The following is a 56149-nucleotide window of genomic DNA, read 5'->3' on the forward strand; positions in this document are numbered from 1 at the left end:
ATCTATGGTTTCCTCAATGCCCCAGAGGAACACTGCGATGCCTTCGGCACTGACGCTGCAAACACCGCACCTGAGCGATTACCCCGAACTGGTCCAGGTCTGGGAAGACTCGGTGCGTGCTACACACGATTTTCTACCCGATGCCTACATTCTGCTGCTGCGTGAACAGGTGCTGCGCAAGTACCTGGACGCGGTGATGCTGATTTGCTGCAAGGACCGCCAGCGCATCTGTGGCTTCGCCGGTGTCGCCAACGGCCGCGTGGACATGCTGTTCGTGGCGCCGCAGTACCGTGGCCGAGGTGTCGGCAGGCGTTTGCTGCGCTACGCGATCAACGAACTCAATGCCGAGCGTCTGGATGTCAACGAGCAAAATTCTCAGGCGTTGGGCTTCTACCTGCACGAAGGCTTCGAAGTGACCGGTCGCTCGGAAACGGACGGCTTGGGGCAACCTTACCCACTGCTTCACATGAAACTGATTCGTACAGCGTCCTAAGGCCAGGTCTGAGGACGCCGAGCGAGGTTTCCGAAATGGCGCATTTGACACAGATTCCCATCATCTACCGCGTACGGGCAGGTACAATGTACGTCTTTCCCTGCCGTGCGAATGCCCCCCATGTCCGAACCCGTCCGCCTATCAAAACGCCTCATCGAGCAGCTCGGCTGCTCCCGCCGTGAGGCCGAGCTGTACATCGAAGGGGGCTGGGTCACGGTCGACGGCGTGGTGGTCGAACAGCCTCAGTTCAAGGTTGAACACCAGCAAGTCGAACTGTTGCCAGGTGCCAGAGCCGACACGCTCGAGCCGGTGACGCTGCTGCTCAACCAGCAGGCGGGTGTCGACAGCGAAACAGCCCGAGCCGGCATCGGCATGGGCAGCCTCAGCGAAGCCCATCGTGAGGGTGTGCGGCCGCTGCATGGGCACTTTGCCCGGCTGTCCTGCATCGCCCCTCTAGAGCGCGGCGCCAGTGGCCTGCAGGTATTCACCCAGGACTGGCGGGTAACCCGCAAGATCGACGCCGACCTGCGTCGCCTCGAGCAGGAATACATCATCGAAGTCCGCGGCGAAACCACACCCCAGGCGCTGGAGCGCCTGGCACGCGGAGCAACGCGCAATGACCGGGAATTGCCCAAGGCCAAGGCCAGCTGGCAGAACGAGACCCACCTGCGCCTGGCCCTGAAAAACCCGCAACCTGGGCAAATCTCCGAATTGTGTGCCTATCTGCGCCTGGAAGTGCGCAGCATGCGCCGCATTCGCCTGGGCGGCGTGTCCATGGGTAAGCTGGCGCTGGGGCAATGGCGCTACCTGGCTGGCAACGAACGTTTCTAAGCAATACGCCGCGCCCAGGCGTGGCTTCTGAACAGGATTTTGCAGCAATGAACCACAACGATGTCCTGCGCAGCCTGCGCTACATGCTCAAGGTGAACGACGCCAAGATGGCCGAGATCATCGCCCTGTCCGGCCTGGAGGTGAATCCGGTGGTGCTTGCCACCTACCTCAAGAAAGAAGACGAGGCGGGTTTCGTGCGCTGCCCGGAGCGGGTCATGGCCCACTTTCTCGATGGCCTGGTGATCTACCGCCGTGGTCGGGACGACAGCCGCCCACCGCTACCGGTGGAGTTGCCGGTGACCAACAATACCGTCCTCAAAAAGCTGCGGGTCGCTTTCGAGCTCAAGGAAGAAGACCTGCATGCCATCCTGAAGGCGGCCAACTTCCCGGTGTCCAAGCCTGAGCTCAGCGCGCTGTTCCGCAAGGTCGGCCATGACAACTACCGGCCTTGTGGCGACCAGCTGTTGCGCAATTTCCTCAAAGGCCTGACCCTGCGCGTGCGCGCCTGAGGGTGGCCATGCAGTATACGGTTTCGCCCGTCGGCATCGTACGCTCCTGCTTCAAGGAGAAATTCGCCATACCGCGCCAGCCACAGCTGGCCCCGGCAGCGCGCGGTGTGCTTGAGCTGCTGCCGCCGTTCGACCAGGGCGATGCCGTTGCCGGGCTGGAGCAGGTCAGCCACGTCTGGCTACTCTTTCTGTTTCACCAGGCACTGGAAGACAAGCCACGCCTGAAGGTGCGCCCACCGCGCCTCGGGGGCAACAGGAGCATGGGAGTGTTTGCCACCCGCGCGACACATCGGCCTAATGGTATCGGCCAGTCGGTGGTGCGCCTGGAGGCGGTGGAGCCGGGGCGCCTGCTGCTCTCTGGCATCGACCTGCTCGACGGCACCCCGGTGTTGGATATCAAGCCTTATGTACCCTATGCCGACAACGTTGCCGGGGCCAGCAACCTGATGGCCAGCGAAGCACCCGAGGCGATTGCCGTGCAGTGGGGCGAAAGCGCCCTGCCCCAGGCCCGGGAGCATGCGTTGCGCCTGGGTGAGCCGCTGGTGGAACTGATCGAGCAGTGCCTGGCACAAGACCCACGGCCGGCCTATCAGGTGCCACCGCCGGAGCGGCTGTATGGCGTGAAGTTCTGGGACGTGCAGGTCAGGTGGCATTATCCGCAGCCGGATCTAATCCGGGTGCTGGAGGTAGTGCGCGAGGGCTGAGGGGCTCGGCTTGATGGCGCGGCTTTGCCCACGAACACAATTGATCAGCTATAAAAAACGCAAGCCGAGGCCTGCGTTTTTTGCTATGCGGTCGCCTTACTTCTCGACGAACGCACGCTCGATCAGGTAGTCGCCCGGCTCGCGCATGCGCGGGGAAATCTTCAGGCCGAAGCTGTCGAGAACCTCGCTGGTCTCATCCAGCATGCTTGGGCTACCGCAAATCATCGCACGGTCGTCCTGCGGGTTGATCGGTGGCAGACCGATATCACTGAACAGCTTGCCGCTGCGCATCAGGTCGGTCAGGCGGCCCTGGTTCTCGAACGGCTCACGGGTAACGGTCGGGTAGTAAATCAGCTTGTCACGCACCGCCTCGCCGAAGAACTCGTTCTGTGGCAGATGCTCGGTGATGAACTCGCGGTAGGCCACTTCATTCACGTAACGCACGCCGTGAACCAAGATTACCTTCTCGAAACGCTCGTAGGTTTCCGGGTCCTGGATGACACTCATGAACGGCGCCAGGCCAGTGCCGGTGCTCAGCAGGTACAAGTGCTTGCCCGGGTTCAGGTCGTCGAGCACCAGGGTACCCGTGGGCTTCTTGCTGATGATGATCTCGTCGCCTTCCTTCAGGTGCTGCAACTGGGAAGTCAGCGGGCCGTCAGGGACCTTGATGCTGAAGAATTCCAGGTGCTCTTCCCAGTTCGGCGAAGCGATGGAATAGGCGCGCATGAGCGGACGGCCATTATCCTGTTGCAGGCCGATCATCACGAACTGACCGTTCTCAAAGCGCAGGCCCGGATCGCGGGTGCACTTGAAGCTGAACAGGGTGTCGTTCCAGTGATGCACACTGAGGACACGTTCGTGGTTCATGTTGCTCATCTAGGGGGCTCCTGAAGAAAAACGCAGCGCGCACACGCGCAGTTGCGCGATAGTTTAGGGGCAGCGACAATATCTGTTAACTGAATTATCAAGATATGTGTTATCGGTTATATAGATATGCGATTCACTCTTCGTCAACTGCAGGTCTTCGTTGCCGTGGCCCAGCATCAGAGCGTCTCCAGGGCCGCCAGTGTGCTGGCCCTGTCGCAGTCGGCCGCCAGCACGTCCATCACCGAACTGGAGCGGCAATCGAGTTGCCAGCTGTTCGACCGTGCGGGCAAGCGCCTGGCCCTCAATGCCTTGGGCCATCAGCTGTTGCCCCAGGCGGTTGCGCTGCTTGATCAGGCCAAGGAAATCGAAGACCTGCTCAACGGCAAGTCCGGTTTCGGCTCGCTGGCGGTCGGCGCCACGCTGACCATCGGTAATTACCTGGCGACGCTGCTGATCGGCAGCTTCATGCAAGTGCATCCGGAAAGCCAGGTGAAACTGCACGTGCAGAACACCGCGCATATCGTGCATCAGGTAGCCCAATACGAAATTGACCTGGGTCTAATCGAAGGCGACTGCAACCACCCGGACCTTGAGGTACAGCCTTGGGTCGAAGACGAACTGGTGGTTTTCTGCGCGCCACAACATCCGCTGGCCAAACTCGGCCGCGCCGATATCGAAAGCCTGTCGCAGGAGGCGTGGATCCTTCGCGAACAAGGTTCGGGCACACGCCTGACCTTCGACCAGGCCATGCGCCATCACCGCGCCAACCTAAACATCCGCCTGGAGCTGGAGCACACCGAAGCGATCAAGCGAGCCGTGGAGTCTGGCCTGGGCATCGGCTGCATCTCGCGCCTGGCACTGCGCGACGCCTTCCGCCGGGGTAGCCTGGTACCGGTGGAGACCCCGGAGCTGGACCTCATGCGTCAGTTCTACTTCATCTGGCACAAACAGAAATACCAGACCTCGGCCATGCGCGAGTTCCTCGAACTCTGTCGTAACTTCACCGCTGGTTTTACCCGCAGTGACGAGATTGTTTTGCCGCCGATTGCCTAAAGCAGGATCACGCCCCACACCATCGCCACCATGGTCAGTGCCACCAATTGCGCGGCGCTGCCCATGTCCTTGGCATTTTTCGACAATGGGTGACGCTCCAGGGAGATGCGATCGATAGCAGCCTCCACAGCCGAGTTGAACAGCTCGACAATCAGGCCGAGCAAGCACACGGCGATCATGATTGCCCGCTCCGCACGGCTGACCGGCAGCCAGAAGGCAATCGGTATTAGCAGTACGTTGAGCAGGACCAGTTGACGGAACGCGGCTTCACCCTTGAAGGCGGCGCGCAGGCCGTCCAGCGAATAGCCGGCGGCATTGAAGATGCGTTTGAGGCCGGTCTGGCCTTTGAATGGCGACATGTGCGTCACTTCACCGATGAAAGGCCAGCAGACTAGTGCAAAACGAGTAAAAAAAGCGTGAAGGCGCAGGCAGTTAGCTGCTCGCAACCGATTCAAGTTGTTGCAGCAGCAAGGCGGCCTGGGTCCGGGTGCGCACGCCAAGCTTGCGGAAGATCGCCGTCACGTGGGCCTTGATGGTCGCTTCCGACACATTCAGCTCATAGGCAATCTGCTTGTTCAGCAAGCCTTCGCAGACCATCGTCAGTACGCGGAACTGCTGCGGCGTGAGGCTGGCCAGGCCTTCGCTGGCGGCCTTGGCCTCGGCCGAGACATCAACCTTGTCGAACGCCTGAGGCGGCCACCAGACGTCGCCGTCGAGCACTTTCCTCACCGCATCCTGAATCACTTCCAGGCCGCTGGACTTGGGAATGAACCCACTGGCGCCAAATTCGCGGGACTTGACCACTACAGCAGCCTCTTCCTGGGCCGAGACCATCACCACCGGTATTTGCGGGTACTGGCCACGCAACAGGACCAGGCCAGAAAAGCCATAGGCGCCCGGCATGTTCAGGTCCAGCAGGACCAGGTCCCAATCGGCCTTTTCGCTCAGGCGGGTTTCCAGTTCGGCGATGCTCGCCACTTCAACCAGGCGCACATCCGCGCCCAGGCCGAGGGTAACGGCCTGGCGCAAAGCGCTACGAAACAGCGGGTGGTCATCGGCTATCAGGATTTCGTAAGTGGCCATCGATCTATGGATCCTGTTCTGTGCCAGGCGCATGCGGGGTAGTAATAGCGCCTGGCGGGGAATCGGCGCCAAGGATGCCGAGCACGGCCGGGGGTGGTCAAGCCAATCGCCCTGCCGCCTCGCCCACCCTGGCTGCCAGCCCGGTCATTATGAACCAAAGTGGAGCGCCTGCCCCTTGGACTATAGGAAGGTATGCAAACGCTGGTGAATCTCGTCCTGTTCATCCAGCGCCAGGCGACGCTTGCCGCTCAGGTAATGCAGGCTGAACACATCCAGGTAGGCATCCAGGGCCTGTGAGGCCTGATTGTCCCCGGCCAGGTCCAGGCACATGGCGGCGACTTCCGCCGTGCAGAAATGATCGTCCCGCTTTGAACGGCGCAGGCGATAGCGCGACATCTGCTCGGCTTGCAGGCTCAGCACGGGGAAGCGGTCCAGGTACGGGCTTTTGCGGAACATCTTGCGCGCTTCGGTCCAGGTGGCATCCAGCAGGATGAACAATGGGCGTTTGCCTGGCTCACGCACGACTTCGCTAACGACCCGCTCCTGGGCGACAAATTCGCCAGGGAAGACAATGTAGGGCTGCCACTGAGGATCTTCGAGCAAAGCCAGCAAGCGCTCATCCACCGAGGTTCGCAACCAGCCAAAGGCGCTGGTGTCTTCGACCAGGTCCGCAATCAGCCAGCCCGTATTGGTAGGCTTGAGCGGCTCGGTATCATGCATCAGCAGGCACACCGCAGAATCGGCCTGCACCCGGGGCTTCCAGGCGCACAGGCAATGGGTGGCGATCACTCGGCAGTCAGGGCAACGCTCGGCCCTTGAACCACGGGCGATAAAAGGCTTGTTGCTGCGTGCCAGCCGTTCGGCGCGCAGGCGCGCTACCGCATGGCTCATGCTGGCAGGCCTTTGGACAGGTTATGACTGGGCACTGCGAAAACTCTGCAGAAAACAAAGTGGCAGTCTACCAGAGCGGACATGGGTTTGCCGTGCAGCAAGCCTGTCTGATCCCTTACAATCTATGCTTTGGCGCCCTGAAATCGGCCATGCGGGTTTCACGGAACGTCAGCCGTCAGCGCATGTCAAAGCGCCAGTCATCGAACCAGGAGAGATTCATGCTGCGTCTTATCGTCCCGACCCTGAGCCTGTTGCTCGCCCTGCCACTGGCTGCCCAGGCGGCCTCCAAGCAGGAGTTCGAACTGAACAAGATGCTGCAGAAGGTCGCCAAGGAAAGCAGCGTCGGCACGCCCCGCGCCATTAACGAAGATATCCTCGACCAGGGTTATACCGTCGAAGGCAAGGCCTTGGTCAACCACCTGAGCGTGCGTTCCAGCCATGCCGAACGCATGCAGCAGAACCCGGACCAGGTGCGCAGCCAACTGGGTGACAGCGTATGCCGTAACAGCGGTTACCGTAACCTGATGTCCAAGGGGGCCGTGATGGTCTATCGCTTCACGGTGTACAAGACCAACCAGCCGGTCATGGACCAAGCCTTCGATGCTGCCAGCTGCACCGCCGGCAACAAGAAAAAGTAATCACGTCACCCGCTCATCCTCCGCGCGCCGCAGTGCTTCGTCGGCGCGCATCTCTGCCAACAGCGCCTGCAGGTAGGGCGACTGGCATTCCAACACCGCCAACCTGCGAATACACTCCGACTCCAGGCTCACATGATGAACCTGCGCTGCATTTTCCAGCTGCTGATATAGCTGCCGGTCTACTTCGATGGTCAAGCGATGCATACCGCCACCTCACGCCTCGACACGGTTCGCTTCTCCAGTTAATCAAACCCTCACCGCCATTGGCTGTGTGCCGACAAGTGGCTGCCGACTCGCAAGTCAGCACGAACGGGCGCAAGGGTCTAAATTGATAACGAAGACTCGAAAACCAACAAGATGGTCTTTTGCTTACCGCCCTACACCACTGCATCAATGGCCTTGAAGGCCTACTGCAATGCTCGGGATGCACACTCGAGCCAGAGCAGCCAGCGACACACGTAGTGTCGCGGCCGAGCCAGGCCATCGGTTCGGTCAGAGGTTTTGCTGCAGAAGGAGATGTTGAATGCCTTACCAATCGAACGAACACTTGTTCAATTACTTCAGGGACAGCGGCATCGACCTGAGCAAGGTTGACGAACAGCTGCAACTGGTCGCGCCGAACAGCCCGAACCTGCCGCTGTACCGCGACATGATGCTGACCATTCTGCGCATGGCCCATGACGACCGTGATCGCTGGAGCGCCAAGATCACACTGCAGGCCCTTCGCGAACTCGATCATTCCTTCCGCACGTTGCAACGCTACAAGGGGCGCCGCAAGGTCACCGTATTTGGGTCGGCGCGTACACCACTGGAACACCCGATGTATGCCTTGGCCCGCGAACTGGGCGCTACCTTGGCCCGCTCCGACCTGATGGTCATCACCGGCGCTGGCGGCGGCATCATGGCGGCCGCCCATGAAGGGGCTGGCAGTGATCACAGCCTGGGCTTCAACATCACCCTGCCTTTCGAACAGCATGCCAACGCAACAGTGGACGGCACCGATAAGCTGCTGCCTTTCCATTTCTTCTTCATTCGCAAACTGTTTTTCGTCAAGGAAGCCGATGGCCTGGTGCTCTGTCCTGGCGGGTTTGGCACGCTCGATGAGGCGCTGGAAGTGCTGACGCTGATCCAGACAGGCAAGAGCCCGCTAGTGCCTGTCGTTCTGCTGGATTCACCAGGTGGCACGTTCTGGCGCGATTGCCTGACCTTCATCAGCCGCCAGTTGGAAGAAAACCGCTATATCTTGCCCAGTGACCTGAAACTGGTGCGCCTGGTGCACAGCGCCGACGAAGCCGTAGAAGAAATCAACCAGTTCTACAGCAACTACCATTCCAGCCGCTGGCTGAAGAACCAGTTCGTAATCCGCATGCACCACCGGCTTAGCGAAGCTGCACTGCATGAGATTCAGGAGAGCTTCGCCGATTTGCGCCTGAGCGGTAAATATCACCAGCATGCAGACAGCGGCGTGGAGCACGAGGTAGGCAACTTCAGCCACCTGACCCGCCTTACGTTTGCCTTCAATGGTCGTGACCAAGGGCGGCTGCGTGAGCTGGTGGACTTCATCAACTTGCCGGAGAACTGGGCAAAGCCCCAACCGATGCATACAACGCAGCGGGCACGGGAGGCGTTGAAGGTCAGCTAGGCAGCCGTGATGGGGCCGTCAGATCAATAATCATCAAGGTCGCGCCCGCTGAGTAGTCGGCCGATCATGTCCATGGGAAATCCACGGTAAGCGAGGAATCGCGCCTGCTGGGCGCGGCTGCGGGTGTCCTGGGGGCGTTGCCCAGCAAATTTGCGCTGCCAGGCCTCCTGTAACCGCTGCACCCAGTCCACACCGCTGTCTCGCAGTGCCTGGTCGATGTCGCCACGGTTCAGGCCACGCTGGCCAAGCTCTTCGCGGATACGCGCGGGGCCGTAGCCGGCATTGGAACGGTACCTGATGAAACTCTCGAGATAGCGGGCTTCGCTGAGCAGCCCTTCTTCGGCGAGCCGGTCGAGCGCGGGCTCGATCAGCTCATCCGATGCACCGCGCTGACGTAACTTACGCGTCAGCTCGACGCGGCCATGCTCGCGGCGTGCGAGCAGGTCCATGGCTGTCCGTCGAACAGCAACAGGGGTGTCGAGAACGACGGACATACAGGTGGCCTATTGCTCTATCAATAACCGGCGTCGGCGTCAGCCATATCGTCGGCATCAGCCTGCGCGGCAGCGGCTTTGCCAGCAGCGGCAACGGCACCCGAGTTGAGCAGCTTCTCGCGGATCTGCTTCTCGATCTCGGTGCCAATGGCCGGGTTTTCTTGCAGGTACTTGGCAGCGTTAGCCTTGCCCTGGCCAATCTTGTTGCCCTGGTAGCTGTACCAGGCGCCGGACTTCTCGACCAAGCCTTGAGACACACCCAAGTCGATGATTTCGCCGTTGCGGTAGATACCCTTGCCGTAAAGAATCTGGAACTCAGCCTGACGGAAGGGCGGCGAGACCTTGTTCTTGACGATCTTGACGCGGGTTTCGCTACCGACCACCTCATCGCCTTCCTTGACCGCACCGGTACGGCGGATGTCCAGACGCACCGAGGCGTAGAACTTCAGCGCGTTACCACCCGTGGTGGTTTCTGGGCTACCGAACATCACGCCGATCTTCATACGGATCTGGTTGATGAAGATGACCAAGCAGTTGGCGTTCTTGATGTTACCGGTGATTTTACGCAGCGCCTGGGACATCAGACGGGCCTGCAGGCCGACGTGCATGTCACCCATCTCGCCTTCGATTTCAGCCTTCGGTACCAGGGCGGCCACGGAGTCGACGATGATCACGTCGACCGCGTTGGAACGCACCAGCATGTCGGTGATTTCCAGGGCTTGCTCGCCTGTGTCCGGCTGCGAAACCAGCAGGTCGTCGACGTTCACGCCCAGCTTGCCGGCGTATTCAGGATCGAGGGCGTGCTCGGCATCGACGAAGGCGCAGGTGGCGCCGTTTTTCTGGGCTTCAGCGATGACCGACAACGTCAGCGTGGTTTTACCCGACGACTCCGGGCCGTAGATCTCGACGATACGGCCTTTGGGCAGGCCGCCAATGCCGAGGGCGATGTCCAGCCCCAGGGAGCCCGTGGAAATGGCTGGAATAGCCTGGCGCTCATGGTCGCCCATGCGCATGACCGCGCCTTTGCCGAATTGGCGTTCGATCTGACCCAGGGCCGCAGCCAAGGCGCGCTTCTTGTTGTCGTCCATTGAAATCCTCACGTGTTCGACTTGGCCCTGACGGCCGGGAATACCTGTATAAGTAGCCAGTATTATTCCACAGGGAAGCGTTTGAGCAAACCCCTGTCGTCGATTTACTCCACGCCAAGCTGTAACAAGCCGTCTAACGCAGCGATCACCGTCTGTCGGCGCACCGTTTCGCGGTCGCCGTCGAAGTGGCGGCGCTCGCTGTACACCCGGCTGCCATCGGCCCATGCCAGCCAGACGGTCCCCACCGGCTTGGCCGGCGAACCGCCGTCTGGCCCGGCTACGCCACTGACCGCCACGGCAAACCGCGCGCCGCTGGCCGCCTGGGCGCCACGGACCATGGCTTCGACCACCTCCTGGCTGACCGCGCCCACTTCAGCGAACAAAGGCTCAGGTACATTCAACTGGCGGGTTTTCTGGGCGTTGGAGTAGGTGACATAACCGGCTTCGAACCATGCCGAGCTGCCGGGCACACGGGTGATAGCCTCGGCGATGCCGCCACCCGTGCAGGATTCGGCGGTGGTTACCTGGGCGCCCAGGCGACGCAGGTGTTCGCCAAGGCGGGTGGAGTGTGCGGTGATCGGGTCCATGGTCGGTTCCTTGGAAGACTGAGGGACAACCTAGCATGTCGAGCGGGTGAGCGGGACAGGCACAAGCCAGACGTGGCCATACCTTAGCGCTGCAACGCCTGTACATAATCCTGACACGCCCGCAACGCAATCAATCCCCGGTCCCCGTCATCGGTGATGGCGATAATTCGTCCAGCATGCGCTGGCTCAAGTCGGGCGCGTACGGTTGCATGATCCACGCCGCTGGCGCCGGGGGCGGCAGGCATTGCGGGACCGGCGGCGCCGCGCTCGACCAGGACCGACAGGCGCAGATCAGCAGTAGCGAGACGATCACGCAGGCGAGCCTGAGACTTTTGCACATCGGCAAGCTCCTGAAAATGGCGGGTTTCACTTTCCTGGATGCGCTGCTCCAGGCTTTGGCGACGCGCGCGCTCCGTGAGTAACAGGGAAGCCGCCACGTCGGCCTGGGTTTGGGCCTGCAGCGCCAGCTGCTGCCCATAGCGCCAGCCCTGAACCTGCCAGGCCAACGCAGCAGACAGCAGCATCAACACCACCCCCAGGCCAAGCTGAGTACGGCTCAACACAGTACTTCCCGCGCGCGCGCCCAAAGCGTCAGGCGGTCCTCCAACCCATTCAGGCCACCATTGATATGCCGGGTAATACGGTTGAACTCGCCACGATCAGCCAACGCGTTCAAACCACGTGAATGCCAGAACCATGCTGCCGATTCGCAGGCCCAACGAGGCTGCTCGAGCAACTGCGGTTGCGCCAGCAGACGCTCGTCACCGAACAGGGCACGGCTGCAGGCCTGATAGTTGTTGCGCCCGGTGACCTGAATCAGGCCACGGCCGCAATACAACTGGCCGTCACCGTCAGCCTCGGGCGTGTTGCCCAGGCGCTGGGCCAGGCGACCGGTGTCATAACGCGCCAGATAACGATCATTACCCAGCTCCTTCACATAGCGAAACTGGCCGGATTCATGGCCAACCTGGGCAATGAACGCGGCGACACGCCTGGGGTTGTCGATCTCCCAGCGCGGCAGCGTGACGTTCAAGGCCGAAAGAAAAACGCCCGCGACAGGGCGGGCGTTGGGCAGAATCTGTAGCAGTTGCATTTCTGTGAGCATGTCGAGTCTCCTTACTTGCACGGTGTACCGCAGGCCTCAAGCCATCGTCCCGGCCGAGCGCCGTGGCACCTTGCCCTTGGCATTTGCTTTCCCTGCCTTGCCGCCATTGCCCTGCACCGTGGTGCGCCAACCATCGCTGGTGAACACCTGCTCGACCGAATCGAGCTGATACTGGCCATCGAGCCCGTCACCAAAGCCGATCAGGTCGATGCTGCGCTCGGCGAACAGGTCGGTGCGCCCTGGCAGGTCAAGACGCAGCTGGGCGGTATTGCGATTGAAGCTGGCCAGGCGCGCCTTGGCCGCCTGTTCGGCGCAAGTGCGATTGGGATACAGGTGGCGGTCGGTGTGGATTGGACGATGCCCTTGCCTGCCATCGTCGTTGACCAGTTCAACCTCTTTCAGCTCGCCGCTGGCACTGTCCTGGTGGCGGGTGCGCACAGCCTTGCGAGCGGCCTTGTCATCCAATCGGCAGTGCCATTGGCTGACTTCGCTGCGGGCGATGCTGACGATATCCAGGTGTTGGCCACTGGCGCTCTGCCCTGCTTGACGCGGCAGCACCAGCAGTTGGCCGTTGGCAAGCTTTGCGGTGCAGTCGTACTGGCGAGCCAAACGGGTAATGAAGTTGAAATCCGATTCATTGTATTGGTCGGCGCGCGGCACCTGTGTGGCTACCGGGCATACCGTTTGCCAGCCATTGCGCGCACCGATCTGGGCGATGATGCGTTGCAAAGGTGCCGCCTCCCAGCTGTCACTGCGGATGGTTTTTCCGCTGCCACACAGGTCACTGGCCTTGCCGCGTACCACCAGGGTATCGGGTGGGCCGAACACCTCGACTTCGTCCACGGTGTAGCGCCCCAGCCGAGCCAGAGGCTCGCCGGCATAACCCAGATGCACTTCGATCAGCGCGCCACGGGCCGGCAACGCCACGGCACCGTCACGGGCATCTATGCGCAACTCGAAGTCGTCCGAATCCATCCCCGGCTTGTCGGTGGTGCGCAGCAACAACAGGCGGTCGTTGATCAGGGCGGTGATGTCCTTACCATCTGCCTGGATGCGAAATTGCGGTTGCATGGCATTCACTCCCAGAGTTGTATGGAGGTGGCTGCCGCTGCCGACAACGCCGGCAAGCGCACCACCACCCCGCTGCGAAAAGGCTGCACCTCGTCGGCCAACCCCTGATTGGCTTGCAGCACCGCCTCCACAGTGCCGTCCAGGTGCCCGTAATAGTGATGACAGAGGGTATCGAGCACGTCGCCCTCAGACGTTTTGCAAGTCTTGGCCATAGCTGACGAACTCCAATGAGAATCCCTGTTTGCGTGGAATACCGCCGGCCAGCAAAGCCCCCTGCTCCTCCTCGATGCCGATGAGGCACCAGGTGCCCAGCACTTCGCCATAGCCTGTGGTCAGCGACAGGGGCAACAACTGGCGGCCGATGCCACGCAGCGCTTGCAACTGGCCCAGCCCGCCTTTGAATCCGGGGAAGATCGCACCGCGGATGCTGATGGTTTCTTCACCCAGGCTGATTGCCTGCTGTGCGTTGTCACGGCTAAGGCGCTCCTGGCCAGCCCAGCGAAAACGCGTTTGCCGGCGCAGCTGGTCGAAAGCGGCGGTGTCTAGATTGAAGTAATAAGGTGGCGCGTTCGCCTTGAGTGGCTGCAGCACCAGCAGGTGTGGGAAGGGTTTGATCGCCTCGGCCGTCGGCGTCGCCTCAGGCGCAAAGCCCAAGGTCGACAGCACGCCGCTGGCCACTGCGCGTGCATCACCCAGCACACGGCGGATGGCCGCCCCCGCCTTGCCCAGATGTTCAGCGAAAGCATCGACCTGATCACGCACCTTGCGCACCACGTCAAGTGCCTGGTCATACTTGGCTACAACGTTGTCCACGCGCCGCTTGGCCGACTCAATGGCACGCATCGTGCGTTGCAGGCGCTTGCCAATGGCCGGGCCAATCCATGGCAAGGCTTCAAGCTCGGCAGCCGCTTCCTTTGCATGGCCGACTGCCTGGCTCATGGGCTCGAGCATGGCGTCGGCACGCCGACGCCCTTCCTCGCCCGCCCTGACCAGTGCATGCAGCCCACCTTGCAACTGCTCCAGGTAGGTCATGGATCCTCCTTATGGGTGTGGTTGGTCCGCCATCTGCACCGAACGTGCCTGACGCATCAGGTCGTCCAGTACGCGTCGGGCGATGGTTTCCAGTTGTTGCAGGGTGGTCGGGTCGTCGAAGCTGTTGTTGACGGTGACCGGCATGTTGGCGTTGAAGGTGAACTGCTGGTTGATGACCTGTGGCACCGGAGCGCAGGGAAGCTGCGCCGTCGGCGAAGCGACAAGCACCGGGAGGGTTGCACTGTCCAGCGCCGGGGCCGGCTCGTCAGGCATCTTGGGAGCCCCGGGCATACTGGAGCCCTCGACACGAGGGCCTGCCTGGGCCTTGCCCATGGCTGAAGCCACGACACTGCCCAACCAGCCACCCGTGCTTTCTCCACCCATGCCGCCCAGCACGCCGCCAATCAGCCCACCCACTGCCGTGCCAATTACCGGTACCACCGACCCTATTACAGCGCCTGCGGCAGCGCCCGCCAGGGTGCCGCCCAGGCCACCGACAGCACTGCCATAACCTTCAAGCTTGCGTGCCGAACTGGCGTCGCTGTTGTAGGTTTCGACAAGCTCAAGCGTGGTACTTAGAAGAGCAACCCCGGGCAAACGCTTCATAAGCCCTTTGGCTGACGGTAGCCGAGCGGTTGCGTTAACCGGTACAGCACGCGCAGGCGAAGCGGCAGCGTCCTGGGTATGTACGGCCTGCTTCAGTGGCTGCGTTGCCACTGACGAGCCAGGGTTTTCAGGCTGCGTCGCGCTGTTGTTCGGCGCAGCCCTGTCGCCTTGCGTACCCCAGCCGAACAGCGTGCCTCCTGGCCCATCACCCACCGGCTCACGCTGGGGGGCGCCGCGCGTTCTGGCCGGTTTGCTTCTGCCCAACCTGAACAGAACGGTATCCTGTCCCCTATCGCCCACCGCAGCACCGACACCCCGCGCCTTGTCTTCATCAACGCCGCCGGCGATCGCCACGCTGCCGATGGTATCGAGCCTGCCGATATGCCCCTGCGCCTCCCCATGACGGGCCATCCCGGGGATTGAGGGCCAAGTGTTCGCTGGCGGCTGCTCTGCCTGTTTGTAAGCGCGCTGCCCTGCGGCCATCGCTATCAACGCGGTGGACGAACCGAAGACACCGATGGAACTGGATGCCGTCTGCTCTTCCAGCGCTATGCTTAGCGATCGCGCATCCATCTCAGATAACGCTTCGTTGCTATCCGGTTCGGCCTTGTCATCAACAGCGGCGTTGCCAAAATAACCTTCGCGCCTGCGCCCCTGCTTGCTGGCCTGCTTGCGTGTGCTCAGTGTTGGTGAAGCCGCGCCCAGCAGTGGGTCACCTGTTTTCGCGGCCTCGTCTGCAATCGGCGCCTCGCCACTATCCCCGGCAGCCTCGTTACGCGGGTGCCTCTGCTCAACCAGCGGGCGCGTTTGCCAACGTTGAGGATTGATCGGCGGGTCGCCCCCTTTCTGTAAGCAATCACAGACCACAGTGAGCCCTGCCGCGCCGAAACCAGCGACCACCATCGGCTCCATTCCAGCAGGTCCCCAAGGGATCGTTTGCTCCGGTTTGGCTGAGCCTGCCGCACTGGCTGCAGGTGCGCTGCTATCAGGGTCCGGGTTGGGTTTGCCCTGCCCCATAATCCATCTGAACAGTCTCCCCCCGGCCAGATCACCAACAGCTTCGCCAAGATAGCCGCCAAACTTGGCCCCTTGTTCTTTGGTCAGCTTCCCCCTGCTCAAGACGGATAGGACAGTACCCAGCAAACGCCCGCCCTGCTCGCCCAGGGCGGCACCCACGCCGCGCGCTTTCGTTTCACCGTCATCGTCGGTAATCAGCGCTTTGCCGATCTTTCCGGCAGCATCGATACGATGCTCCTGCCACTCCTGGGTGGTAGCCCTCTCCAGCCGTCGCTGGGTACGCGCCGGCTGCCGCTGCATGGCCTTTTTCCCACCGACAGAGATGGCAAGCGCTGTCAAACCGAGACCACCGGCCGCCAGCACGGCGCGTTGCCACGGCGCTGCGACGGCGGGGGCGTTAGCGGGTGGCCCGGCAGGGGGCGGCGCCGGGTCAGTTCCAGCGTCGACCTGCCTGTGTTGCTGCCAGACCGGGGCCTGGGGCTCAAGCGGTTTCAGCCGCGATAGGCCGGCGATAACCTGGTCCAGCAGCAGATAGTGCTGGCGCAGGCGTTCCACCGCATCGATTTCGTCATTGAGCCGAGTAGTCTGCTCCCCATGCTGCTGCGCCTGGTCCAACGCCAGCTGCCGTTCAATCTGGCGCACCGCGCCGAGCGCAAGCCCCAGGCGGATCACTTCGCCGATGAGCCTGTCAAAGCGGATAACATCGGCCTGCGTGCGCAGCTGCGCGATATCGCGGCGCAGCAGGTCGATGGCGCTCCCCAACGGTTGGATGACAGTGACGCCGAGCTCGAGGATGAACAGCTGTGTGTTCGCCATACGTTCCTCCTTGTCACGGTGCGAGCCACCAGACCATGTCGCTGTACGACATGGTCATGATTTCGCTCGCGGAAAAGTTCAGCTCCTTGGCCAGCCGCCGGGCGGCGGCCTTCTGCCGGGCCGGGTCAAAGTTCGTCGTCCTGCACCAGGCGAAAGTATCCCGTCTGCAGGCGGCTGTAGTCCTTCACAGCGAGGCCTTCGAGATCTTTTATGCCGACCTCGGCCAACGACGCGAACAGGTTCAGTTCGCGCTGCTCATCATCTGCGGCACCGCCGGCATGGGCATTGCGGATATCGCGTACAGTCGGCGCGCGCAACGCCAGGCTGTCGACCTGCACACCGTTGGCCTCGCTGGCGCGGGACAAACGGACGGTGACGCGGTCGGCGCTCAGGGTCAGCCACTGTGGAAGCTTTTTCGCTTGAGACATGCTCGTTCTCCTTACAGGCCAAGTGCGGCGCGCTGGGCGGCCAGTTGGTCGACCCCATCAACCACGCGCTTCATGCCCAGCGCATCGATCTCGTAGACCAGGCGCCCATCGACTTCGAGCTTGTAGTAAGTGAGGCCGACGCTGTGTTTGATCTCGGCCTTGTCGCCGGATTTCCAGTCACCCATGTCGATTTCCTTCAGCGAGCCACGCAGGGTGACCACCACAGGGTTGATCCTGCCCTTGAGGCCCTTGAAGGCACCGCGGAAGGTGCCGTTGAAGCCGCTGCCATCGGCCAGGCCGAAGAACTTCAGTGCCTCACGACGCACACCGGTAGTGGTGAAGGCGGCTTCCTGTTTTTCCATGCCCAGGTCCATCTCCACCGGCATGTCCATGCCGCCCGGGCGGTGCTCCTCCATCTTCAAGGTGAGCTTGGGCAGGGTCAGGCTGGGTACATCGCCCTGGAAGCTGACGCCGTCGACGAACAGGTTCAGGTTGGCCAGGGTTTCGGGAATCATTGCCATGTTAATGCGCTCCTTAAGCGGCGGAATCGAGGACTTCGGTCAGCCACTGATTGGTGACTTCAACGCGGAAATTGGGGTTTTCGGCAGGCGGCACATCAGTGAAGCGGATGTTCCAGTACACCTTGCCTTGCTCCAGCTGGCTGGCGGTGTTCAGTTCCGGGTCGGCATAGACCTCGAAATTGATGATCGCGCCCTGGTTCTTGAGGTCACGCATGAAGGCCTGCAGGCCCTCGGTGACATCCTTGACGTAGGTCGCGGTGATCGAACGATCGACCGCCCATTTGTGCCCGTAGAGGATTGCGTCCATGACGATGTCCAGGGTCCGCACGCGGGTGACGAAGGCCCATTTCGGGTCGCTGGACAACGTGCGGTTGCCCCACAGGCGGAAACCATCGTCGCGGATGATGGTCGCGATGTTGGCGTTGTTCAGCAGGTTGGCGCGGCAGCCGTCGTCGCCATCGAGGAACTCGACTGGGCGAGTCGTACCGGTAATGCCGACGAACGACTTGTTCGACGGCGAGGCCCAGAAACCGTACTCGCTGTCGGTCCAGGCAAACAGGCCGGCGACCCAGGCCGAGCCGGGCGCGTCGACGGTGGCTTGCTCACCGTTGTCCCAGTACTGCACACCTGGGTCGACCAGGAAGGCGCGTTTGGCGCCGAAGCCGGCGGCGTAGGCAATGGCCGCCTCGTCGGTGGTGTTGGGGCCATCGAGGATGGCGATACCGCGCAGCTTGTCCGCCAAGGCTACCAGTGCAGTGCCAACAGCCTCGGTCGCGCTGTGCTTGGGAGCGACCAGCAGACGGGGTTGGGCGTTGAAACGGCTTTTGCCATCGAGCAACGCCTGCAGCCCGGTACGCTTGCCGTCAGCCAGCACGCCACCGATGATGGCCGAGGTTTGCTCGGCCGCGTCGGTCAGCTTGGCCACACCGCAGGCGACGATTACCGCCTTGGTCCGGGTGAAGACGGCCTGACACGCCTTGGTGATGGCCGAGTCGGCACCGAAGGCGGCCACCGCCTCGCGCTCGCTGGTGATCAGCACCAGGTCATTGGCTTTGGCGGTTGCGCCAGCGCCGGGGGTGAAAGTGTCGACCAAGCCGATGATCGAGGACGATGGCAGGGCAATGCTACGCGCGCCAGTGTCTACGCTCGTTACGGTAACGCCGTGGAAAAAACCACTCATAAATTCATTCTCCAGAAATGAGACGGCCCCGCATGCGGGGCCTTGTGGTACAGCAGAAAAGAAAACGCCCCGTCGGTGCGGGGCGTCTATGCGGTTTGCGAGGCCAGCCAGGCGGCCAAGGCTTCATCGTTGGGGCTGCTCGGCCAGTCGTCATCGGCAGGCGCGCTGGTGGTGATATCCAGGCGGCTCAGCTCCACGCGGTAGACCTTCCAGGCCTTGAGGGCGGCCGTTTCCGCGTCGGTAGCCATTTCCAGCTCGACCGCATCCTGCAGCGTGCTTATGCGCGCAGTGGCATACTGGGTGGCCATGGCTTGCTTGCGGTACGCCGCTTGGCGCGCCACCTCAGCCAGGGCGGCCTCATCTGGCACCCATTCGTCATCCTCCCAGGTGTCGAACTCCGTCGACGGCGCTTGCAGGGTATAGCCCTCGGGCAGATCGCCCAGTGCCTGCCACTGGCGGGGCTCGCCGGTTTCGATGCTGTAGATCGTGGCGCCACGATGGTCGGGTACCCGCTCCCAGCCGGTACCGGCGCGGTTGATCAGGGCAGCGAAGCCGACTTCCACTTCGGGCGGCTCGATCCGGTAGCTGTACGCTGGGAACAACCATACACCGGGTTCAAGCGGGCTAGGGTCTGCCTGAGAGACGCCCTGAAACTCGCCAGTACCCCGATGTACATTGCATAACTTCGGCGGCTCTACGCCCTGCTGCTGCCACCAAGGCAGTGCTAGTGCTGGCTCCAGCGGTGCAGAGGGTTCGATCAGCTCAAGAACACTTGTCATGGTTACCTCAATATTTGATGCAGGCCAGGTAGGCCCGGTTGCCGGGTCGAGCGTCTAATCCGCCGTTATTGCTGACAGAAGCGGTGTGGGTATGGTTAGGCGCCGTAGTGGTGTCATGCGACTGGATGCCATCACCGACATAATCACCCAGTACCGCGTTGCCGCCCGTTTCGACCATGCCAGCCGAGATGCGCTCTCGCGGAAAAGTCGTGGTGTGGTAGTGAGAACCGGCAGCACCAATCGTCACGTTGTGATTGTGCAGAAGATTCTGGCTGACCTGCGTCGAGAAGAGTGCACGTCCGGTGTCGTACACGTTGGCACCATCCGTCCACGCCCGGTCAAACAGCTCGCGGTCATCGGGCAGATTGAAGGTGGTCGAGCCGTCGCCGGCACCAAATTGGGTGCCGATAGCTGCGAACAACACGGCGTAGGTCGTGCGCGAGACTGCAGCACCGTTCCGCTTCAACCACCCAGGTGGGGGGGCGCTTAAAGCGAAGTGTGCGATCTGGCCAGGCGGCGCTGCGGCCGCCACGGCGGCATTCATCGCGTCGACGGTGGGCGTTTCGGCCAACTTGCCCCGAGTGGATACAAACCAGCTGGTACTGGTATTGCTCACCAACTCGACGTACTCACCGCTCTGCAGCACCAACGTGCCCAACGTGACGCCAGCCACAATATTGCCGCTGGCGGCTGTGATTGAAAGCGTGCCACCACTGGGGTTGCGGAACGCGTAAGCCGTGCCCCCTGGTGCGTCTGCCGCTGCTGGTAATGTCACGGTCAGGTTATTGGCGTTAGCTTGATACAACCGTCCCGACTGGGCCGCGCTCAGGGTCATATTGGAACTGAAACCCAATACAGGCCCCGAGAAATTGCGCTTGGACAATTCGACAAACTCGGTCGTGGCCAAAGACTTCGATGCGTCGTTGACCTTCTGCGTCGGCGCCGTTGGCGAACCGGTAAAACTTGGGCTGTTGATCGAGGCCAACCCATCGACAGCCCGCTGTACAAACGCCGTAGTTGAGATTTCTTGCCACGGGAACCAACTGGAATCATGCCGCACTCGGAAAAACATGCGCCCTCGGTTTCCAGCTGCCGGGAAAACCTGTGTTGCAATCTGCGTTACCCGAGCAGCGCCGGGCGAGCCAGTGGTGATGAGGTTAAACGCCACTGCCGTCGTGTCCGGCACGCCCATCAGTGGCCAGTTTAACGCGGCCGAGCTTGCCTCGGTCCCTTCGGCTCTCACGAATGAATTTAACGGCACCTCATTGAAATTCAACCCATTGCCATTCAGCGCCTGTTTGCCAATACCAAATGCAGCCAGGCCATCCGAAACGACCTGGCTAATCTCACTCAACGTGCCGCGCTTGTTGATGAAGTAGTTCGAGGTGGAAGCCTGCAGCTCAATCCACTCGCCTGGCTGGATCGGTGCGGTGGATACCGTGTTGTTTCTTTCGAAGATTTTCCCGCTGGTCGTTGCAACGGTGACCACGCCAGAACTCACGTTGCGAATGACGAACGTACCACCTGAACCTGCCTCGCTTGAGGAAGGTAGCGTGATGGTAACGGCCGCCGTGGCGTTGAACGCATATCCTGTCTGCGAGGCGGTCAATGTGATATCCGCGCCTATCCCAACAACGTTTCCGCTGTAACTGCGCTTGAAGGCATTCACCGCCCGCAGCAGAGCGGCCATGGTAGCCAGTTGGTCGGTGTTGGTCCCCACGGCAGCAGTCGGGGCCATCGGCGTCCCTGTGAATGCCGGCGAGTCAAGACGCGCCACTTGCTGCCAATCAGACCATACACCTGACGCCTGAGTACGCCAGAAAAGCTTCGAGTTGATAACAGTGACACTGCAACTTCCGGCCAGCTGGAAGGCCCCACCGGTATTGTATTGGACATTCAGCAGCACAGCAGGCGCATTGGGAAATGGCGTGTTCTTAGCGCTGCCTTCTGCTCGATACAGGCCCGATTCCGTTACGCCATCGAAATCGAGAATCTTGGGGCCGGTGGTCGCTCCTAGACCAAAGGTTTGGAGCGCCGCCATGACTGCCGCCATGTTCGCAATCTGCGCGGAAGTAGAGCCAACGGGTGCAGTCGGTACAGTCGGGTTGCCGGTGAAGCTTGGCGAGTCAATCTCGGCAACTTCTTTGAGCTTGCCGCGCCCAACGACAAACCAGACCGTGCCGGATGACGCCAACTCGACCCATTCCAACGGTTTCAGGGCCATCGATCCGACCGTACTGCCGGCGTCGACAATCGAGCCCGACGCGGCCACCACGATGGTCTGCGTCGCAGTGGTCGACGGGTTTCGTAGCATTACCGAAGCGCCATTGCCCACGTCTGCCAGCGCCGGCAGAGCCAAAGTCACAGGGCCACTATTGAACTGCACAGCATTGCCCATCTGCGCAGCGGTCAGCGTCAGATTGCCACTGACGCCGATAACCGCAGCCTTGAACTGGCGCGCAGACGCCGCTACTGCGGTGGCCAGGGCGGCCATGTTGGCTGCCTGCAGGCCCTTGCTGCTTGCCGCCGGCGTGGGTACCTCTGGCGCGCCGGTGAACTTCGGAGAAGCCAGCGGCGCCTTTTTCGCCAGTTCGTTGACCATGGTGGTGGCGAAGCTTGGATCGTTGCCAATGGCATCGGCCAGCTCTTTCAGTGTGTCCAGGGCACCCGGCGCCGAATCGACCAGCCCGTTCACCGCCAGGGTTACAGCGTCGCCGATGGCCTTGGAGATTTCCGTGCGGTTGTAGGTTTCCGACTTGGTATAAACGTCTGTCAACCCGTAGCCCGCGACCGTGGTCGGGTTGGTGGCCGCGACCACACGGCCGTACTTGTCCACCTGCACGCTGCGATAGGTACCGGCCAGTACACCACTGCGGCCAAAGGCCATTTCAAACGACAGCGCCGTTACGCCCAGGCTGATAGGCGCGTCGGTCACCAGCTGCCAGGCGCTATCACTATTGACCGTGCCCCTCTCCACCAGGACGAGCAAGCCAGGCGTCACCTTGGCATTGCTGTCCGCGTCGACGGAGCGCGTCCAGGCACCGCCGGCCACCACGGTATAAATACCGTTATCCTTGGCAGCGGCCTGGTTCTTCACCAACACCCGCGCACCGGCAGTCAGCGCTACGCCATCAATGGTCTGCAGGCCGCTCAAATTGATGCCAGCCGTGGTGGCCACCAACACCGAATGCTTGAAGTCCTGCCGCGCCAGTTCTTCGGTCACCCATTCACGAGTGGCCAGTACCACACTGGGGTCGATCTTGAGCTGCACGTTAGCGGCGCTGCTGACCACCAGGCTCATGCGTACGATCTGGGTACGGCCAGAGCCTTGTGACAGTAACGGCTTGTAGGTCGGCGCACAGTTGGCCACTGCCACCAAGTCGCCATCGGCGTCGTACAGGCCGATTTCGCGAATCCACTTACCGCCGACGTCGGCCGGGATCACCTGCTCAGCCACGATGATGGAGGGGTCTTTGTCATCGACCTTCAACTGGTTGAGTGGTGCCCGGCGCCACTCGTTGATAAGGCGGGTTTGTGTTGCGCTCGGCGTCGGATCGGTGCCGTTGGCATCGCCCACCGCCAGCTGCGTGATTTTCCAAGCGATGCCCAGGGCATCTGCGTTGGCCTGCTTTGCGGCGCCCACGTTCGTGAGAATCGCGTAAAACTGCGAATTCTGGTCAACCATGTGAAATTTCCAGTGTGTCGATTGTGGTTTCGCGGCCACCACGGCGCATCACGCCGGTGACCTCAATGTCGCGCTGCCTAGGCGGGTACACGTCCAGAGTGTCGCCCTCGCTCAGGCTCGCACCGAGGTAGTACCGGCCAGTGGCTTCCAGGCTGATTTCCAGGCCGACCATGTGCCGGCTGACTGGCCGGGCGTCATCGAGCAGCGCCGACAGCTCGCGGTAGGTTTCTTCGCTGATGCCCGAATTGGAGACACCGACCTTGAGCGCGAAAGTGCCAGGCACGCCCTGCGGCTGCAGGTTGAACCACTCCACCACCTCAATGAGGTAACCGAACGGCTCGACCACTCGGCGTAGCGCGCCAACGGTGCCCTTGTGCTTGTGGATGTAGAACGCCGAGCGGATCACCGAACGCTTTGTCGCCTCGGTCCACTCATCGTCCCAGCGATCCACCGACCAAGCCCAGGCCAGCTGATACAGCAGATGCGCCGGGCAGGTGTCGGGGTTGTACAGGGTTCGCAGCGTGACGGCGGTTGCCTCAGCGTCGGCGCCCTCCACGGCCCGCTCCAGCGGCGTGGCGTTTATCGGCAGTAGGCTGGCCATGTCAGGCCCCCCGCACGACGGTGAAACCCTCACACCAGGCCGCCTGTGCCTTGCTCGGCTTAATGTCGACCCAGCCAGGTATCTCCACGCGCGTGACCCCATCGATATGCAACTGGGCATCAATGGCCGACCGGGCCACCTCCACGCCCAGTCGCCGGCGGGGGTTCTTCCAGGCCTCCAGGCGCGCCCGGCACTCAGCCAGGATGGCCTCGTTCTCCGGACCATTGCCCGCCATGAAGACCTTGGCGTCGACCCGATAGGGCAGAATCTGCGCACTTTGCACCGTCAGGCGATCGGCAACGGGCCGCACGTCGTCGTCATCCAAATAAGCCGAAACAGTGCCCAGCAGCTCGGCCGAGGCCGTGCCGTTGCCCTCCTGCGAAAGCACCGTCACCACCACCACGGCCGGTGACGGGCTTTCGGCGGTGGCGTCAGCCACCTGCCCCGAGGCATTGCGGGCATGCAGGATGTAACTGTTACGCGGGCCGGCCGTGGTGAGGCCTTCGTAGACCAACTGCACCCTCTCGCGCAGGGCGTCGTCGGATTCGAGCAGTGCGGCGATCGGCGGTACACGGGTGAGGTCCTGGGCCTGGATCACCAAGCGCCGCAGGCTGACATTGGCCGCCAGGTGTTCAAGATCGGTGCCTCTTGCGTAGGCGAGCAGCAGTGATTTGGCCGCATCGTTGATCCGTGCCCGATTGAGCAACTTGCGGTAGGCACCGACCTCCAGCAGTTTGATGACCGGGTCGCTTTCCAGGGTGGCGGACCAGCCCTCACCCATATGTTCGCGAAAGGTGTCCAGGTCAGCCTGGTAAAGGCTTTCATAATCAAGGGACTCAAGCAGCTGGGGGGCGGGCAGTTTCGACAGGTCGACCTGGCTCATACGCTCACCTCCACCAGCGCGTCATCGCCCAGGTAACGGCCCTGCAACGCCAGACGAACCTGGCCGTCGAGCACTGCCACGACCTTGACCCGCTCCAACTTCAACCGTGGCTCCCAGCGGCCCAGCGCCCGGGCCACCTCCGCCTGCACGGCGCTCTTCCAACCTTCATTGACCGGCAGGTCGACAAAGCGGCGCAACTGGCTGCCGTATTCCGGGCGCATGCGTCGGCTACCCAATGGAGTGGCAAGGATATCTTCGATGGACTGGCGCAAGTGGGCGACCCCGGCCAGTGGCTGGCCGGTGCGGCGGTCCATGCCGATCATGGCGCACCTCCTGCTCTGGCGGTGCCCGGTGGGTGGGTATGCATGGCATCCTCCTGAAATGAAAAAGCCCGCAGTGGCGGGCCTGGTTCAATGCTTGTGGTTGGCGGTATTGCCGGCGGTGTCGATGATTCGGCCGCCGCCATTGATGTCGCCGCGTACCGTCAGCGGGCCATCGATGACGACGTTGCCCGTGAGATTGATAGCGCCCGCCTGCAGGCTGATCGCGCCATCGTTGACCTGCACAGCGCTGGCCCCGACCTTGATGCTGACATTTCCACTGGGCAGCTGGATGTCGTAACGCCGTGCCTGCCAGTCGTAGGTCAGCGAGCCCCCGTCGTCGAACTGCCAGACTTCGGCATGCTCGCGCAGGTCCGGTGGATTGCCGGCATTGCCATAGAGGCCGGGTATGAACGTACCTTGGGCCGGCTCGCCACTCGGGCTGAGCAAGACACCCTGCTCTCCCAGGCTGGGTGCCCGCCAGTGGCGGGCCTTGCCAGCGGCCAGCGCATGCCAGCGCAGCCAGGCGCTGGTCCAGCCACTGCCGTCGGAAACCCGCACCCGGGCGGCGGCAAGGTCTACAGCCACCACCCGGCAGGGGATGAGCAGACAGGCCAGCATGCGGTCATGCATTGCACTGACGTAACTCATGACAGCTCTTCCGGGGTAATGTAGTGGCCTTCGTTACCCAGCCCCACATCAGGTGCAAACCCCAGCATCAGGCTGCCTGGTGGCTGGTCCGGCCAGTCCCAGCGCGGCTCACCGAGCAGCACCGGTTGGTCCCAGCGCACCGTCCAGGCACTGCCTTCGAACTGCGCCTGTACATTGCGGCTGGCTTCGACAAACTCCAGCGCCCAATGCTGCTGGCGCAGCAGGTCCATCAGTTGCGCGGCCAGCAGGCTACCCTGCAGGCGAGCCTCGGGGTTGGCGCTGTCGGCGATGATGTCTGCCTCGAACGTAGCGATCAGCACCGAGCGGCCGTCACGCGGTGCAGTATCGGCCGTCATGCGCACGATGCCATGGCGCAATGTCGGCCGTTCAGGAGCACTTGCGACAGTTGCATATGCATCAACTGACGCCAGCTCCGGCATAGCCTCACGAATGATTGCGGTCACTGCCGCATGTAAAGTGGCCAGTTCGCTCATGCCTGTTCTCCTTATCGCTCGTCGATAGACGCGTTGTCGCGCAACCCCAACCGCCGGATGGCCCAGCGTTCGTAAAGGCGCATGGCGACATCCGCCCCGCCCACCGCGGTAAGGCAGCCAAACGCACTGGCCGCCCAGATCGACAGCCCACCGGCATACAGCAGCATCACGGTGGAAACGCCGCAGACCATGCAGGCCCCGGAGCGCAGCGCCAGCCGTCGCAGCAGCGACCAGCCCGTGGCACCGGCCTTGTCGGCTCGCCACATTTCGCCGCTGAGGCCGCCCAGCAATGCCAGGACGATTACCAGCCAGAGCGGCATTTCCAGCAACGCTTGTTGCTCGTTCGTCACTGTCCTGTCTCCTGTGTAATGCCTGCCGGCGCTAGCCAGCAGGTCGGTTGTGGGTTAACTCGGTATTCCAAAAAGCCCGGTTCCCAGGCTTTTCAGTAATACGTTGTCGAACCGCCGGCCACGACTGGTGACGCCGTGCGGTTGCGCTGCAAATTAGTGACTCCGACCGCGGCCACCTGCCCGCCGGATAACTGATCGTGGTGCTTTACGCTGCACACCCGGGCCAGTTGCCAACCCTCTGAACAGTTGAGGCCTGTTCATCGCTGCCTGTGTCACAACCGGTTTACGTCCGGCTTGAGACACAGGCTATGCATTCATGCATATGCAGTCAATGCATTTCTTCACATTTCTATGCGAAGGATTTTGCTGAAATGCATGAAAGCCTTGCCCGCTCTGGGTTGTAGGAGTTTTCTCTAGGCGAAAAAAAACCCGCCGAAGCGGGTTTCTTGAGAAGAAGGAGTGGTCAGCGAGCGTACATGCCCCACCAGAACACATGCCCCAGCAGGCTGATCTGCTCTTCTTGCATCTGCTGGAAGCTGTAGTCCTCATCAGGGTGCTCGTCACGGTTGAAGCTGCGCAAGCGTATGCCGATGGGCAGGCGGTAAACCTGTTTCACCCGCAACTGGCCATTGTGGTTAATGGCATACAGGTCGCCGTCGATGATGTCACCGATCGAGCATTTGCCAGTATTGACACCCACCGTGGCGCCATCGCGCAGTACCGGCAGCATGCTATTGCCGCGTACGGTCACGCATTTGGCCTGGTCGAACTGCACACCGTTATGGCGCAGGCTGCGCTTGCCAAAACGCAAGCGCGCCCGCTCGCTTTCCTCGATGACGAATCTTCCTGATCCTGCTGCCAATTCGACCTCGCGAAGAAAGGGTACGGACACCTCGTCGTCCTCGACGGGCGTTTCATCGTCCCACAGGCTGATGTCGCTGAGGTCCGCATGGCCATGGGCGGGTTGCGCCGCTTCACGTGATTCGCCAAGTGCTGCACGGCCGCGTAACTGCTCGGTGCTTACCCCAAAGTAGTCGGCGATCTTCGACACGTGTTTGTCCGAAGGATCGACGATCTTCCCGCTGAGGATGCGCGACAGGGTGGACTGAGGTACGCCCGTGCGCCGGTGCAGCTCTGTCGGGGACAGGCCGTGGCGGTCGAGCAGTTCTCTGAGTACTGAAGCTACATTGCGTTTTTGCATAACGTGCATAATGCAATTGGCCGACAGGAAATGCAATACAGCCGTCTTTATAAGCGTGCGTGCGTCCTCCGGCTGGCGCAAGCGATTGCATTGAACGCCCTTGCTGCCCTGCAACGCGGCGAAAAAGCCTGTACCATTGCGGGTTTCATAATCGCCAACCAGATCACCCGCTGTAAGGCCCTGAATGTCTGATCTTTCCGCACACACCCCGATGATGCAGCAGTACTGGAAGCTGAAGAATCAGCATCCGGACCAGCTGATGTTCTACCGCATGGGCGACTTCTACGAAATCTTCTACGAAGATGCGAAAAAGGCCGCGAAACTGCTGGATATCACCCTGACCGCGCGCGGTCAGTCGGCCGGCCAGTCGATCCCCATGTGCGGGATTCCGTTCCATTCGCTGGAAGGCTATCTGGCCAAACTGGTCAAGTTGGGCGAGTCCGTGGTGATCTGCGAACAGATTGGCGACCCGGCTACCAGTAAAGGTCCGGTGGAGCGCCAGGTGGTGCGGATCATCACCCCCGGCACCGTCAGTGACGAAGCGCTGCTCGACGAGCGCCGTGACAACCTGATTGCAGCGCTGTTGGGCGATGAACGCCTGTTCGGTCTGGCAGTGTTGGACATCACCAGCGGCAACTTCAGCGTTCAGGAAATCAAAGGCTGGGAGAACCTGCTGGCCGAGCTCGAACGCCTCAATCCAGTTGAGCTCCTGATCCCGGACGACTGGCCCCGTGACCTGCCCGCCGAAAAACGCCCGGGCGCCCGCCGACGTGCCCCGTGGGATTTCGACCGTGACTCGGCGCGCAAGGCGCTGTGCCAGCAGTTTGCAACCAAGGACCTCAAGGGCTTCGGTTGCGACAAGCTGACCCTGGCCATCGGTGCCGCCGGTTGCCTGCTGACCTACGCCAAGGAAACCCAGCGCACCGCTCTGCCCCACCTGCGCAGCCTACGCCACGAGCGCCTTGACGACACCGTGATCCTCGACGGTGCGAGCCGCCGCAATCTGGAGCTGGACATCAACCTGGCGGGAGGGCGCGACAACACCCTGCAGTCGGTGGTCGACCGCTGCCAGACCGCCATGGCCAGCCGCTTGCTGACCCGCTGGCTGAACCGCCCGCTGCGCGACCTGAAAACACTACAGGCACGGCAGGACTCGATCCGCTGCCTGCTCGATAGCTACCGCTTCGAGAAACTGCAGCCGCAGCTCAAGGAAATCGGCGATATCGAACGCATCCTGGCGCGTATCGGCCTGCGCAATGCCCGACCGCGTGATCTGGCGCGCCTGCGAGATGCCCTGGGTGCCTTGCCTGAGCTGCAAAATGCCATGGCCGAACTGGAGGCACCGCACCTGGCACGCCTGGCCGCGATCACCGGCACCTACCCAGAGCTTGCCAGCCTGCTGGAACGCGCCATCATCGACAACCCGCCAGCGGTGATCCGCGACGGCGGCGTACTCAAGGCCGGCTACGACAGCGAACTGGACGAACTGCTGGCGATCAGCGAGAACGCCGGCCAGTTCCTCATTGATTTGGAAGCCCGCGAAAAAGCCCGCACCGGCCTTGCCAACCTGAAGGTCGGCTACAACCGTGTGCACGGCTACTTTATCGAGTTGCCCACCAAACAGGCCGAGCAGGCCCCGGGCGACTACATTCGCCGGCAAACCCTAAAAGGTGCCGAGCGCTTCATCACGCCAGAACTCAAGGCGTTCGAGGACAAGGCGCTATCGGCCAAAAGCCGTGCCCTGGCCCGCGAGAAGATGCTCTACGACGCACTGCTCGAAACCCTGATCAGCCACCTCGCGCCGCTGCAGGACAGTGCCGCTGCGCTGGCCGAGCTGGATGTGCTGAGCAACCTTGCCGAACGTGCGCTGACACTCGACCTGAACTGCCCACGCTTCGTCGACGAACCCTGCCTGCGTATCGACCAGGGCCGTCACCCAGTAGTCGAGCAGGTCTTGACCACACCGTTCGTGGCCAACGACCTGAGCCTGGACAACAGCACACGCATGCTGATCATCACCGGCCCGAACATGGGCGGTAAGTCCACTTACATGCGTCAGACCGCACTGATTGTGCTGCTGGCACACATCGGCAGTTTCGTCCCGGCAGCCAGTTGCGAGCTGTCGCTGGTCGACCGCATCTTCACCCGCATCGGTTCGAGCGACGACCTGGCAGGCGGTCGCTCGACCTTCATGGTCGAAATGAGCGAAACCGCCAATATCCTGCACAATGCCACCGATCGCAGCCTGGTGCTGATGGATGAGGTAGGCCGCGGCACCAGCACCTTCGACGGCCTGTCGTTGGCTTGGGCGGCTGCCGAGCGCCTGGCACAGTTGCGCGCCTATACGCTGTTCGCCACCCATTACTTCGAGCTGACCGTACTTCCGGAAAGCGAACCGCTCGTGGCCAACGTGCACCTTAACGCCACCGAGCACAACGAGCGTATCGTGTTCCTGCACCACGTGTTGCCGGGCCCTGCCAGCCAGAGCTATGGCTTGGCGGTGGCGCAGCTGGCGGGTGTACCATCCCCGGTCATACAGCGTGCCCGCGAGCACCTGGGTCGTCTGGAAACCAGCAGCCTGCCGCATGAGTTGCCGGCGGCCAAGAAGACCAAGGGTGAGCCGCAGGCGCCGCACCAGAGCGACCTGTTTGCCAGCCTGCCCCACCCGGCCATCGAGAAGCTGGGTAAGCTGGAGCTGGACGACATGACCCCGCGTCAAGCTATCGAAATGCTATATCAACTAAAGAACCTGTTATAACGGCGCCCACTACAAGCTGGTAGAATCCGCCGCGGTTTGCTGGTGCTGCAGGTTATTAGCCTGGCCTGCAGCCACATGCCTGTAAACCGCGCGGCCCTGAGAGGAAGGGCCGCCGCCGTTGCCTGAGGAGAGAACTAGAAATGACCTTCGTCGTCACCGACAACTGCATCAAATGCAAATACACCGACTGCGTGGAAGTCTGTCCGGTGGACTGCTTCTACGAAGGCCCGAACTTCCTGGTCATTCACCCGGACGAGTGCATCGATTGCGCGCTGTGCGAGCCTGAGTGCCCGGCCCAGGCCATTTTCTCGGAAGACGAAGTGCCTGCAGGCATGGAGAATTTCCTCGAGCTCAACGCCGAGCTGGCGGAAATCTGGCCGAACATCACCGAGCGTAAGGACCCCTTGCCTGACGCCGAGGAATGGGACGGCAAGCCTGGCAAGATTGCCGACTTGGAGCGTTAATCGCTCGGATACGAAAAAGGCCCACAACGGGCCTTTTTTCATTTTATGCAGGCAAAAAAAAGGGGCGGTTTGACCCGCCCACATTTTTTCCGTAGTCCCTGATTGTCCCAAACATCATCCTGATGAATCGCTTCTTGCGATGTCCTTGGCCTTCGTCCTGAAAGCCTGTGCATGTCCCTGTGCACAGTTCGAATACTAGCGACTTCGGTGGCGCAGGCAACTGCAAAACCTCTCAGGAAGTTACCGGGGACACATTTCCACAAATCAAAAAAAATCATTATTTTCAGTTACTTACGATTTTTTCGGATCTGAAAACGACAATGATTTACTACTCCTTACATGCATGGCTTACACCACGAGTAAGCAAAGGCTTACACGCAATGCATCTGGGGTAGCGTTGGACTTAATGCTTGGCCCTCACGATGACGGCACGAGCGGCAGGCCTGACACAAACAAAAACGCCCCGAGGTATTCGGGGCGTTTTTGTTTGCGGGTAATCGCTTACTGGAACAGCGACTCGCTGGAAAGGCCGTTCTTCTCGAGAATCTCGCGCAGGCGCTTGAGGCCCTCGACCTGGATTTGCCGAACCCGCTCACGGGTCAGGCCGATCTCCAGGCCAACATCTTCCAACGTGCTGCTCTCATGACCACGCAGGCCGAAGCGACGGACGACCACCTCACGCTGCTTGTCGGTCAGCTCACCCAGCCACTGATCGATGCTCTGCGACAGGTCGTCATCCTGCAGCAATTCGCACGGGTCGGTTGGCCGATCGTCGGTGAGGGTATCGAGCAGGGTCTTGTCTGAATCCGGGCCGAGGGAAACGTCGACCGAAGAGACTCGTTCATTGAGACCAAGCATACGCTTGACCTCTGCGACGGGCTTCTCCAGCAGGGTGGCGATTTCTTCAGGAGACGGTTCGTGATCGAGCTTCTGTGTCAGCTCCCGCGCAGCACGCAGGTAGACATTGAGCTCCTTGACCACATGGATCGGCAAACGAATGGTGCGGGTCTGGTTCATGATGGCCCGCTCGATGGTCTGGCGAATCCACCAGGTCGCATACGTCGAGAAACGGAAACCACGCTCCGGGTCGAACTTCTCGACCGCCCGGATCAACCCCAGGTTGCCCTCCTCGATCAAATCGAGCAGGGAGAGGCCGCGATTCACGTAGCGACGGGCAATTTTCACAACCAGGCGCAGGTTGCTTTCGATCATGCGCTTGCGGCCAGCGGGGTCGCCCTTTTGCGACAGACGCGCAAAATGCACTTCCTCTTCCGGCGACAGCAGAGGCGAGAATCCGATCTCGTTGAGATACAACTGGGTAGCATCGAGCGCCCGGCTGTAATCGATGTACTTGTGTTGCTTGAGCGAAGAGCCTGACTTGGCTCTGGTCCGAACCGACGGTACAGCAGGTTCGTCTGACACCACATCCGTTTCCAAAACGATGCCCGTCTCCATGAGGAGGACGTCATCGTCGATGTCAAACTCCGGCGCTTCTTTATTGAGAGCCATTGTTATAGTCCTTTGCTGAGTTCGAACTCAGACTCAAGCAACGCCTGCATCCCTGGCATCGCTGGAGCCTGTCCCCTCTACATCACAGGAACAGGCCGGGTACAACAATCAACGGCGTGGCAGGAACTGGAGAGGATCGACGGGTTTGCCCTGGCGGCGAATCTCGAAATGCAGCTTCACCCGATCAGTGCCCGTAGACCCCATTTCAGCAATCGACTGCCCTGCCTTGACCTGCTGCCCCTCCCGAACCAAAAGCCTGCGGTTGTGACCGTAGGCACTGACGTAGGTATCGCTGTGCTTGATGATGATCAGTTCGCCGTAGCCCCTCAAGCCACTCCCGGCATAAACCACCGCACCATCAGACGCAGCAAAAACAGGCTGTCCCAAATCACCGGCGATATCAATGCCTTTATTCAAACTACCGTTTGAAGCGAATTTTCCAATCAGCACGCCATTGGCCGGCCAGGTCCAGCCGCCAACGGCACGCTCTGCGGCGGGCACCGTGGTAACCACCGGTGTAGCCGTGGTTGGGGTTGTTGACGCCGTTTTACCGCCGCTCCCCGCAGGCGTGATAGTCGTCCCCACGGGGCGACGAATGACCGTAGTCTTGCTTGACGATGAGGGGTTGGACACCACGGTGGTGCTGCCGGTGGAGCCGCTGCTGAAACGGATCGCCTGGCCTGGACGGATGGTATAAGGGGCAGCGATACCGTTACGCGCGGCCAGCTCCTTATAGTCCCAGCCATAACGGAAGGCGATGGAGAACAGCGTATCTCCAGGTTTGACGATGTACTGCCCAGAGGTCACGGTCGGCCGCTTGGGCGCCGCGTTGTTGCGGTCGACCACGCGCGCACCGCTCGAGCCGGTGCTGGAGCAACCCGCCAGCAGGGTGCCCATGGCCAGTGCAATCACCAGAAGCTTGAAACCCGACCGATCCTTGCGCTGCCGAATGACTGTGTGACCCACCCGCGCTCCCCTCATGGTGCCGAAAATCGATAATACGACAAGAAATGCAATAATGTTGCAATTATAACCAAGCCCAGACGCATTGGCAGGCTCGTCAGCAATGCTCCGCCAGATAGACAGGGCGGCGCGGCTAGAATTCGTCGCCGCTGCAAAAAATCCGCGATATCAGGCCAACGGGCCGTTCAACAGTGGCACGAAGCGCACCGCCCCCAGCACGCGCCGTGAGAAGCCGTGCTCCTCGCGGACGATCAGCATCAGTTGCTGAACCTCTCCAGCCGGGCCCACCGGGATCACCATGCGACCGCCCGGCGCCAATTGGTCGAGCAATGCCTGTGGTACTTCCGGCGCCACCGCAGTGACGATGATGCCGTTGTAGGGGGCCAGCGCCTGCCAGCCTTCACATCCGTCCCCCCACCGAAACACCACGTTGCGCAGGTTCAACTCGACCAGGCGCTCTTTGGCGCGGTCCTGCAGAACCTTGATCCGCTCCACCGAGAACACGCGCTCCACCAGCTGGGCCAGGATAGCTGTCTGGTAACCCGAGCCAGTGCCGATCTCCAATACCTTGTCCAGCGGCCCTGCCTCCAGCAGCAGCTCGCTCATGTGCGCCACCATGAACGGCTGGGAGATGGTCTGGTTGTGCCCGATCGGCAGTGCGGTGTCTTCGTAGGCGCGGTGCGCCAGCGCCTCATCGACGAACAGGTGGCGTGGCGTGCGGCGAATGGCGTCCAGTACTTTGCTGTTCGACACCCCCTCCTCCAGCAAGCGCTGGATCAGCCGCTCCCGCGTGCGCTGAGAGGTCATGCCGATACCACGGCGCTGCAGATCGTCCTGTTCGCGCATCAGAGCACGCCCTCCAGCCAACCATCGAGCTGCTCGAAAGCGTCGTTGAACGTGCGGTCCAGCTGCAGCGGAGTGATCGACACGTAACCTTGCATCACCGCATGGAAGTCGGTACCCGGCCCGCCATCCTCGGCGTCACCGGCCACGGCGATCCAGTAGCCTTCCTTGCCACGCGGATTGACCACCTTGGTGGGCGCCGCAGCCCGCGCCCGGTGACCGAGGCGGGTCAACTGGATACCCCGAATGTGCTCCAGCGGCAGATTGGGGATATTGACGTTGAGCACGGTGCGCGGCGGCAGTGTCAGGCGCGATTGCGCCTCCACCAGGCGGCGGGCGATATAGGCCGCGGTTGGCAGGTTGTCGGGCAGGCGCGACAACAACGAGAACGCCAGCGACGTGCCCCCCAGAAAACGCCCTTCCAGCGCAGCCGCCACCGTGCCGGAATAGATCACGTCATCGCCCAGGTTGGCACCGAGGTTGATACCCGACACGACCATGTCCGGCGTATAGGGCAACAGCCCATTGAGCCCTAGGTGCACGCAGTCTGTGGGCGTGCCATTGAGGCTGATGAAGCCGTTGGCCAGGGTCTGCGGGTGCAGCGGCCGGTCCAGCGTCAGCGAACTGCCGGCGCCGCTCTTGTCTTGATCCGGGGCGATCACAACGCACTCGGCATAATCCGCCAGCGCAGCATGCAGCGCGGCGAGGCCAGGTGCGGTAACACCGTCGTCATTCGAAATCAGAATACGCATGGGCTGTCCGTCTGCCCTGCCGGCACCAGATCGACGAGTTCGCGCACCACGACGGTGGCGAAGCATCCGGCCGGAAGGACGAATTCCAGTTGCAGGATATCAGGCTCGGGATAATGCCACGTCAGGCCGCCAATAGGGAGCCGCAGGATGCGCCGTTCTTGACTCATGCCTGCACCGGCAAGCCATTGGCACAGCGCTGGATGCTGCGCGGCGACGGCCGCCTCCCGTTCGCCAGCCACACCCGCTGCGGGTGTCGGGCCTTCACCCCACATCGGACCGGTGGGGTGCAAATCGAGAATGGCCAGGCGCGGATCGCTACATTCCTGCTCGCCAGCAGGGAAAAAGCTACGGCTGTCGGTGAACGCCAACAGGTCACCGACCTGAGCACGCTGCCAACTGCCATCGGCAACACGGGCCGCCAGCACCTGATTGAACACATAGCTGCGTGCGGCAGACAGCAGGCGCGAGCGCACATTGCGCTGTTCCGGCAGAGCCTTGCGCGCAGCCCAGTCCTGAGCGTCGTGGATGTTGCCGCCAGCATGCCCAAAGCGCTGACTGCCGAAATAATTCGGCACCCCTTGCTGCTTGAGCAATGCCAGGCGGGCATCGAGTGCCTGATGCTCGGCCGTCATGGCCGTCAGGCGCAGGGTGAAGCCATTGGCCGAGTGGGCACCGCGCTGCAGCTTGCGCTGGTGGCGTACCTGTTTGAGTACGCGCAGGCTGGCATCTTCTGCCCGCGACAGGTCTGGGTCGGCCTTGCCCGGCAGATGCAGGCTGAACCACTGCCGCGTCAGGGCCTGACGATCCTTGAGGCCGGCATAGCTGATCGAGCGCACCGGCACACCGGCGGCACGGGCCAGACGACGAGCGGCCTCTTCGGTGTTGAGGTCACGCTTTTCGACCCACAGCCACAGGTGCTCGCCCTGGCCGGACAACGGGATGTCCAGCACTTCGTCGACCTGGAAGTCTTCAGCCACTGCCTTGAGCACGGCGCTACCCAGCGAATCACCCGAGGCGCGCGGGCCCAGCAGGTCCTGCTCGGTCATGCTGGCAGCAGCAGGGCGACCGCATGCACGGCGATGCCCTCCTCGCGACCCGTGAAGCCCAGTTTCTCGGTGGTGGTGGCTTTGACGTTGACCTGGTCGAGCTCGACCTGCAGGTCTTCAGCGACCTGTTGGCGCATGGCTTCAATATGCGGGGCCATCTTTGGCGCCTGGGCAACGATGGTGGTGTCGACGTTGCCGACTTTCCAGCCCTTGGCCTGGACAATGCCGACCACATGGCGCAGCAGTACGCGGCTGTCGGCGCCCTTGAACTGCGGGTCGGTATCGGGGAAGTGTTTGCCGATATCACCCAGCGCTGCCGCGCCAAGCAGGGCATCGCTCAGGGCGTGCAGCAGCACGTCACCGTCGGAATGGGCCAGGAGGCCGTATTTGTGGGGGATACGCACCCCACCCAGGGTAATGAAATCACCGTCGCAGAAACGGTGCACATCGTAGCCGTGGCCAATACGCATAGAAAAACGCCCTGATTGAGTCAGGGCGTGATTCTACCTGCTTTGCAGGTGGTTGGGCGGCTTTTGGACCGCAGCCTTACACCCTGCCCAGTGCCACCGCATGATGGCGCAGGTGTTCATCGATGAAGCTGGCAATGAAGTAGTAGCTGTGGTCATAGCCAGGCTGCAGGCGCAGAGTCAGCCCATGGCCGCCCTTGCGTGCCGCCTGCTCCAGCGCCTCAGGCTTGAGCTGTTGTGCGAGAAAGTCGTCCCGGTCGCCCTGATCGACCAGCAGCGGCGGGCATTCGCCCGCAGGCGTCTCGGCCAGCAGCACGCTGGCATCCCACTCCCGCCAGCGCGCACGGTCGTCACCCAGGTAGCGGCTGAAGGCCTTTTCACCCCACGGGCAATCCATCGGATTGCTGATCGGCGAAAACGCCGATACCGACCGATAGCGCCCCGGGTTGCGCAGGGCGCACACCAGCGCGCCATGCCCGCCCATCGAGTGGCCACTGATGCTGCGCCGGTCAGAGGCCGGGAAGTGCGCCTCGATCAGTGCCGGCAGCTCATGCACCACATAGTCATGCATGCGATAGTGCTGGGCCCAGGGCTGCTGGGTGGCGTTGAGGTAGAAACCCGCCCCCAGCCCAAAGTCCCAGGCGCCATCAGGGTCGCCCGGCACCTGCGCGCCACGCGGGCTGGTGTCCGGCGCGACGATGATCAGGCCAAGCTCGGCAGCCAAGCGCTGGGCGCCGGCCTTCTGCATGAAGTTCTCATCGGTGCAGGTAAGGCCGCTCAGCCAGTACAGCACGGGCAACTTCGCGTCCTGCTCGGCCTGCGGTGGCAGGTAGACAGCAAACACCATGTCGCAGCCCAGCACCTTGGATTGATGCCGGTAACGCTTGTGCCAGCCGCCGAAGCTCTTCTGGCAGGAGATGTTATCCAGGCTCATGGCAGACCTCAGAAGTGGATCACGCTGCGGATGCTCTTGCCTTCGTGCATCAGGTCGAAGGCCTTGTTGATGTCCTCCAGGCCCATGGTATGGGTGATGAAGGTGTCCAGCGGGATCTCGCCCTTCTCGGACATTTCCACGTAGCTTGGCAGCTCGGTACGACCACGCACGCCACCGAAGGCAGAACCGCGCCAGACGCGGCCGGTCACCAGCTGGAACGGACGGGTAGCGATCTCCTGACCGGCACCGGCCACACCGATGATCACCGATTCACCCCACCCCTTGTGGCAGCACTCCAGGGCAGCACGCATCAGCTGCACATTGCCGATGCATTCGAAGGAAAAGTCCACGCCGCCATCGGTGAGGTCGACGATCACTTCCTGAATCGGGCGGTCGTAGTCTTTCGGGTTGATGCAGTCAGTGGCACCCAGCTGGCGGGCGATTTCGAATTTGGCCGGGTTGATATCGATGGCGATGATGCGCGAGGCCTTGGCCTTGACCGCACCGATCACCGCCGACAGGCCGATACCGCCCAGGCCGAAAATGGCCACAGTGTCACCTGCCTTGACCTTGGCCGTGTTGAGCACTGCGCCGATACCGGTGGTCACGCCGCAACCGAGCAGGCAGACCTTTTCCAGCGGTGCTTGTTTCTGGATCTTGGCCACGGAGATTTCCGGCAGCACCGTGTACTCGGAGAAGGTCGAGGTGCCCATGTAATGGAACAGCTGCTGGCCTTTGTACGAGAAGCGGGTGGTACCGTCCGGCATCAGGCCCTTGCCCTGAGTGGCCCGAATGGCCTGGCACAGGTTGGTCTTGCCCGAACGGCAGAATTTGCACTGGCCGCACTCTGGGGTGTACAGCGGGATCACATGATCACCGACGGCTACCGACGTGACGCCCTCGCCCACTGCCTCGACGATAGCGCCGCCTTCATGGCCGAGGATCGACGGGAAGATGCCTTCAGGGTCAGCGCCGGACAGGGTGTAGGCGTCAGTGTGGCAGACACCGCTGGCGACCACGCGCAGCAGCACCTCGCCCGCCTTGGGCATGGCGACGTCCACTTCGACGATTTCCAGGGGTTTCTTGGCCTCGAAGGCGACGGCAGCGCGGGACTTGATCATCAAGGGTCTCCAGACAGAAGGACAATTCAGGCTTGCAGTGTAATTCAGCTCGTTTTGGTTAATAATCCGAGCAAGGACAAAACATTATTGCTGTACAGGGATAATCGATGAGCAGTCGCTGGGAAGGCATCGACGAATTCGTTGCGGTGGCCGAGTCAGGTCAGTTCACCGCCGCTGCCGAGCGCTTGGGCGTGTCGTCTTCACATATCAGCCGGCAGATCGCCCGCCTGGAAGAACGCCTGCAAACGCGCCTGCTGTATCGCAGCACCCGCCGTGTCACGCTGAGCGAAGCTGGGCAGACATTCCTGCAGCACTGCCAGCGTCTGCAGGACGGTCGCGAAGAAGCGATGCGTGCCATGGGCGACTTGGCCAGCGAGCCCAAAGGGCTGCTGCGCATGACGTGCGCCGTGGCCTACGGAGAGCGGTTCATCGTGCCGCTGGTCACTCGCTTCATGGCGCAGTACCCGCAGTTGCGTATCGAAGTGGAACTGAGCAACCGCACGCTCGATCTGCTGCATGAAGGCATGGACCTTGCGGTGCGGCTGGGGCGACTTGCCGATTCCAGGCTGGTAGCCACGCGCCTGGCACCGCGGCGCATGTACCTGTGTGCCTCGCCTGCCTATCTGGAACGCTATGGCCGACCGCACAGCCTGTCGGAGCTGGCCCGGCATAACTGCCTGGTCGGCAGTTCTGACCTGTGGGCATTGCAGCAGGATGGCCGCGAGATCAGCCAGCGGGTACAGGGCAACTGGCGCTGCAACAGCGGGCAAGCGGTGCTGGATGCCGCGTTGCTGGGGATGGGGTTGTGCCAGTTGCCGGACTATTACGTGCTGGAACATCTCAATAATGGCGCACTGATGTCGCTGCTCGAAGCGCATCAGCCACCGAACACGGCGGTGTGGGCACTGTACCCGCAACAGCGGCACCTGTCGCCGAAGGTCCGGCGGCTGGTGGACTATCTGAAGGAAGGGTTGGCGCAGTTGCCAGCGTATCGGGTTGCTTGAGAGGCTCAGCTGAGCCTCCAGGCCTCGCACAGGCAACTCAGTGGCGGTTGGCCCAGCGCTGGCGGAGCCACTCCAAATCTTCCGGCCGGGTCACCTTGATGTTGTCGTTGCGCCCCTCGATCAGACGCGGCGCCTGGCCCGCCCATTCGATGGCGGACGCTTCATCGGTCACCACCACATCGGACACCAGGCACTCCGCCAAGGCCCGGTGCAAGGCCCCCAGGCGGAACATCTGTGGCGTATAAGCCTGCCAAATGGTGCTGCGGTCCACGGTGGCGCTCACCCGGCCATTGGCATCGGCACGTTTGAGGGTATCCCGCGCGGGTACCGCCAGCAGCCCCCCTACGGGGTCGTCCGCCAGTTCCGACAACAAACGGTCCAGGTCAGTGCGCGCCAGGTTCGGCCGCGCCGCATCGTGCACCAACACCCAGTCGCTGTCCGACGCCCCTTGGGCGTGCAACAGCAGCAAGGCATTGAGTACTGAGTCCGCACGTTCGTGGCCACCGGTCGCACGCTGGATGCGTGGATCGCTGGCGCAGCGCAAGCCAGGCCAGTAAGGGTCATCCGTAGCGATGCTGACCACCACGCCCTTGAGCGTCGGATGGCCTAGAAAACAGTCGAGGCTATGCTCGAGGAGGGTTTGCCCACCCAATTGCAAATATTGCTTGGGGCGGTCTGCAGCCATGCGGGCACCGACACCCGCAGCAGGAATCACGGCCCAGAAAGCCGGTAATGTATCGATCATTTTTGTGGCAGCTGGAAGAGGGTTTCGCCCTCTTTGACCATTCCCAGTTCATGACGAGCCCGTTCTTCGACGGTCTCCATACCTTTCTTCAACTCCAGGACCTCGGCGTCGAGCACGCGGTTACGCTCCAGCAGCCGCTCGTTCTCGGCATGCTGCTCGTCGATCTGCTGCTTGAGCTCGGCCACTTGCGCCAGGCTGCCGTTACCCACCCAAAGGCGGTACTGCAGGCCACCGAGCAGCAGGAGCAGGACAAGGAACAACCAATAGGGACTGCGCATCAAGGTATCCAGGTTAAAAAGACCGCCGCATACAGGCAGGCCTCAAATAGCACGAAGCCTGGCCGAGGCCAGGCTTCGTCGACAGAAACCCGCATGAAGCGCCAGAAATTTCAGTACGAAAGTTCCGACAGCCTCGGCTGCTGTCTTTTTACCATCTCTTGCTTAGCCGCGAAACTCGGCGCGACCACGGTAAACCGCTTTGGCGCCCAGTTGCTCTTCGATACGCAGCAGCTGGTTGTACTTGGAAACGCGGTCGGAACGGCACAGCGAGCCAGTCTTGATCTGGCCTGCAGCGGTACCCACGGCCAGGTCGGCAATGGTCGAGTCCTCGGTTTCACCAGAACGGTGCGAGATAACTGCGGTGTAGCCAGCAGCCTTGGCCATCTGGATGGCTTCCAGGGTTTCGGTCAGCGAGCCGATCTGGTTGAACTTGATCAGAATCGAGTTACCGATGCCCTTCTCGATGCCTTCCTTGAGGATCTTGGTGTTGGTCACGAACAGGTCGTCACCGACCAGTTGCACCTTCTCGCCGATCTTGTCGGTCAGGATCTTCCAGCCGGCCCAGTCGGACTCGTCCAGGCCGTCTTCGATCGAGATGATCGGGAAACGCTCGGTCAGGCCCTTCAGGTACTCGGCAAAGCCTTCGGCGTCGAACGACTTGCCTTCACCGGACAGGTTGTACTTACCGTCTTCGTAGAATTCGGAAGCCGCGCAGTCCAGTGCCAGGGTAACGTCGGTGCCCAGCTTGTAGCCGGCTTTCTCGACGGCTTCGGCGATCGCGCCCAAAGCGTCTTCGTTGGAAGCCAGGTTAGGTGCGAAACCGCCTTCGTCACCCACGGCAGTGTTCAGGCCACGGGCCTTGAGCACGGCCTTGAGGTGGTGGAAGATTTCGGTGCCCATGCGCAGGCCGTCGGAGAAGGTCTTGGCGCCAACCGGCTGAACCATGAACTCCTGGATGTCGACGTTGTTATCGGCGTGCTCGCCACCGTTGATGATGTTCATCATCGGAACCGGCATCGAGTACTGGCCTGGGGTGCCGTTCAGGTTGGCGATGTGCGCGTACAGCGGCAGGTCCTGGTCCTGGGCAGCGGCCTTGGCGGCAGCCAGGGAAACAGCCAGGATGGCGTTGGCGCCCAGCTTGGCCTTGTTCTCGGTACCGTCCAGTTCGATCATGGCGCGGTCCAGGGCCTTCTGGTCCGAAGGGTCCTTGCCCAGCAGCAGGTCACGGATCGGGCCATTGATGTTGGCGACGGCCTTCAGCACGCCCTTGCCCAGGTAACGGCTCTTGTCGCCATCACGCAGCTCCAGCGCTTCGCGCGAGCCGGTGGAAGCACCGGACGGCGCGCACGCGCTGCCGATGATGCCGTTGTCGAGCAGTACATCGGCTTCCACGGTGGGGTTGCCACGCGAATCGAGAACTTCACGACCTTTGATGTCGACGATTTTTGCCATTGTTGTAAGCACTCCAGAATTGACGAAAACAACGCAGCTTTAGGAAATTCTTGCCTTGTGCCAGGCGTAGATGCGGCAGGCAGGCCTGGCAGAAGCAGCCCCTGACCGGCAGGTCAGGGGCAGATCGGGCGGTACTTTACCCGAGAAATGAGCTTTGCGCGGTTTCTACCGTCGGAAAACTCATCAAAGCCCTGGATCAGGCTTTGCTCTTCTGTGCCAGAGCGGCCTTGACGAAGCCGCTGAACAGCGGGTGGCCGTCACGTGGGGTGGAGGTGAACTCCGGGTGGAACTGGCAGGCGACGAACCATGGGTGATCCTTCGACTCGACCACTTCCACCAGCGCGCCATCTTCGGAACGACCAGAAACCACCAGGCCTGCGTCGATCAGTTGCGGCAGCAGGTTGTTGTTGACCTCGTAACGGTGACGGTGACGCTCGGTGATCACGTCCTTGCCGTAGCAGTCGTGCACCTTGGAACCGGCGACGATCTGGCAGTCCTGCGCGCCCAGGCGCATGGTGCCACCCAGGTCGGACGCTTCGGTGCGGGTCTCGACGGCACCGGTGGCATCGGCCCACTCGGTGATCAGGCCGACAACCGGGTGGCCGCTGTTACGGTCGAACTCGGTGGAGTTGGCGTCCTTCCAGCCCATCACGTTACGGGCGAACTCGATCACCGCCACCTGCATGCCCAGGCAGATACCCAGGTACGGCACCTTGTTTTCACGTGCGTATTGCACGGCGGTGATCTTGCCTTCCACGCCACGCAGGCCGAAACCGCCGGGTACCAAGATGGCATCGGCGCCTTCGAGCAGGCTGGTGCCCTGGTTCTCGATGTCTTCGGAGTCGATGTAACGCAGGTTGACCTTGGTGCGGTTGGTGATGCCGGCGTGGCTCATCGCTTCGATCAGCGACTTGTACGCATCCAGCAGTTCCATGTACTTGCCGACCATGGCGATGGTCACTTCGTGCTCAGGGTTGAGCTTGGCATCGACCACCTTGTCCCACTCGGACAGGTCGGCGCCATTGCACTGCAGGCCGAAACGCTCGACGACGAAGTCGTCCAGGCCCTGGGCATGCAATACGCCCGGGATCTTGTAGATGGTGTCGACGTCTTCCAGGGAGATGACCGCACGCTCTTCGACGTTGGTGAACAACGCGATCTTGCGACGCGACGAGGCATCGACCGGGTGGTCGGAACGGCAGATCAACACATCAGGCTGCAGGCCGATGGAGCGCAGTTCCTTGACCGAGTGCTGGGTCGGCTTGGTCTTGGTTTCACCTGCGGTGGCGATGTACGGGACCAGGGTCAGGTGCATCAGCATGGCGCGCTTGGAGCCCACTTCGACACGCAGCTGACGGATAGCCTCGAGGAACGGCTGCGACTCGATGTCGCCCACGGTACCGCCGATTTCCACCAGGGCCACGTCGGCATCGCCGGCGCCCTTGATGATGCGGCGCTTGATCTCGTCGGTGATGTGCGGGATGACCTGGATGGTCGCACCCAGGTAGTCACCACGACGCTCCTTGCGCAGCACGTGCTCGTAGATACGGCCGGTGGTGAAGTTGTTGTTCTGGGTCATGGTCGTGCGGATGAACCGCTCGTAGTGGCCCAGGTCCAGGTCGGTCTCGGCGCCGTCCTGGGTGACGAATACTTCACCGTGCTGGAACGGACTCATGGTGCCAGGATCGACGTTGATGTACGGATCCAGCTTGAGCATGGTGACCTTGAGCCCCCGCGCTTCCAGGATGGCCGCCAGGGAAGCCGAGGCAATGCCTTTCCCCAATGAAGAAACAACACCGCCCGTGACGAATATGTAGCGCGTCATGAAAAACCCTAGAAGTCTGCGTTAAGGCGGCCAGCGCCGCCGGAGAAAGCGAAGGAAGGCCGAAGCCCCCGATCACCTGCGTCAATCACAGTGCATCTCGAAAAACTGCCGCGTCTGTACAGACCAGGGGAATCCCCGGCATGGAGCTCGCTCGTCATTTTAAGAATCAGCCCAGCAAAAAACTGCTTGGTAATCGGCAACTGCTGTGTTTCCGAGGAAGCCACAGAAGTTGTATCAAGAAGGGAGGGTAGTCTACCGGAATGTACCCTTCAGCTCAAACCTTGCGCGTTCGTCGGAGGCTGCCAGTGCAACTGGCAATCCGCCTGCCCGAGCTGGGGCAGGTTGGCCACTGCCAACAGGCGCTCGCCGCCGTACAGCAGCGGCAACCTCGGACGCACGAAGTGTGGGACCTGCAGTTCGTTGAGCAAGCGCTTGAGGTCGCGCTTGCCACGGCCGGGCACGTCCAGTACTTCACCGCCCTGACGGTAGGCGATATGCAGATCGCCCGTAGGGCGCCCCTGCAGGTGGACGCTGCCATTGCCAGGCAGGGACAACGGGATTTGGGGCTGACGCCAGCGCTGCGGGCCGACGGCAGGTTGCAACCAAGCACCACTCAACCACCAGATCCGACCGTGGCTGCGCACCAGTTGCCCATCGGTCAGTTTCCACACGGGCTGGGCATCGACTGCAGCATCGCGAAGCTCGGCCCAGCCCGCCCAATGACGGGTATCCGGCAAACGCGTTCGCTGGCACAGCCAGTGCTGCAGCGCATTGCGCTGGCGCGCCGGCGATAAGGCGGCGAGGGCCGCGAGATCGAGGGAGTCCAACCCCGGCCAGGTGCTGGGTGCGCCCTCCCCGCATGCTGTCAGGTCGCCCTCTGCCAGCTCATCGAGCAGCCCCTGCGCTTCGCCAAGGTGCGCGGCGCAACGGGCCAGGTTCTGACTGGCTTGCGGCCAACGTTTCTGCAACACGGGGAAGACGTCGTTGCGCAGGAAGTTGCGGGCGAATGCCGTATCGCGGTTGGAGGGGTCTTCGATCCAGATCAGCCCGTGGGTTTGGGCATAGTCATGCAATTGCTGGCGTGAACACGTCAGCAGCGGCCTGGCCAGGCTGCCCTGCCCCAACTGGCGCTGTGCGGGCATCGCAGCCAGGCCGCGCAAGCCGGCGCCGCGCAATAGACGAAAGAGCAGGGTTTCGGCCTGGTCTTCGCGGTGCTGGCCGGTGAACAACACCTCACCGGGGCCCAGGATGCGTCTGAATGCCGCATAGCGGGCATCGCGGGCAGCCTGTTCGAGGCTCGCGCCGGGAGCGACCTGGATGTGGACGATGGAGAGTTCGATACCCAGGCGGTCGCAGACTGCCTTGCAGTGGGCTGGCCAGGCGTCGGCGGCGGGTTGCAGACCATGATGGATGTGGATGGCGTGCAGCGGGGGCGTGGAGTGGCTGCGCGCGTAATCGGCCAGCAAATGCAGAAGGACAGTGGAATCGAGGCCGCCGGAGAAGGCGATGTGCCAGGCAGGCGCGTTGAGCCAGGGGGTGAGGTTGATCATGGACGCCTCACATCATTCGAAAACGCTGGGGCCGCAGCGCGGCCCCAAGCGCTGTCAGAGGCCGTAGCTCATCAGGCGCTCATAACGACGGGCCAGCAGCGCGTCGTTGTCGAACTTGCCCAGCATGTCCAGTTGCTGAACCAGGTCAGCACGAATGCTTTCGGACATTTTCGCCGGGTCGCGGTGCGCGCCGCCCAGCGGCTCTTCGATCACCTTGTCGACGATGTTCAGGCTCTTCAAACGTTCGGCGGTGATACCCATGGCTTCGGCAGCGTCAGCGGCCTTGTCGGCAGTCTTCCACAGGATCGAAGCACAGCCTTCCGGCGAAATCACCGAGTAGGTGGAGTACTGCAGCATGTTCAGCTGGTCGCACACACCGATGGCCAGCGCACCGCCAGAACCACCCTCACCGATCACGGTGGCGATGATCGGGGTCTTCAGACGCGCCATGACGCGCAGGTTCCAGGCGATCGCCTCGCTCTGGTTGCGCTCTTCAGCGTCGATCCCAGGATAGGCGCCCGGGGTATCGATGAAGGTCAGGATCGGCATCTTGAAACGCTCGGCCATTTCCATCAGGCGGCAAGCCTTGCGGTAGCCTTCAGGACGAGGCATACCGAAGTTGCGGCGGACCTTTTCGCGCACTTCGCGACCTTTCTGATGGCCAATGACCATGACCGGCTTGCCATCCAGTCGCGCGGTACCGCCCACGATAGCGGCATCGTCCGAGAAGTGGCGGTCGCCGTGCAGCTCTTCGAATTCGGTAAAAATGTGCTCCAGGTAGTCCAGGGTATATGGACGACGTGGGTGACGGGCCAGACGAGCGATCTGCCAGCTGGTCAGGTTGCCGAAGATGCTTTCGGTCAGGGTGTTGCTCTTGTCTTGCAGACGGGCAATTTCATCGCTGATGTTCAGCGAATTGTCGTTGCCCACCAGGCGCAGCCCTTCGATCTTGGCTTGCAGGTCGGCAATCGGCTGTTCGAAATCGAGAAAATTCGGGTTCATAGTCATCCGTCTTGGGTCTACGGCCAGGCGGCCGGCCGGTTGATCCGTTTGGCGCCCTACCTTAAGGGATCAGGCGCATTCAGGTCGAGATTAAATTTCGTCGGTTCAACGATATTGCAGGAAGACGTTCTCACGCCCGAACTGGTCACGCAGCGCCTGAATCAGGCCATCGGCGGGGTCGATCGACCATTGGTCGCCGAACTGCAGCATGGCCTTGGCGTCGCTGCCGGTGTATTCGAGGGTGATCGGGCATCCGCCACGGTGGCGGGTGATCAACTCGCCCAGCCAGGCCAGGCGGTCACCCTTGAGCGCATCATGGGCAACCTTCAGGCGCAGGCTTTCGGCCAGCTTGGTGCGCGCATCTTCCATGGTCATCACCTGCTTCACCCGCAGGCGCAGGCCACCGGAGAAGTCATCGTTGCTGACCTCACCTTCGACGACCACCATTGCGTCGTTCTGCAACAGTGCCTGGGCGCCCATATAGGCATCGGCAAACAGCGACGCCTCGATACGCCCTGAGCGGTCGTCCAGGGTGACGAAGCCCATCTTGTCACCCTTCTTGTTCTTCATCACCCGCAGCGCAATGATCATTCCGGCGATGGTCTGTGTTTCGCGGGACGGTTTCAGGTCAATGATGCGCTGGCGGGCAAACCGGCGGATCTCACCTTCATACTCGTCGATCGGATGGCCGGTGAGGTACACCCCAAGGGTGTCCTTCTCGCCCTTCAGGCGCTCCTTGAGCGTCAGTTCACGTACCTTGCGGTGGTTGGCATAGACGTCGGAGTCCTGTTCGACGAACAGGCCACCGAACAGGTCGACATGACCACTGTCAGCGGTGCGTGCGGTCTGCTCAGCGGCCTTGATGGCTTCTTCCAACGCTGACAGCAAGGTGGCACGGTTGATGTCGATGCTGGCGTGGTACGCCTTGATCTCGTCATGGAAGTGCGGACCGAGGCGGTCCAGGGCACCGCTGCGGATCAACGCATCGAGGGTGCGCTTGTTGACGCGCTTGAGGTCGACCCGCTCACAGAAATCGAACAGGTCTTTGAACGGGCCGCCTTCAGCACGTGCCTCGACGATGACCTCGACCGGCCCCTCCCCGACCCCCTTGATGGCGCCAAGGCCATAGATGATGCGGCCGTCGTCATTGACCGTGAACTTGAACTCCGAAGCGTTCACGTCCGGCGCATCGAGGCGCAGCTTCATGCTGCGAACCTCTTCGATCAGCACGACCACCTTGTCGGTGTTGTGCATGTCCGCCGACAGTACCGCGGCCATGAACGGCGCCGGGTAGTGTGTCTTGAGCCAGGCGGTCTGATAGGAAACCAGGCCATAGGCGGCCGAGTGGGATTTGTTGAAGCCGTAGCCGGCGAACTTCTCCACCAGGTCGAAAATGTTGCCGGCCAGGTCTGCATCAATGTTGTTGGCGACACAGCCTTCGATGAAACCACCGCGCTGCTTGGCCATCTCTTCGGGCTTTTTCTTACCCATGGCCCGGCGCAGCATGTCGGCGCCGCCAAGGGTATAACCCGCCATCACCTGCGCAATCTGCATCACCTGTTCCTGATACAGAATGATGCCGTAGGTTGGCGCCAGAACAGGCTTCAGGCCTTCGTACTGGTAGTCCGAGTGTGGGTAGGCCAGTTCGGCGCGGCCGTGCTTACGGTTGATGAAGTCGTCCACCATGCCCGATTGCAGCGGGCCCGGGCGGAACAGTGCCACCAGTGCGATAAGGTCTTCCAGACAGTCGGGCTTGAGCTTTTTGATCAGCTCTTTCATGCCGCGCGATTCGAGCTGGAACACCGCCGTGGTCTCGGCTTTTTGCAACAGCTCGTAGGTCTTGCGGTCATCCAGCGGGATGAAGTCGATGTTGACGTCGGGCAGGTTGTTCTTGGCCTGCTCGCGGTTGATTGTCTCCATTGCCCACTTGATGATGGTCAGGGTACGCAAACCGAGGAAGTCGAACTTGACCAGGCCGGCGGCTTCGACGTCGTCCTTGTCGAACTGGGTTACCAGGCCACCGCCCTCTTCGTCACAGGCAATCGGCGAAAAATCGGTGAGCTTGGTCGGGGCGATTACCACGCCACCGGCGTGCTTACCGGTGCCCCGGGTCACCCCCTCGAGTTTGAGCGCCATGTCCCAGATTTCGCGGGCGTCTTCGTCCCCCTTGAGGAAATCACGCAGGATTTCTTCCTGCTCGTACGCTTTCTCCAGGGTCATGCCCACTTCGAACGGGATCATCTTCGACAGGCGGTCAGCCAGGCCGTAGGACTTGCCCTGAACCCGCGCCACGTCACGCACCACCGCCTTGGCGGCCATGGTGCCGAAGGTGATGATCTGGCTTACCGCGTTGCGACCGTACGCTTCGGCCACGTAATCGATCACTCGGTCACGGCCATCCATGCAGAAGTCGACGTCGAAGTCGGGCATGGAAATACGTTCAGGGTTGAGGAAGCGCTCGAACAGCAGGTCGTAGGCCAGCGGGTCGAGGTCGGTGATCTTCAGAACATAGGCCACCAGCGAACCGGCACCCGATCCTCGGCCTGGGCCGACCGGCACGCCATTGTTCTTGGCCCACTTGATGAAGTCCATAACGATCAGGAAGTAGCCGGGGAAACCCATCTGGATGATGATGTCCAGCTCGAACTTCAGCCGATCCAGGTAGACCTGGCGCTTCTCTTCGTAATTGGGCGTGGTCTCCTTGGGCCAGAGCACCGCCAGGCGCTCCTCCAAACCTTCATGGGAAACATGGCGCAGGTAGTCATCAATGCCCATGCCATTGGGCGTCGGGAAGTCGGGCAGGAAGTACTTGCCCAGTTGCACCTGGATGTTGCAGCGCTTGGCGATCTCGACGGTGTTGGCAATGGCGTCGGGCAGGTCGCTGAACAGCTCGGCCATTTCCTCAGCGCTCTTGAGGTATTGCTGGTCGCTGTACATCCGCGGGCGCCGCGGGTCGTCCAGGGTCCAGCCCTCGCCGATGCAGACGCGGCTTTCGTGGGCATCGAAGTCTGATTGCTTGATGAAGCGCACATCGTTGGTTGCCACCAGCGGCGCACCGAGCTGGTCGGCCAGGGCCACGGCGGCGTGCACGTACTCTTCATCACCGGCACGGTTGGTACGCTGCAGTTCGACGTAGAAACGCTCGGGGAACATGCCCAGCCAGTCGCGCAGCAGCGCCTCGGCTTCGTCGCTCCGGCCGGCCATCAGGGCCTGGCCGATATCGCCTTCCTTGCCTGCGGACAGGGCAATCAGCCCCTCGCTGGCCGGAGCGATCCAGTCACGCTGGAGAATCACCAGGCCATTGCGCTGGCCGTCGGTCCAGCCGCGCGAAATCAGCTCGGTAAGGTTACGGTAACCCGCAGGGTTCATGGCCAAGAGGCAGAGGCGCGACAGCGGTGCCTCAGGGTCGGCACCGGCCAGCCACAGGTCGGCACCGCAGATCGGCTTGATCCCGGCACCCATGGCGGTCTTGTAGAACTTCACCAGCGAGCACATGTTGCTCTGGTCAGTGATCGCCACCGCCGGCATGTTCATTCCAGCCAGCGCCTTGGCCAGCGGCTTGATCCGCACCAGGCCGTCGACCAGCGAGAATTCGGAGTGGACGCGCAGGTGAACGAAGGGAACCGACATGGAGAATCCTGTAGCAGTGCTGAACGACAAGGGCGGGATTGTAGCGTAAATGCGTGAGGGATTTGGGCCTGCTTCGCAGCCCATCACGACACAAGGCGACTGCTACCGCGGATCACGCCAGTTGAGTAGCCGCGGCCGTGTATCGCGAAAGGGCCGCAAAGCGGCCCCGGTGCACTAGATCAGTGAGTCGGTAACGCCCTCGCGGGCTTCCCAGGCTGCCCGTACCGGCGCAAAGGAACGCCGATGAATGGGTGTAGGCCCAAGCCGGGCCAAGGCCTCCAGGTGCACCGGCGTGGGGTACCCCTTGTGCCCGCCGATCCCGTAGCCAGGATAAATAAGCTCGAACGCGCTCATCTCACGGTCCCGGGTCACCTTGGCGAGGATCGAGGCCGCAGCAATGGCCGGTACCTGGCTATCCCCCTTGACCACTGGCGCAGCAGGCACCGCCAGCTTGGGGCAACGGTTGCCGTCGATCAGTGCGAGCTTGGGCGTGACATGCAGCCCCACAACGGCTCGCTGCATGGCCAGCATGGTGGCATGCAGAATGTTCAGGCGGTCGATCTCATCGACCTCGGCGCGGGCGATGCAAAAACTCAGGGCCTTTTCGCAGATCTCATCGAACAGCGCTTCGCGCTTGGCTTCGGTGAGCTTCTTCGAGTCGTTCAAGCCCAGGATCGGCCGAGCCGGGTCGAGAATCACTGCCGCCGTAACCACCGCGCCGCACAGCGGGCCGCGGCCCACCTCGTCCACGCCTGCGACCAGGTCCTCGACGAGGTTGAAATCCAGTCCTATCTGCATGTCAGCGGTCCTTGAGCAAGGCCAGCACCGCGTCGGCTGCCTGGTTAGAGGCGTCGCGGCGCAAGGTACGGTGAATCTCGTCGAAGCCTTCGGTCTGCCGACTGCCATCGGCCACCAGCGGCGCCAGGGCCTGGGCCAAGGCGTCGCTGGTGGCAGCATCCTGCAGCAGCTCGGGCACCAGCTCACGCTGAGCGAGCAAGTTTGGCAGCGACACGTAAGGGCTCTTTACCAGGCGCTTGAGTATCCAGTACGTCAACGGCGCAAGGCGGTAGGCCACAACCATGGGGCGTTTGTACAGCAACGCCTCCAGGGTGGCGGTGCCGGAGGCGATGAGCACCGCATCGCAGGCTGCCAGGGCTTGGTGGGACTGGCCATCGAGCAAGGTCAATGGCAAGTCGCGGCCTTCGAGCATTTGCTCAACCTGCGCACGCCGCGCGGCGTTGGCGCAGGGCAAGACGAAGCGCACATCCGGAATCTGCGACTGAAGGCGTTGGGCAGCATCGAGGAACAACGCCCCCAGGCGCCCGACCTCACCGCCACGGCTACCGGGCATCAATGCCACCACCGGACCTTCGCCAAGACCAAGCGCACTGCGCGCAGCCTGACGATCAGCGGTCAAGGGAATGGTATCGGCCAGCGGATGGCCGACAAACCGCACCGGTACACCCTGGTCTTCGTAGAACCGCGCCTCGAAGGGCAGCAGCGTCAGCATCAGGTCGCACCCTTCACGGATTTTCAGCACGCGCTTCTGCCGCCAGGCCCAGACTGATGGGCTGACGTAATGCACCGTCTTGATACCCGCCTGACGCAATTTCAATTCGATATTGAGAGTGAAGTCAGGGGCGTCGATGCCAATGAACACATCGGGCTTTTCAGCGATCAGGGTCTGGATCAGTGCCTTGCGCCGCTTGAGCAGCTCGCGCAGGCGCCCCAGCACTTCGACCAGGCCCATGACCGCCAGACGCTCCATGGGAAAATAAGACTGCAGGCCTTCGGCTTCCATCAGCGGACCGCCGACGCCGATAAAGCGCACATCGGGATGGCGCGCCTTCAAGGCGCGCATCAAACCGGAGCCAAGAATATCGCCACTGGCTTCACCCGCAACCAGCGCTACGCAAAGCTGGGCCATGTCAGCGGGTGATGCCGCGGGCGGAATTCACGATCGACTGACGGAACAGGTCGACCTCGGGGTGTTTGTTCGCCAACTCATCGAGTTCCTTGATCGCTTCTTCAACGGTCAGGCCCTGGCGGTAGACGATCTTGTAGGAGCGGCGCAGTGCATGAATCACTTCATCGCTGAACCCACGACGGCGCATGCCTTCGAAGTTCATGCTGCGGGCTTCGGCGGGGCTGCCGAACACCGTGACGAAGGCCGGAACGTCCTTGCCGATTGCCGTACCCATGCCGGAAAACGCATGAGCACCAATGTGACAATACTGGTGCACCAGGGTAAAACCGGAAAGGATCGCCCAGTCGCCCACATGCACATGGCCGGCCAGCGCTGTGTTGTTGACCAGGATGCAATGGTTGCCAATCACACTGTCATGACCGATATGTGCATAAGCCATGACCAGGTTATGGTCGCCCAGGGTGGTTTCCGAACGGTCCTGGACCGTACCACGGTGGATGGTCACACCTTCGCGGATCACATTGTGATCACCGATTACCAGACGCGTCGGCTCACCCTTGTACTTGAGGTCAGGGGTGTCTTCGCCAATCGAGGAAAACTGGTAGATGCGGTTGTGCTTGCCGATTCGGGTCGGCCCCTTCAGCACCACATGGGGACCGATGACGGTACCCTCCCCGATTTCCACATCGGGGCCAACGATCGACCACGGGCCAACCTCGACACCATCGGCCAGTTTGGCCGACGGATCGATGATCGCCCGCGGATCAATCGAACTCATAGGGAGCGTTCCGCGCAGGTGATCTCAGCCGAGCAGACCGGCTTGCCGTCGACCAGGGCACGGCACTCGAACTTCCAGATCATGCTCTTGCGGCTGAGGAACTTGGCTTCCAGGACGAGCTGGTCACCCGGCAATACCGGTTGACGGAAACGCAGCTTGTCGGAGCCAACGAAGTAGTACAGGGTGCCATCGGCCGGCTTGGTATCGAGCATCTTGAAGCCGAGGATGCCGGCCGCCTGGGCCATGGCCTCGATGATCAGGACGCCCGGCATGATCGGGTGCGCCGGGAAGTGGCCATTGAAGAACGGCTCGTTGATGCTGACATTCTTGTAGGCACGAATGCTCTGGGCCTCGAAGTCCAGATCCGTCACGCGATCTACCAGCAGGAACGGGTAGCGGTGAGGCAGGTATTCGCGAATCTCGTTGATGTCCATCATTTCGGGGGGAAGCCTGTAATAAGAATAGGGAGCGCAGGTGCTGACCACACGCTCCTTTTGCAATCCAAAGAGGAGCCAGCTAGCGACTGTTCACTCTTGCTCAGGAAATGGTATCAGCCTTCTGATGCCGGCTGGCCACCTGAGGTCACGGTATCGACACGTTTTTCCAGCTGCTGGAGACGCTTGGCCATGTCATCCAGCTGGCGGATACGCGCAGCGCTCTTGCGCCAGTCAGCCAGTGGCTGCATGGCAGTACCGGAAGAGTAGGCACCCGGTTCGGTGATAGAACGGGTCACCATGGTCATCCCGGATACGAATACGTTATCGCAGACATCGATATGACCCACCATGCCAACGCCGCCAGCAATGGTGCAATGCTTGCCAATGCGCGTGCTGCCGGAAATCCCGACGCAGGCAGCCATGGCCGTATGCTCACCGATCTGTACGTTGTGGGCGATCTGGATCTGGTTGTCGAGCTTGACCCCGTCGGCGATCCGCGTGTCGGACAGCGCGCCACGGTCTACGGCGGTGTTGACGCCGATCTCGACATCATCACCGATGGTGACGCCGCCAATCTGCGCGATCTTGCGCCAGACGCCCTTCTCGTTGGCGAAGCCGAAGCCCTCGCCGCCGATCACAGCACCCGACTGAATGACCACGCGCTTGCCGATAGTCACGTCGTGATACAGCGTGACCCGCGGAGCCAGCCAACCACCCTCGCCTACCACGCAACGGGCACCGATCACGCAGTGCGCGCCGATGCTGACGTTGGCGCCAATACGTGCGCCGCTCTCGACGACCGCGAACGGCCCGACGCTGGCACTGGCGTCCACCTGGGCGTCCTCGGCAACCACGGCGCTGGGATGGATTCCCGCTACAGCCTTGGGTTTGGGGTCGAACAGGTGAGAAATACGCGCATAGGCCAGGTACGGGTCTGCCACGATCAGGGCATTGCCGGCAAAGCTTTCGGCATCCGCAGCCTTGAGCAGCACCGCCGCCGCCTGGCTGTTATCCAGGTACTTGCGGTACTGCGGGTTGGCGAGGAAGCTCAATTGACCGGGGCCAGCCTCCTGCAAGGTGGCCAGCCCGGTAATCTGCAGCGCCTCGGAGCCTTTCAGTGTGGCCCCGAGGGCCTCGGCCAACTGGCCGAGCGTCATGGTCACGGTCATATCAACGGGCTTGGTTCATACGCTCGATGACCTGGCGGGTGATGTCGTACTGAGGTTTGACATCGATGACCGCACCACGCTCGAGGACCAGGTCGTAACCGCCTTTCTTGATCACTTCCTCGACAGCACCGTCGAGCTTCGGCTTAAGCTGCTTGAGCATGTCGCGGTCGGCAACGGCCTTGGCTTCGTTCAGCTCCTTGGACTGGAACTGGAAGTCACGGGCCTTTTGCTTGAATTCAAGTTCCAGGCGCTCACGCTCAGGCTGGGCCATCTTGTCGCCGCCCTTGATCAGACGGTCCTGGATGCCCTTGGCGCTGCTCTCCAGGGTCTTGAGCTTGGTCAGCTGCGGGCCGAACTTCTTCTCGGCATCCACCGCGTATTTCTTGGCGGCATCGGATTCGAGCAGCGCCATCTGATAGTTCAGAACGGCAACCTTCATTTCGGCGAAAGCCGGGGTGGCGACCAGCGCCGCGGCCACTACGGCCAGTTGAGTCAACTTACGCACGATGCACTCCTGGATAAACCGTTGTCGTTAAGCAAGGGCCGACCTTAGAAGGTCTGGCCCAGAGAGAATTGGAACACCTGGGTATCGGCATCGTCCGGCTTCTTCACCGGCATTGCCAGGCTGAAGCTCAGCGGGCCCAGGGCAGTGATCCAGGTGACACCCAGGCCGACCGAACTGGCCATGCCCGAGAAGCCGACCTTTTCGCAATCCGGCTTGCTGCCGCAATTGGTGTCGAACACGTTACCCACGTCCCAGAACACGGAGGTGCGCAGCGAACGCTGGTCCTTGACGAACGGCAATGGGAACAGCAGTTCTACACCACCTTGCACCAGCACGTTACCACCGAACGGCAATGGGTCCTGGTCCGGGTCACGGATGGTTCCTGGTTTACCATTGCCACTGGGATCGTTAGCACCGATGCTAGGTGTACTGCGTGGACCCAGGCTGCTGTCCTTGAAGCCGCGAACGGAGTTGAAGCCACCCGCGTAGTAGTTCTCGTAGAACGGCAGGCCCGAGGTGCCGCCGAAACCATCACCATAGCCCAGTTCGGTGTGCAGGCGCAGGGTGTAGTTGTTGGTGATCGGCTTGAACAGCTGGCCACGGTAGTCGAGTTTGTAGAACGACAGGTCGCTGCCCGGAATGGTGGTTTCCAGGGTCAAGCTCTGGGAATGACCACGGGTCGCCAGCACACCTTTGTTCAGGGTCGATTCGGACCAGCCGACCGAGGCCTTGAAGTTCAGGAAGTTGTCGCCCTCTTTCTCGAGGAAGTCGAAGATCTCGTTAACCGTGTACTTACCGGTCTTGATCTTGTCCTGCTGCACGCTCAGGCCGTAGGTCAGGCGCGAAGTCTCGCTGATCGGGTAGCCCAGGCTGATACCGGCGCCCAGGCTGTCTACCGCATAGCTTGCCACATCGACGTCGAGGTCGTCGTAGTTGGTGCTGCGGTAGAACGCGTTGTAACCCAGGCTGACGCCGTCGGCGGTGAAGTAGGGATCCACGTAGCCGAAGTTGTAGCGGGTCTGGTATTCGGAACGGGTCAGGCCGATGGAGACCTTGTTACCGGTACCGAGGAAGTTGCTCTGGCTGATCGAGCCGCCAAGGATCAGGCCGGCGCTCTGGGCAAAACCGACGCTTGCGGTGATCGAGCCGGATGCCTGCTCTTCCACGCTGTAGTTGACGTCGACCTGGTCGTCGGTGCCTGGCACCGGCGGGGTTTCAACGTTGACTTCCTTGAAGAAGCCCAGGCGCTCGAGGCGCGTCTTGGACTGGTCGATCAGGTAGGTCGAAGCCCAGCCGCCTTCCATCTGGCGCATCTCGCGGCGCAGCACTTCGTCTTCAGTCTTGGTGTTGCCACGGTAGTTGATGCGGTT

The 56149-nt window shown here is 61.8% G+C and carries 58 protein-coding genes and 1 pseudogene (1 of these 59 cut by a window edge); 10 read left to right on the top strand and 49 right to left on the bottom strand.

From position 1 onward, the window contains the following. Positions 1-37: 37 nt before the first annotated feature. From APH34_RS16250 to tsaA, 4 genes are all read left to right on the top strand, one after another. Positions 38-493, top strand: a complete 456-nt coding sequence (locus APH34_RS16250; RefSeq protein WP_054902060.1) for a GNAT family N-acetyltransferase — start codon at positions 38-40, stop codon at positions 491-493. A 120-nt stretch (positions 494-613) separates the two neighbouring features. Beyond that, entirely contained in the window at positions 614-1324 is a 711-nt protein-coding gene (locus APH34_RS16255; protein ID WP_054902061.1) for an rRNA pseudouridine synthase, read from the top strand. A gap of 47 nt (positions 1325-1371) precedes the next feature. Continuing rightward, positions 1372-1833, top strand: coding sequence for a DUF1456 family protein (locus APH34_RS16260; RefSeq protein WP_054902062.1), 462 nt, complete (start codon positions 1372-1374; stop codon positions 1831-1833). Between the two features lie 8 nt (positions 1834-1841). Next, positions 1842-2537 carry a tRNA (N6-threonylcarbamoyladenosine(37)-N6)-methyltransferase TrmO gene (gene tsaA / locus APH34_RS16265; RefSeq protein ID WP_054902063.1) on the top strand — a complete coding sequence of 232 codons (696 nt, stop codon included), beginning with the start codon at positions 1842-1844 and terminating at the stop codon, positions 2535-2537. A gap of 96 nt (positions 2538-2633) precedes the next feature. On the opposite strand, the gene fpr is transcribed toward tsaA, so the two are convergent. Next, a complete protein-coding gene (fpr, locus tag APH34_RS16270) occupies positions 2634-3413 on the bottom strand; it encodes a ferredoxin-NADP reductase (RefSeq protein ID WP_023381933.1) in 780 nt (259 codons plus the stop codon). A gap of 117 nt (positions 3414-3530) precedes the next feature. Here fpr and finR point away from each other — a divergent pair, with 117 nt between their 5' ends. Further along, positions 3531-4457 (top strand): LysR family transcriptional regulator FinR, encoded by a 927-nt coding sequence (finR, locus tag APH34_RS16275; RefSeq protein WP_054902064.1) that lies wholly within the window; start codon positions 3531-3533, stop codon positions 4455-4457. On the opposite strand, the gene APH34_RS16280 is transcribed toward finR, so the two are convergent. The 3 genes from APH34_RS16280 to APH34_RS16290 all read right to left on the bottom strand — a co-directional run bounded on the left by APH34_RS16280 (position 4454) and on the right by APH34_RS16290 (position 6431). After that, entirely contained in the window at positions 4454-4816 is a 363-nt protein-coding gene (locus APH34_RS16280) for a diacylglycerol kinase (RefSeq protein WP_054902065.1), read from the bottom strand. The two genes, finR and APH34_RS16280, sit on opposite strands and share 4 nt — an antisense overlap. A 73-nt stretch (positions 4817-4889) precedes the next feature. Beyond that, positions 4890-5540 (bottom strand): response regulator transcription factor ErdR, encoded by a 651-nt coding sequence (gene erdR / locus APH34_RS16285; RefSeq protein ID WP_054902066.1) that lies wholly within the window; start codon positions 5538-5540, stop codon positions 4890-4892. Between the two features lie 180 nt (positions 5541-5720). Continuing rightward, positions 5721-6431, bottom strand: a complete 711-nt coding sequence (locus APH34_RS16290) for a tRNA-uridine aminocarboxypropyltransferase (protein WP_054902067.1) — start codon at positions 6429-6431, stop codon at positions 5721-5723. Between the two features lie 218 nt (positions 6432-6649). On the opposite strand from APH34_RS16290, the gene APH34_RS16295 reads away from it, so the two are divergent. Further along, a complete protein-coding gene (locus APH34_RS16295; RefSeq protein ID WP_054902068.1) occupies positions 6650-7069 on the top strand; it encodes a quorum-sensing-regulated virulence factor family protein in 420 nt (139 codons plus the stop codon). Here the strand turns inward: APH34_RS16295 and APH34_RS16300 are convergent, their stop codons facing one another. Beyond that, positions 7070-7273 (bottom strand): hypothetical protein, encoded by a 204-nt coding sequence (locus APH34_RS16300; protein ID WP_054902069.1) that lies wholly within the window; start codon positions 7271-7273, stop codon positions 7070-7072. It abuts the gene before it with no gap. Positions 7274-7592: 319 nt separating this feature from the next. On the opposite strand from APH34_RS16300, the gene APH34_RS16305 reads away from it, so the two are divergent. Continuing rightward, the gene (locus tag APH34_RS16305) at positions 7593-8711 is read left to right on the top strand and encodes an LOG family protein (protein ID WP_054902070.1); all 1119 of its coding nucleotides are present in this window, start codon (positions 7593-7595) and stop codon (positions 8709-8711) included. 23 nt (positions 8712-8734) lie between these two features. On the opposite strand, the gene recX is transcribed toward APH34_RS16305, so the two are convergent. The 22 genes and pseudogenes from recX to APH34_RS16410 form a co-directional block, all read right to left on the bottom strand. Further along, on the bottom strand, positions 8735-9205 hold the full coding sequence (gene recX, locus APH34_RS16310; protein ID WP_054902071.1) for a recombination regulator RecX: 471 nt from the start codon (positions 9203-9205) through the stop codon (positions 8735-8737). Between the two features lie 20 nt (positions 9206-9225). Then, positions 9226-10293: a recombinase RecA gene (gene recA / locus APH34_RS16315; RefSeq protein WP_054902072.1), complete on the bottom strand. Its 1068-nt coding sequence runs from the start codon at positions 10291-10293 to the stop codon at positions 9226-9228. Positions 10294-10397: 104 nt separating this feature from the next. Next, positions 10398-10880 carry a CinA family protein gene (locus APH34_RS16320; RefSeq protein ID WP_054902073.1) on the bottom strand — a complete coding sequence of 161 codons (483 nt, stop codon included), beginning with the start codon at positions 10878-10880 and terminating at the stop codon, positions 10398-10400. Between the two features lie 83 nt (positions 10881-10963). Continuing rightward, entirely contained in the window at positions 10964-11440 is a 477-nt protein-coding gene (locus APH34_RS16325; protein WP_054902163.1) for a lysis system i-spanin subunit Rz, read from the bottom strand. Next, a complete protein-coding gene (locus APH34_RS16330; RefSeq protein WP_054902074.1) occupies positions 11437-11985 on the bottom strand; it encodes a glycoside hydrolase family 19 protein in 549 nt (182 codons plus the stop codon). The genes APH34_RS16325 and APH34_RS16330 overlap by 4 nt, the downstream gene beginning before the upstream one ends. 36 nt (positions 11986-12021) lie before the next feature. Further along, positions 12022-13056: a phage late control D family protein gene (locus APH34_RS16335; protein WP_054902075.1), complete on the bottom strand. Its 1035-nt coding sequence runs from the start codon at positions 13054-13056 to the stop codon at positions 12022-12024. Between the two features lie 5 nt (positions 13057-13061). Then, positions 13062-13268 carry a tail protein X gene (locus APH34_RS16340; RefSeq protein ID WP_054902076.1) on the bottom strand — a complete coding sequence of 69 codons (207 nt, stop codon included), beginning with the start codon at positions 13266-13268 and terminating at the stop codon, positions 13062-13064. Further along, complete coding sequence (locus APH34_RS16345) at positions 13243-14088, bottom strand: phage tail protein (RefSeq protein ID WP_054902077.1); 846 nt, start codon at positions 14086-14088, stop codon at positions 13243-13245. Before APH34_RS16345 ends, APH34_RS16340 begins: the two co-directional genes overlap by 26 nt. Positions 14089-14097: 9 nt before the next feature. Continuing rightward, positions 14098-16527: a hypothetical protein gene (locus tag APH34_RS16350; RefSeq protein WP_054902078.1), complete on the bottom strand. Its 2430-nt coding sequence runs from the start codon at positions 16525-16527 to the stop codon at positions 14098-14100. Positions 16528-16652: 125 nt separating this feature from the next. Further along, positions 16653-16955, bottom strand: coding sequence for a phage tail assembly protein (locus APH34_RS16355; protein WP_054902079.1), 303 nt, complete (start codon positions 16953-16955; stop codon positions 16653-16655). Positions 16956-16966: 11 nt separating this feature from the next. Then, positions 16967-17476: a phage major tail tube protein gene (locus APH34_RS16360; RefSeq protein ID WP_054902080.1), complete on the bottom strand. Its 510-nt coding sequence runs from the start codon at positions 17474-17476 to the stop codon at positions 16967-16969. Positions 17477-17489: 13 nt separating this feature from the next. Then, positions 17490-18656, bottom strand: a complete 1167-nt coding sequence (locus tag APH34_RS16365; protein ID WP_054902081.1) for a phage tail sheath family protein — start codon at positions 18654-18656, stop codon at positions 17490-17492. 86 nt (positions 18657-18742) lie between these two features. Next, positions 18743-19435 carry a tail fiber assembly protein gene (locus APH34_RS16370; protein ID WP_054902082.1) on the bottom strand — a complete coding sequence of 231 codons (693 nt, stop codon included), beginning with the start codon at positions 19433-19435 and terminating at the stop codon, positions 18743-18745. A gap of 7 nt (positions 19436-19442) precedes the next feature. Then, entirely contained in the window at positions 19443-22322 is a 2880-nt protein-coding gene (locus APH34_RS30370) for a tail fiber protein (RefSeq protein WP_371263312.1), read from the bottom strand. Beyond that, positions 22323-23120: pseudogene (locus APH34_RS29945) on the bottom strand (phage tail protein); the annotation flags it as partial. After that, positions 23113-23721 (bottom strand): phage tail protein I, encoded by a 609-nt coding sequence (locus APH34_RS16380; protein ID WP_054902084.1) that lies wholly within the window; start codon positions 23719-23721, stop codon positions 23113-23115. The pseudogene APH34_RS29945 and the gene APH34_RS16380, both read right to left, overlap by 8 nt. 1 nt (position 23722) lies before the next feature. Beyond that, the gene (locus APH34_RS16385; protein ID WP_054902085.1) at positions 23723-24604 is read right to left on the bottom strand and encodes a baseplate J/gp47 family protein; all 882 of its coding nucleotides are present in this window, start codon (positions 24602-24604) and stop codon (positions 23723-23725) included. Beyond that, positions 24601-24927: a GPW/gp25 family protein gene (locus APH34_RS16390; RefSeq protein ID WP_054902086.1), complete on the bottom strand. Its 327-nt coding sequence runs from the start codon at positions 24925-24927 to the stop codon at positions 24601-24603. Before APH34_RS16390 ends, APH34_RS16385 begins: the two co-directional genes overlap by 4 nt. 87 nt (positions 24928-25014) lie before the next feature. After that, a complete protein-coding gene (locus APH34_RS16395) occupies positions 25015-25575 on the bottom strand; it encodes a phage baseplate assembly protein V (protein WP_054902087.1) in 561 nt (186 codons plus the stop codon). After that, entirely contained in the window at positions 25572-26069 is a 498-nt protein-coding gene (locus tag APH34_RS16400; protein WP_054902088.1) for a hypothetical protein, read from the bottom strand. Before APH34_RS16400 ends, APH34_RS16395 begins: the two co-directional genes overlap by 4 nt. Before the next feature lie 11 nt (positions 26070-26080). Continuing rightward, positions 26081-26419 (bottom strand): phage holin family protein, encoded by a 339-nt coding sequence (locus tag APH34_RS16405; RefSeq protein ID WP_054902089.1) that lies wholly within the window; start codon positions 26417-26419, stop codon positions 26081-26083. 463 nt (positions 26420-26882) lie between these two features. Further along, positions 26883-27620 (bottom strand): XRE family transcriptional regulator, encoded by a 738-nt coding sequence (locus APH34_RS16410; RefSeq protein WP_054902090.1) that lies wholly within the window; start codon positions 27618-27620, stop codon positions 26883-26885. A 184-nt stretch (positions 27621-27804) separates the two neighbouring features. Between APH34_RS16410 and mutS the strand changes: the two genes are divergently transcribed. Further along, entirely contained in the window at positions 27805-30378 is a 2574-nt protein-coding gene (gene mutS / locus APH34_RS16415) for a DNA mismatch repair protein MutS (RefSeq protein WP_054902091.1), read from the top strand. Positions 30379-30518: 140 nt separating this feature from the next. After that, entirely contained in the window at positions 30519-30842 is a 324-nt protein-coding gene (fdxA, locus tag APH34_RS16420; protein WP_054891051.1) for a ferredoxin FdxA, read from the top strand. A gap of 501 nt (positions 30843-31343) precedes the next feature. Here the strand turns inward: fdxA and rpoS are convergent. The 8 genes from rpoS to APH34_RS16460 form a co-directional block, all read right to left on the bottom strand. Beyond that, positions 31344-32351 (bottom strand): RNA polymerase sigma factor RpoS, encoded by a 1008-nt coding sequence (gene rpoS, locus APH34_RS16425; RefSeq protein WP_008099655.1) that lies wholly within the window; start codon positions 32349-32351, stop codon positions 31344-31346. Between the two features lie 108 nt (positions 32352-32459). Continuing rightward, positions 32460-33317 (bottom strand): peptidoglycan DD-metalloendopeptidase family protein, encoded by an 858-nt coding sequence (locus tag APH34_RS16430; RefSeq protein WP_054902092.1) that lies wholly within the window; start codon positions 33315-33317, stop codon positions 32460-32462. Positions 33318-33482: 165 nt separating this feature from the next. Next, a complete protein-coding gene (locus tag APH34_RS16435) occupies positions 33483-34121 on the bottom strand; it encodes a protein-L-isoaspartate(D-aspartate) O-methyltransferase (protein ID WP_177337033.1) in 639 nt (212 codons plus the stop codon). Positions 34122-34159: 38 nt separating this feature from the next. Further along, complete coding sequence (gene surE, locus APH34_RS16440) at positions 34160-34909, bottom strand: 5'/3'-nucleotidase SurE (protein WP_054902094.1); 750 nt, start codon at positions 34907-34909, stop codon at positions 34160-34162. Continuing rightward, entirely contained in the window at positions 34897-35955 is a 1059-nt protein-coding gene (gene truD, locus APH34_RS16445) for a tRNA pseudouridine(13) synthase TruD (RefSeq protein ID WP_054902095.1), read from the bottom strand. The genes surE and truD overlap by 13 nt, the downstream gene beginning before the upstream one ends. Then, positions 35952-36425: a 2-C-methyl-D-erythritol 2,4-cyclodiphosphate synthase gene (ispF, locus tag APH34_RS16450; RefSeq protein ID WP_054902096.1), complete on the bottom strand. Its 474-nt coding sequence runs from the start codon at positions 36423-36425 to the stop codon at positions 35952-35954. The genes truD and ispF overlap by 4 nt, the downstream gene beginning before the upstream one ends. A 76-nt stretch (positions 36426-36501) precedes the next feature. Then, positions 36502-37356 (bottom strand): S-formylglutathione hydrolase, encoded by an 855-nt coding sequence (fghA, locus tag APH34_RS16455; protein ID WP_054902097.1) that lies wholly within the window; start codon positions 37354-37356, stop codon positions 36502-36504. 8 nt (positions 37357-37364) lie between these two features. Then, positions 37365-38477 carry an S-(hydroxymethyl)glutathione dehydrogenase/class III alcohol dehydrogenase gene (locus tag APH34_RS16460; RefSeq protein WP_054902098.1) on the bottom strand — a complete coding sequence of 371 codons (1113 nt, stop codon included), beginning with the start codon at positions 38475-38477 and terminating at the stop codon, positions 37365-37367. Positions 38478-38584: 107 nt separating this feature from the next. On the opposite strand from APH34_RS16460, the gene APH34_RS16465 reads away from it, so the two are divergent. After that, positions 38585-39481: a LysR substrate-binding domain-containing protein gene (locus APH34_RS16465; protein ID WP_054902099.1), complete on the top strand. Its 897-nt coding sequence runs from the start codon at positions 38585-38587 to the stop codon at positions 39479-39481. Between the two features lie 37 nt (positions 39482-39518). Here APH34_RS16465 and ispD read toward each other — a convergent pair whose 3' ends face one another. From ispD to bamA, 14 genes are all read right to left on the bottom strand, one after another. Next, on the bottom strand, positions 39519-40226 hold the full coding sequence (gene ispD, locus APH34_RS16470) for a 2-C-methyl-D-erythritol 4-phosphate cytidylyltransferase (protein ID WP_054902100.1): 708 nt from the start codon (positions 40224-40226) through the stop codon (positions 39519-39521). Then, complete coding sequence (gene ftsB, locus APH34_RS16475) at positions 40223-40504, bottom strand: cell division protein FtsB (protein ID WP_023534037.1); 282 nt, start codon at positions 40502-40504, stop codon at positions 40223-40225. The genes ispD and ftsB overlap by 4 nt, the downstream gene beginning before the upstream one ends. Positions 40505-40666: 162 nt before the next feature. Beyond that, a complete protein-coding gene (gene eno / locus APH34_RS16480; RefSeq protein ID WP_027920020.1) occupies positions 40667-41956 on the bottom strand; it encodes a phosphopyruvate hydratase in 1290 nt (429 codons plus the stop codon). Between the two features lie 196 nt (positions 41957-42152). Further along, complete coding sequence (locus APH34_RS16485; protein ID WP_054902101.1) at positions 42153-43781, bottom strand: CTP synthase; 1629 nt, start codon at positions 43779-43781, stop codon at positions 42153-42155. 269 nt (positions 43782-44050) lie between these two features. After that, positions 44051-45331 carry a tRNA lysidine(34) synthetase TilS gene (gene tilS / locus APH34_RS16490; RefSeq protein WP_054902102.1) on the bottom strand — a complete coding sequence of 427 codons (1281 nt, stop codon included), beginning with the start codon at positions 45329-45331 and terminating at the stop codon, positions 44051-44053. A 54-nt stretch (positions 45332-45385) separates the two neighbouring features. After that, positions 45386-46333, bottom strand: a complete 948-nt coding sequence (locus APH34_RS16495) for an acetyl-CoA carboxylase carboxyltransferase subunit alpha (RefSeq protein WP_054902103.1) — start codon at positions 46331-46333, stop codon at positions 45386-45388. Between the two features lie 105 nt (positions 46334-46438). Then, positions 46439-49963: a DNA polymerase III subunit alpha gene (gene dnaE, locus APH34_RS16500; RefSeq protein WP_054902104.1), complete on the bottom strand. Its 3525-nt coding sequence runs from the start codon at positions 49961-49963 to the stop codon at positions 46439-46441. Positions 49964-50137: 174 nt separating this feature from the next. Further along, a complete protein-coding gene (gene rnhB, locus APH34_RS16505; RefSeq protein ID WP_054902105.1) occupies positions 50138-50761 on the bottom strand; it encodes a ribonuclease HII in 624 nt (207 codons plus the stop codon). Between the two features lies 1 nt (position 50762). Further along, complete coding sequence (gene lpxB / locus APH34_RS16510; RefSeq protein ID WP_054902106.1) at positions 50763-51890, bottom strand: lipid-A-disaccharide synthase; 1128 nt, start codon at positions 51888-51890, stop codon at positions 50763-50765. A 1-nt stretch (position 51891) separates the two neighbouring features. Continuing rightward, entirely contained in the window at positions 51892-52668 is a 777-nt protein-coding gene (gene lpxA, locus APH34_RS16515) for an acyl-ACP--UDP-N-acetylglucosamine O-acyltransferase (RefSeq protein WP_054902107.1), read from the bottom strand. Then, a complete protein-coding gene (fabZ, locus tag APH34_RS16520) occupies positions 52665-53105 on the bottom strand; it encodes a 3-hydroxyacyl-ACP dehydratase FabZ (protein ID WP_016392301.1) in 441 nt (146 codons plus the stop codon). The genes lpxA and fabZ overlap by 4 nt, the downstream gene beginning before the upstream one ends. A 113-nt stretch (positions 53106-53218) precedes the next feature. Next, positions 53219-54274, bottom strand: a complete 1056-nt coding sequence (gene lpxD / locus APH34_RS16525; RefSeq protein ID WP_054902108.1) for a UDP-3-O-(3-hydroxymyristoyl)glucosamine N-acyltransferase — start codon at positions 54272-54274, stop codon at positions 53219-53221. A gap of 1 nt (position 54275) precedes the next feature. Then, positions 54276-54779 (bottom strand): OmpH family outer membrane protein, encoded by a 504-nt coding sequence (locus tag APH34_RS16530; RefSeq protein ID WP_054902109.1) that lies wholly within the window; start codon positions 54777-54779, stop codon positions 54276-54278. Positions 54780-54823: 44 nt separating this feature from the next. Next, positions 54824-56149 carry the 3' portion of an outer membrane protein assembly factor BamA gene (gene bamA, locus APH34_RS16535; RefSeq protein WP_054902110.1) on the bottom strand. Its footprint extends 1044 nt past the window's final position, so 1326 of the gene's 2370 nt are visible here — the last part of the coding sequence; the start codon falls outside the window, past its right edge; it ends in the stop codon at positions 54824-54826.

It is taken from the genome of Pseudomonas sp. NBRC 111131 (assembly GCF_001320525.1).
GTDB lineage: Bacteria > Pseudomonadota > Gammaproteobacteria > Pseudomonadales > Pseudomonadaceae > Aquipseudomonas > Aquipseudomonas ceruminis.

Excerpts from the sequence above, each read along its gene's own strand:
- APH34_RS16250 (WP_054902060.1), top strand. The coding sequence starts at position 38 with ATGCCTTCGGCACTGACGCTGCAAACACCGCACCTGAGCGATTACCCC.
- APH34_RS16255 (WP_054902061.1), top strand. The coding sequence starts at position 614 with ATGTCCGAACCCGTCCGCCTATCAAAACGCCTCATCGAGCAGCTCGGC.
- APH34_RS16260 (WP_054902062.1), top strand. The coding sequence starts at position 1,372 with ATGAACCACAACGATGTCCTGCGCAGCCTGCGCTACATGCTCAAGGTG.
- tsaA (WP_054902063.1), top strand. The coding sequence starts at position 1,842 with ATGCAGTATACGGTTTCGCCCGTCGGCATCGTACGCTCCTGCTTCAAG.
- fpr (WP_023381933.1), bottom strand. The coding sequence starts at position 3,413 with ATGAGCAACATGAACCACGAACGTGTCCTCAGTGTGCATCACTGGAAC.
- finR (WP_054902064.1), top strand. The coding sequence starts at position 3,531 with ATGCGATTCACTCTTCGTCAACTGCAGGTCTTCGTTGCCGTGGCCCAG.
- APH34_RS16280 (WP_054902065.1), bottom strand. The coding sequence starts at position 4,816 with ATGTCGCCATTCAAAGGCCAGACCGGCCTCAAACGCATCTTCAATGCC.
- erdR (WP_054902066.1), bottom strand. The coding sequence starts at position 5,540 with ATGGCCACTTACGAAATCCTGATAGCCGATGACCACCCGCTGTTTCGT.
- APH34_RS16290 (WP_054902067.1), bottom strand. The coding sequence starts at position 6,431 with ATGAGCCATGCGGTAGCGCGCCTGCGCGCCGAACGGCTGGCACGCAGC.
- APH34_RS16295 (WP_054902068.1), top strand. The coding sequence starts at position 6,650 with ATGCTGCGTCTTATCGTCCCGACCCTGAGCCTGTTGCTCGCCCTGCCA.
- APH34_RS16300 (WP_054902069.1), bottom strand. The coding sequence starts at position 7,273 with ATGCATCGCTTGACCATCGAAGTAGACCGGCAGCTATATCAGCAGCTG.
- APH34_RS16305 (WP_054902070.1), top strand. The coding sequence starts at position 7,593 with ATGCCTTACCAATCGAACGAACACTTGTTCAATTACTTCAGGGACAGC.
- recX (WP_054902071.1), bottom strand. The coding sequence starts at position 9,205 with ATGTCCGTCGTTCTCGACACCCCTGTTGCTGTTCGACGGACAGCCATG.
- recA (WP_054902072.1), bottom strand. The coding sequence starts at position 10,293 with ATGGACGACAACAAGAAGCGCGCCTTGGCTGCGGCCCTGGGTCAGATC.
- APH34_RS16320 (WP_054902073.1), bottom strand. The coding sequence starts at position 10,880 with ATGGACCCGATCACCGCACACTCCACCCGCCTTGGCGAACACCTGCGT.
- APH34_RS16330 (WP_054902074.1), bottom strand. The coding sequence starts at position 11,985 with ATGCTCACAGAAATGCAACTGCTACAGATTCTGCCCAACGCCCGCCCT.
- APH34_RS16335 (WP_054902075.1), bottom strand. The coding sequence starts at position 13,056 with ATGCAACCGCAATTTCGCATCCAGGCAGATGGTAAGGACATCACCGCC.
- APH34_RS16340 (WP_054902076.1), bottom strand. The coding sequence starts at position 13,268 with ATGGCCAAGACTTGCAAAACGTCTGAGGGCGACGTGCTCGATACCCTC.
- APH34_RS16345 (WP_054902077.1), bottom strand. The coding sequence starts at position 14,088 with ATGACCTACCTGGAGCAGTTGCAAGGTGGGCTGCATGCACTGGTCAGG.
- APH34_RS16350 (WP_054902078.1), bottom strand. The coding sequence starts at position 16,527 with ATGGCGAACACACAGCTGTTCATCCTCGAGCTCGGCGTCACTGTCATC.
- APH34_RS16355 (WP_054902079.1), bottom strand. The coding sequence starts at position 16,955 with ATGTCTCAAGCGAAAAAGCTTCCACAGTGGCTGACCCTGAGCGCCGAC.
- APH34_RS16360 (WP_054902080.1), bottom strand. The coding sequence starts at position 17,476 with ATGGCAATGATTCCCGAAACCCTGGCCAACCTGAACCTGTTCGTCGAC.
- APH34_RS16365 (WP_054902081.1), bottom strand. The coding sequence starts at position 18,656 with ATGAGTGGTTTTTTCCACGGCGTTACCGTAACGAGCGTAGACACTGGC.
- APH34_RS16370 (WP_054902082.1), bottom strand. The coding sequence starts at position 19,435 with ATGACAAGTGTTCTTGAGCTGATCGAACCCTCTGCACCGCTGGAGCCA.
- APH34_RS30370 (WP_371263312.1), bottom strand. The coding sequence starts at position 22,322 with ATGGCCTTTGGCCGCAGTGGTGTACTGGCCGGTACCTATCGCAGCGTG.
- APH34_RS16380 (WP_054902084.1), bottom strand. The coding sequence starts at position 23,721 with ATGGCCAGCCTACTGCCGATAAACGCCACGCCGCTGGAGCGGGCCGTG.
- APH34_RS16385 (WP_054902085.1), bottom strand. The coding sequence starts at position 24,604 with ATGAGCCAGGTCGACCTGTCGAAACTGCCCGCCCCCCAGCTGCTTGAG.
- APH34_RS16390 (WP_054902086.1), bottom strand. The coding sequence starts at position 24,927 with ATGATCGGCATGGACCGCCGCACCGGCCAGCCACTGGCCGGGGTCGCC.
- APH34_RS16395 (WP_054902087.1), bottom strand. The coding sequence starts at position 25,575 with ATGAGTTACGTCAGTGCAATGCATGACCGCATGCTGGCCTGTCTGCTC.
- APH34_RS16400 (WP_054902088.1), bottom strand. The coding sequence starts at position 26,069 with ATGAGCGAACTGGCCACTTTACATGCGGCAGTGACCGCAATCATTCGT.
- APH34_RS16410 (WP_054902090.1), bottom strand. The coding sequence starts at position 27,620 with ATGCAAAAACGCAATGTAGCTTCAGTACTCAGAGAACTGCTCGACCGC.
- mutS (WP_054902091.1), top strand. The coding sequence starts at position 27,805 with ATGTCTGATCTTTCCGCACACACCCCGATGATGCAGCAGTACTGGAAG.
- fdxA (WP_054891051.1), top strand. The coding sequence starts at position 30,519 with ATGACCTTCGTCGTCACCGACAACTGCATCAAATGCAAATACACCGAC.
- rpoS (WP_008099655.1), bottom strand. The coding sequence starts at position 32,351 with ATGGCTCTCAATAAAGAAGCGCCGGAGTTTGACATCGACGATGACGTC.
- APH34_RS16435 (WP_177337033.1), bottom strand. The coding sequence starts at position 34,121 with ATGACCTCTCAGCGCACGCGGGAGCGGCTGATCCAGCGCTTGCTGGAG.
- surE (WP_054902094.1), bottom strand. The coding sequence starts at position 34,909 with ATGCGTATTCTGATTTCGAATGACGACGGTGTTACCGCACCTGGCCTC.
- truD (WP_054902095.1), bottom strand. The coding sequence starts at position 35,955 with ATGACCGAGCAGGACCTGCTGGGCCCGCGCGCCTCGGGTGATTCGCTG.
- ispF (WP_054902096.1), bottom strand. The coding sequence starts at position 36,425 with ATGCGTATTGGCCACGGCTACGATGTGCACCGTTTCTGCGACGGTGAT.
- fghA (WP_054902097.1), bottom strand. The coding sequence starts at position 37,356 with ATGAGCCTGGATAACATCTCCTGCCAGAAGAGCTTCGGCGGCTGGCAC.
- APH34_RS16460 (WP_054902098.1), bottom strand. The coding sequence starts at position 38,477 with ATGATCAAGTCCCGCGCTGCCGTCGCCTTCGAGGCCAAGAAACCCCTG.
- APH34_RS16465 (WP_054902099.1), top strand. The coding sequence starts at position 38,585 with ATGAGCAGTCGCTGGGAAGGCATCGACGAATTCGTTGCGGTGGCCGAG.
- ispD (WP_054902100.1), bottom strand. The coding sequence starts at position 40,226 with ATGATCGATACATTACCGGCTTTCTGGGCCGTGATTCCTGCTGCGGGT.
- ftsB (WP_023534037.1), bottom strand. The coding sequence starts at position 40,504 with ATGCGCAGTCCCTATTGGTTGTTCCTTGTCCTGCTCCTGCTGCTCGGT.
- eno (WP_027920020.1), bottom strand. The coding sequence starts at position 41,956 with ATGGCAAAAATCGTCGACATCAAAGGTCGTGAAGTTCTCGATTCGCGT.
- APH34_RS16485 (WP_054902101.1), bottom strand. The coding sequence starts at position 43,781 with ATGACGCGCTACATATTCGTCACGGGCGGTGTTGTTTCTTCATTGGGG.
- tilS (WP_054902102.1), bottom strand. The coding sequence starts at position 45,331 with ATGATCAACCTCACCCCCTGGCTCAACGCGCCTGCCTGGCACATCGCC.
- APH34_RS16495 (WP_054902103.1), bottom strand. The coding sequence starts at position 46,333 with ATGAACCCGAATTTTCTCGATTTCGAACAGCCGATTGCCGACCTGCAA.
- dnaE (WP_054902104.1), bottom strand. The coding sequence starts at position 49,963 with ATGTCGGTTCCCTTCGTTCACCTGCGCGTCCACTCCGAATTCTCGCTG.
- rnhB (WP_054902105.1), bottom strand. The coding sequence starts at position 50,761 with ATGCAGATAGGACTGGATTTCAACCTCGTCGAGGACCTGGTCGCAGGC.
- lpxB (WP_054902106.1), bottom strand. The coding sequence starts at position 51,890 with ATGGCCCAGCTTTGCGTAGCGCTGGTTGCGGGTGAAGCCAGTGGCGAT.
- lpxA (WP_054902107.1), bottom strand. The coding sequence starts at position 52,668 with ATGAGTTCGATTGATCCGCGGGCGATCATCGATCCGTCGGCCAAACTG.
- fabZ (WP_016392301.1), bottom strand. The coding sequence starts at position 53,105 with ATGATGGACATCAACGAGATTCGCGAATACCTGCCTCACCGCTACCCG.
- lpxD (WP_054902108.1), bottom strand. The coding sequence starts at position 54,274 with ATGACCGTGACCATGACGCTCGGCCAGTTGGCCGAGGCCCTCGGGGCC.